This window comes from Marivirga salinae, assembly GCF_030503855.1.
Classification (GTDB): domain Bacteria; phylum Bacteroidota; class Bacteroidia; order Cytophagales; family Cyclobacteriaceae; genus Marivirga; species Marivirga salinarum.
Map to the genome: position 1 here is coordinate 4303846 of NZ_CP129971.1, position 57671 is coordinate 4361516.

A 57671-nucleotide genomic window follows, 5' to 3' on the forward strand; every position below is an offset into this window, starting at 1 on the left:
TCAAATGGCTTATAATGTAATTCTTGATCGATTGATAAGTTATAAACCCAGTAAATACTAATGCCACTGTTTGTGAACCATCCAGTCAAAGATTCAATTTCTGACTTTGATTTTCCAAGCCATTTTACTTCTCCAAAAAATAGATGTGAATAATCATTGTTATAGTATTCTTGCAAATGAATAATATCAGGTTTGATATAAAATTTAAACTTGATGTGGTTTAAATGATTTGTTTTATCTAATAAAAATTCGGTTATTTTTTTACTTACTTCAATCTTCCCAGTGGCGATGTAGGAACCAAATAGTTTTATGAAATATTTGAATAAGTTTTTAGTTTCACTTTCCCAATCAATACCATAAATACTTCTAAAATCTAATTTCTTTTCTGTTAAAAGAGAAGAGCTTTTGCTCCGTAGACAGTTTGAAAAAATAGCGTAGGAATTATCCCAAGGTTGACTTCTTTCATTGTTGCATCTTTCACACAATACATTTTGAAAAGTTAATATCTTTGCTTTCGGTCCTCTAATGCCAGTCTTCGTATTTTTTATGTGCATTGGTTGTAAATCACCTTTCTGCGAATAGTCGCCTTTTCCATATCTTGAAATCATGTCAGATTTCTTAAATTTATGTTCGTCTGAATTCGCGAAATTATTACAAATCCAGCATATGCGGTTGTATGTACTTGTTTTCAGATACATTAATTACAGCGTTCGGATAATGGTGTTTTTGACATATATTAAAAACCTATCAATGATGTTGAGAAAATTTTTAGGGTATCAATAATACTATTTTCAGTGTGACAAATTACTGGATTAATTGCGAAGAACAAAAAACCTTGATTCTGAATTAAGTCAACTTCTTTTATCTTTTGAAGAAAATGGAATCAAATTAAACATTTCCCTCAACCTTGACCTCACCCTGTTGCCATAAAGGTTTTCTAATTCATCAGGGTTTAAGTTTGTAGTGGCGTGAGTTATCATTCCTCTAGTTGTGAACAGACTGTAACGGTTGAGGAGGATTTCGGCTATGGTGTTGGTTTCGTTACCGAAATGTTTGATGGTGGATTCTAGGCCGAGGTCATCGAGGCACAGGGTACAAGGTACCATTTGGTCTTGATAGCGTTGGAAATGGGCTTTTGAATATTTGTTGATAATGGAAAAGCCGTGGTCTAGAAATTCGTAAGAAATTTCTCTTGTTGATTTAACTGGATATTTGTGGACTGTGTGGAGGAAGTGGCGGAAGAGCATCATGAGGGTTGTTTTGCCACAGCCTACGGGACCTGTTAACAAAAGCCCTTTTCTTATGGAAAGTTTGTACTGCTCGCAGAGCTTTTCATCTTCAAAAAAATACGCCAGTATTTTGAAAATGATTTCATAGTCTGCAGGGTAAACTTTAAAATGATCTCCAAATTCTGATTGACCTGCCTTATGCAGAAAATCAATGCATTTTTCAAATTGGAATTTTTTGCTTGAGTAATTATTAGGTTTCATTGAAAAAGGGGTTTTTCATTGTTAGCTTGAGCATTTCAATTTGACTTTAGTCGCTTATAGCCTCATACTTTTTCTTGCCAAAAAGTATGCAAAAGGCAAGGCAAATGATGCTGCTAAGCACAAGGCCAACGCTGGCCCGCCATTTTGCCGTTCCCGCCCGCTTTGGGATCGTGCGCAATTGCTAAGCGAGTGCCTTAGTTTTCAGTCTTATTAATTAATTTTCACAATGGAATGTCATAGCTTTTGTCTTCATTGTTGTGGAGTTTGCCAGCTTCGGATTTACCATCCTGAATGCCATTGAATTTTTTAAAATTCAAGAGCCAGTTGCGGACAGCTGCTTTCCAATCTTTCATGGGCGATTTTGGGCCCACTTTCCAGCCTTTGGCTGAATAGTAATTGAAAAATTTTTCAGCCTCCACAGGTGCGAAGCGAACAGGAATTGAATACTTTTCAGTTTGCTCCTCAAAAAAAACTTTTAAGTCTTTTTTTGATGGTGGTGTGAAACGCGAACCTTTTGGTGATGCGTTTTTGCCAGTATCCGAGACTGGAGCTGAAGCTCTTGAATTTGTGCTGCTTTTAGTTTTTCCTTTTTTTTCTTTTTCTGAATTTTTATTTTCTTCATATATATATTGTTTATTGTTTATATAGTTTGTATTGTTTATGTAAGGGTGCAGTACTTGTTCACTACTTGTACCACTTTTGCCCCTAAGCTGGTGCACTACTTGTTCACTACTTGTACCACTTTTGCCCCCAGCTAGTGCAGTACTTGTCCCGATATTGCCCCTAAGGTTGTTCAATACTTGTTCAGTACTTGTACCGAAAATGAACATCTCTATTAGGCTACCTTTCATGGGATTGTGAGATGGAAAATATTTCAGAAAGCCCATTTTGTGGAGGTCTTTCAAGCACTTATGATAAGTGTGCTTTGAGCCTATTTTTGAAACCGTCATAACCTCTTTTCTACTAATGGAAATAGGGTTTTTAAAATGGCTATAATTCCAGATTGTAAATAAACCAATATAAAGGCTCACATGAGACGGATTCATTTCAGGTGTTTCTGAAATTTTATCCATTGCTGATAGGAACTGGTGAATGAAATTCACCGGTTCCTTTGCTGAGTTTTCATGAGTATCCATCAGCTTATTTTGTTTTGTTCCAAAATGCTGTGAATGTCCTGAGAATCATAGTACAAAACCCCTCCCATTTTGGTGAAGGGCAAGGTGCCGTTTACTCTGAGGTTTTGAAGTGTCCCTGGACTAATGCCCAAGAGTTTTCTAACCTCATCTGATTTCAACCATTTTTTGGTTGATACTCCCTTTTGCTCCGAAAGGAGCTTTCTAAATTCGTCCACAAGTTCAAGTTTGAACTCGTGTAAGTCGTCTGTTGTGATTACTTCTGCTGCCATAAATTTTAGTTGTTTTTGTTGTCGGGACAAAGCTGGGGAAATGAGGAATATCAAACCAGTTGCAAGGGGGTTGTGCAACCCCCTTGCAACCCCCTTCAATTTGCTGGAAACAGCGATTTTGGCAGGAAAAAATTTTAAATTAATTTAAAGATTTATCTTTTTCGGCCTTTTCAACGAGGGTTTCCATTATTTCCTGAACATTTTCAATGGTGGTATTTTCAGGAGAATAGATTTTGTTTCTAAGGCTTTTGATTGAAATATCCTTTTGGCTACTGGTAGAAAAATTATCTGATATGAATTCCACTAGCTTAGAAGTGTTTTCAGGCGTAATGATATTTGCGTTGGCCAAAAGCTTCATTAAGTAAGCCAGTTGACTCACAGATAAGGTACTATAAATCTTAGAATTCGAGACCTTTTGGTTCGTTACATTATGATTCTGTCGAAATTGTATTGCTAATTGTCTTCTTTCTTTAAAGAAAAAAAGTTCTTCATCTATCCAGTTAATTAAACTTGATTTTAAACTGTCCACTCCCTGATTGAATTCAAATTCCGGCTTAACTTGGGACTGGTTGATGAGCTTCTTAAACAATTGCAATAGCAGTAGCTGTTCTTTATAGGTAGATTTGGATTGGTAATTTTTCTTGATTCTAATACCGATATAGTTGTAAATGGCAAAGACATTAAAATTGAGATAGATGAGGTTTGTTATGAATTGCTTCTCAAGCCGAATGCCTTTTATATTTCTTGATAGGATAATTTCAGTTTCTTGAAGGAAGGTTTTGCAATATATCAACTTTCTGTATGAAGCCTTCTTAGGGTTTTCTATAAATGTATTGATATGATGATTGATAATCTTTAGCAGGGATGGGTCAATTTTCTTTCGTTTAGCTAATTCCTTGATTTTTCCCAGCTGATTTGTGAGTTGGTTTTGGGAATTTATAAAATAGGAAGTAGGGATTTGGCTATCCTGACTGAAGTATTTGGTAAAGTACTTTTCTATATAGGTCAATAATGTGGTTATACATTCTATAAATATTAATCCGAACTGAGATAGGTAATCTTCTTTTTTTAATTGGAGTTCATATTCAATAGATAAGTAGCCAACTTGCTGAGAGATGTGATTTGAAATCAAGATTAGCTTTTGTTGATAGAGCTGTATTTGGCGTTCAATGATTTTATCATCATTGTTGCTGAAGGCTAATCTCATAAAGGATTGTTTAATCCTTTCCTCTTCTCTCTCCAGGTCTTTTTGCCATTCTATGAATTCTATTTTTGATAGCTGCGGTTTTTTACTTTTTGAATTAAAATATTCTGATATTATATAATCAAATAGCTGTAATTCATACTTCACTTTAACTAAGGTTTTAGTTTATAATAATTTAGTTTAAAGTGGGGTGTATTAGTTCTATTTGATTGAAATATTGGTTCGTTTATAAGTATTTAATACTATATCAATATTCAAAAATATACGATAGTAGTTAAACAACAATAAATTAAACTATTTAATATTATATTTATTGTGCCTTTAAAACTAAAAAAGGCAGATCAATCTGCCTTTTTTACTAATTCATTGATACTGAGCTTTTTCTTAAGTGCTGCCATATCACTACCGATTTTATTCTCTACTACCTTTGCATAAATTTGAGTTGTTGCCAGTTTTGTATGGCCAAGCATCTTGCTCACCGTTTCGATTGGAACGCCATTGGTTAGGGTGACTGTTGTAGCGAAAGTATGACGAGCTATATGGAATGTCAGCTTTTTCTTGATTTCGCAGAGGTCGGCAATCTCCTTTAAGTAAGAATTTGTTTTTTGGTTAGAAAACACTGGTAAAAGTTGATTCTCAAATACTCTTGGGTGATTTTGATATTTCTCAATTATCTGTTCTGCCTTAGGTAGTAACATCACAGAAAATGAAGTGTTCGTTTTGATTCGCTTTAAATGAATCCATCTTTCTCCATCCATGCCTACAGTAATATCTTCTTCAGATAAATGGTACAAATCGACATAAGATAAGCCTGTGTAGCAACTGAAAATGAAAATATCCCTTACCATATCTAAACGACTTAGCGAAAATTCTTTCTCTTCTATTGCCTTCAATTCATTAGCATCTAGGAAGTCTCTTTCAACTTTTTCAAAATGGGTTTGGTAACTGATAAAAGGATTCTTTTCAATCCAATCTAGCCGTAGAGCCAGTTTCAATAATTTACGAAACCGAATCATGTGTTTCATTACGCCATTATTGTTCATTGGCTTCTGATGGTCTTGCGGCTCCCAGTTGCGTAGAAAATCCTCAAAATCGATAAGGAATTTATAATCTATCTTTTTTAACGGGATATCTGAAAGCTTGAATTTTGCTTTTAGAAATCGTTCAAAATATCTTTCTGTTACCTGGTAATGCTTTAGGGTGCCCCACTTAAGTTTGTGATTGGCATTTTCGAAATGATACTTTGATAAATACAGTAGAGTTATTTGGTTTTCTTGCTCATTGATATTGAATACTGCATTTCTGATTATTTCCGCTGAAATGGATTCATCATCTACGACTAATTGCTCAAAGATTTGAAAGGCTTTATTGTAAATTTTATCGAGGTAGCGGTTCAGTTTTACTACCTCTTGAGAAGTACCGGAAACTCTCTGTCGCTGATTCCATTTTTCAATCAGAACTTTCCTTTTCAAAGAGGTGTCACAATTTTTCCCATTGTGAGAGATACGCATATAAATTGGCGCTTCACCATTTTTTGCTTTGTACTTCTTGAGTATAAATTTTACTGAAAATGAGTTGCTCATAATACTTAATAGTTGAATTAAACATTACAGTTTTGAGCAACAAAAGGGGCACAACAGATGACGACAACAACACAAATTAGAATAGCAAAAATGCTATAAAAGTGACTTTAAACCACTTATAACCAATTTGTGCCCCAATTTAGTAATTTTTCAAAAGGGCACAAATAGGGCACATTTTATTTGATATTGATTGGCTTTATCTGAATGAAATAAAACAAAAAAGCCCTAAATCATAAGATTTAAGGCTTTTTGTGTTCAGATTAATACTGAAAGTGGGCCCACCTGGGCTCGAACCAGGGACCCCTTGATTATGAGTCAAGTGCTCTAACCAGCTGAGCTATAGGCCCTAAAAAACATTTGCATTATCTGCTCTGTTTTTCGGATTGCAATGTTACGGAATTGCACGTAATTGCGCAATATAAAATCAAGGAATTACTAAATTATTTTGTTTTTTCTTTCCTTGGCTTCAAACCATATATCAATTGATCTTTCAATTTCGATGGAAATTTGTCCATATCGTCAAAACCTAAAGGTTCATCTCTTCCATCTTTAGGGATATAATGTGTTCTGAAAATATAATCCCAAATACTTAATGATATTCCAAAGTTAACTCCCGTTTTTGAGGGAATATGCTTAGCATGGTGCCAGATATGCATTTGAGGGTTATTGAAAATATATTTAAAAGGCCCTAAAGGAACTCTGATATTGGAGTGGTTAAAGTGACCTATTGCTAAGGCAAACAAATGAACCAATAAAAATTCTTGAATTCCAAAACCAATCATAGCCAAAGGAATATATTCTATTGTTCGATATACGATGGTTTCCATCCAATGAAATCTTAAATGCGCTGCAAATCCCATTTGCTCAACGGAATGGTGCACTTTATGAAATTCCCAAAGGGCTGGAACTCTATGCAATAATCTATGCACATTCCAATGGATGAAATCTCTTAGAATAAACAAAGTCAATAGCTGTGCCCAAACTGGCCAGGTATTGATTTCAATTGCTACTAAATTTGTTATACCAAACAATCCTAAAAAGTCATTAAACAAATGGACAAAAACATTAGAAAAGGCATAATAACCTACTAATGAGAAAAGGAAGAAATTGAAAAACATATAAAAAGCATCTAACCAAAAATCTTTTCTAATTTTTGGCTGATCTTTTCTCCACGGCATAGTTAATTCTAAGGCAAAAAAGAAAAGTGATATACCAATTAACCAATATAAATAATTGCCCCAATGTGGATTTAAAACCTCATTTCCCACATAGCGAGCATAGTCCTTAAAGGAGGTGATGAAAATATCAATGTATTCCATTTCTCTGATTTTGAATCTTTAACAAAGATAGGGCTAAAGGTGTTCAGAACACTGTAACTGATGTTACATTCAAAAAATTCGTTAAAGAAAAAAAACTCCAAAAGGGGGCTCTACTATTCCCTGATTTCCTCGCTAAAATTAAAATAGTGTATTTGATTCTTATATGGCATCCTAGATAGCAGAATTAAGTATTAAACTGCCAATTTTTGTATTTCAATACTAGCTTAATCATTCATACTTTTTCCATTGATGAAAAAGTATGTCAGCCAGAGGCTGACCAGCTATTGGCTGGCAAAAAATCTAGGTAAAATGATGCTACTTCCCGCAAATGCCAACGCTGTCCCGCCATTTTACCCTCCAGCCCGCTTTTTCGCTTAAGGCGAAAGTGGGGGAGTTAGCCATTAATGAACTCATCAAATGAGTTCGGTCCTTTTATGCCTCTATTTAAATCATGCTTATCTTTTTTCTAGATAAACTTTAATTATATTTTCTTTTAAGACCATGGTATCCCATCGAGAAAAGGAGATGAAGGAAGAAAATATTTAACCTCCGTTCTAATAATAAGCTTAAAATGAAAAAGCCTCCAAAAGGAGGCTCTGACATTTATAATGGAATATTTCCGTGTTTTTTCTTTGGTAGTTTGTCCACCTTATTTTCCAACATTGAAAATGCTTTGATTAACTTTTTCCTTGTGTTAGAAGGAAGGATCACTTCATCTATATATCCTCTATGAGCAGCTCTATATGGATTAGCAAACTTTTCGGTATACTCTTCCACTTTCTCAGCTAACTTCGCTTCCTTATCGTCTGCAGCGGCAATTTCCTTACGGAAAATAATTTCTGCTGCTCCTTTAGCTCCCATCACAGCGATTTCTGCAGTCGGCCAAGCATAATTCATGTCAGCACCTATGTGTTTAGAATTCATTACATCATAAGCACCACCATAAGCTTTTCTAGTAATCACCGTTACTCTTGGAACCGTAGCTTCACTAAATGCATAAAGCAGCTTGGCTCCATTAGAAATGATTCCGTTCCATTCTTGGTCAGTGCCAGGAAGGAATCCAGGAACATCTTCAAAAACCAATAGTGGGATATTAAAACTATCGCAGAAACGCACAAAACGAGCCGCTTTTTTACTGGCATCATTATCCAAAACCCCTGCTAAAGAAGCCGGTTGATTTCCAACAATTCCAATACTTCTACCTGCTAAATGAGCAAATCCAACTACTATATTTTCCGCATAGTTTTTATGCACTTCAAAGAAACTATTATCATCCACAGTTCCCTCTATTACCTCACGCATATCATAAGGCTGATTTGGATTATCAGGAATGATATCATTTAATACTCCCCTACTTTCATCATCTTTCAATTCATAAGGAACAGAAGGCACAGGATCTTCACAGTTCTGAGGTACGTAACTCAACAATCGCTTAATATTATTGATACACTCTAATTCATTTGCACATGAGAAATGCGTAACACCACTTTTAGTGCTGTGCGTACTAGCACCTCCTAATTCTTCAGAAGTTACATTTTCTTGCGTTACTGTTTTCACTACGTTTGGTCCAGTTACAAACATATAACTGGTATTTTCCACCATCATGATGAAATCTGTCATGGCTGGTGAATATACTGCTCCTCCAGCACAAGGCCCCATTACTGCTGAGATTTGAGGCACAACACCTGAAGCTCTTACGTTTCTATAAAAAATGTCGGCATAACCACCCAATGAAACTACACCCTCTTGAATTCTGGCTCCACCTGAATCATTTAATCCGATTACGGGCGCTCCATTCTTCATAGCCATATCCATTATTTTTACAATTTTCTCAGCATGAGTTTCCGATAAGGAACCTCCAAATACTGTGAAATCTTGAGAAAACACGTATGTCAATCTACCTGAAACAGTTCCGTAACCTGTTACTACTCCATCTCCAGGGTAATGCTGATTTTCAAGCCCAAAATCTTTACAACGGTGCATTACAAATTTACCAATCTCCTCAAATGAACCTTCATCCATCAAAAGGTCAATTCTTTCCCTGGCGGTTAGTTTACCTTTTTTATGTTGGGCCTCAATTCTATCTTCCCCTCCCCCTTTTAGGGCTGATTCATTCTTCTGAGCTAATAATTCGTTTTTTCCTTTATTGGTCGGTTTTGTATAAAGAGGTTTTTCCATATCGTTTTTTCCTATATTAAAATCATTCAAAGATAGAACAGGTAAGATGAAAAACGAATTTTTTATAGGCAAACTATACTTACTTCGTATCTAAATCCTGTTTAAATAATTACAAATAAAAAGGCTACCCAATTTGGATAGCCTTCATTCTATGAAAATTTAATACAAATTATTTGTCTAAATTATTCAAATCAACAATTTGAACTTCAACTCTTCTGTTTTCAGCTGCATCTTTAGTGTCTGCTCTGGTTGAACCGTATCCTTTTGCAATGATTCTTCTTCTAACTATTCCTTTATAGTTAAAAAAGTTTACCACCTCTATGGCTCTTTTGTTAGATAACTTTCTATTAAATTCAGGATCTCCTTCAGCTGAAGCATAACCTGAAATTTGAATTCCTAATTGCTCATTATCTTTAATATGCTGATAGATTTCTTGCAATTGCTCATTGTATTTGTCATCAAATTCAGAAGCACCCACATCATAATAAATTTTATAAACAGGCTCTAAAAGTGATTTATCATAATTAGCTTTTGGCTGTTGAGCTTTTTCCTTCTTTTGTCTCTCAGCCTCCTCGGTTACATACATAGTCGGCAAGGAATAAATGGTCTCTCCTTCTACAACTCTACTCTTTAATGTAGTAGTATCGCTTTCGTCATAATAATAGGTTCTGCTAGCAATTTCCATTTCATCCTCATTCTCACTAAAATCAACATCATCAATTGGATTTACTTTATACATCAAGTCCATCATGTAATTGAAAGCCGCAGTATCTTCAGCTGCTATAATGGCATCCATCATTTCATAAACATCCAAGCTATCTCCTTGTACTAACATCGCCTCATTGGCTTGTCTCGGTGAGTATGAATCGCTTTGCTTAGTATCATAAAAAGCATTGTTGACAGAAACTTCTTGTCCAACCACTACATCAAATTGCTTAATCAATTTCAAATTAATCTTTTGATAAAGCTCATAAAAATAGGTTTGGTTAGGAACATTAATATTTAAAGTATAGGGCAAGTATCCTTCTGATTCAATTATCAAATCATAATTTTTTCCTGGAGGAAGAATAATCAAATAATTACCTGTTTTCGGATCTGGATCATATACATAATCCACTTTTGTATTATTTTCATTATCCACTAATTTAATTTTAGTAGGAACAGGCTGCTCATCTTCACCTGCCGTAATTTTTCCCTTCAACATCGTTAGTGGAATATTAGCATATTTCTCAGGCATATCGAAAATGTAGATATCCTGTCCACCATAACCACCTTCTCTATCAGATGAAAAATACCCTTTACTTCCATCTGCTGACAAAGTGAAATAATTATCATTTAGAGGTGTATTGATTGGATATCCCAAGTTTTCGGGACTAGTCCATTTACCCCCCATTAAATTGGCTTTGAAAATATCTCTACCTCCCATTGATTTATCTCCATTGGAAGTAAAGTATAATGTTTTCATATCCGGATGAATAAAAGGTGCATCCTCATCATATTTTGAATTAACTTCTGGGCCAAGGTTTTTGATATTTCCCCAAGTATCATTCGCTAATTTTTCAGCTACCCAAATATCCATTCCTCCTAGTCCACCTGGACGATTACTAGCAAAATAAATTTTCTTGCCATCCGGAGTGATAGAAGCAGTACTTTCTAAATCTCTTGAATTTAATCCTTCAATAGCAGATGGTTGGCTCCAGCCTTGACCATCTTTCTTCATCATATATAAATTCCCTTTATTACCAGATCCGATGAATACAAGCATCTGTTGACCATCAGGAGAAATACCAGCAGTACCTACATTTTCATCTGTTCTAATTTCGATTTTTGAGGGCTCACCCCAATCGCCTGAACTTTTATAAGTTATATAAACCTCCTCAGAAGCTCTTCCTGTTCTAGAATCCGGCCTTAAAGAAGTAAAAGCCATTACAGATTGATCAGCTGAAACCACTGGATTATACTCTGTAAACTCAGAATTAATAGGAGGCGCCATTCTTTGAATATTAATGTCTTTTTTCTGGCTTAGTAAACGTTTAGCATTTTCGCTTTTAGTCATTTCTAATTCAACTTCCGCTTTTAATTTAGCATCATTTGAACCTAAAATTCTCAAATACTGATCATAGTATTGAGTAGCTTTTTCAAGCTTTAGACTTTTATGGAATGCCTGAGCCATGTAGTAATAAACTTCATCTGGGATTCCTTTAAAATTATCTAAGCTTTCAAGATTTTCAAATATAGCTGAAGCTTTCAATTGATCCGTTGCATTGGGCATTTTAAGGTAAGAAACCCCCAACATATAATTCACATAGGGCTCATTTGCTCCGAGCTCTACGGCTTCCGAAAGTGATTTTACTGCACCTTCATAGTTTTGGATTTTGAAAAGATTTTCACCTCTATAGATTAAGTCATCTATTTTATTCTGTTGAGCATAAACCATTGATGAGATGAGCATGCAGAATAAAAAAACAAGTGATTTTTTCATGATAATATGGCTTTTATATAATTTTAAATTCATAGTTAATAGTAGTTCCTAAAATAAACGCAGATATACTTCTCTTGTTTATTCAATAGAAATATAACCATTTAAAGTGGTATTGGTACTATTAAAGCATAAAGATAAATTTTTTCTTTAAAAAACAGGCAATCTTTACTTGTGCTTATCGATAGCTTGTAATCTTTGCAACAAAGGCGGATGTGAGTAATGAAAGATCACATACAGTTTATGAGGCTTTAAATTACTTAAACTATCAATAGAAAGCTTTTTAAGAGCATTTTGAAGTTCTTCACCGTTGTAAGTATTTGCCGCAAATTTATCCGCTTGGAATTCATGTTTTCGACTAATGAAGTTTGAGAACAAAGATAAAAGCATACTAATTGGCGTATAAATTATCCCAAAAGCAATAAAATTAACCGGAAAACTCAATTGTTCAGCGCCTAATGCCTGACTTAGATAAGGATTAAAAATCATATAGGACATAATGAGTAACATTACTCCTGTTTGTAGAACAGCACTTACCAAACCAGAAATTGTGTGTTTTTTCTTATAATGACCTACTTCATGTGCTAAAATGGCTACTAGTTCCTCATCAGTATGTTTATCCAGAAGTGTATCAAACAATACGATCTTTTTCCGTTTTCCAAAGCCTGAAAAAAATGCATTGGCTTTAGAAGAACGTTTTGAACCATCCATGATATAAATATTTTCAATCGGAAAATTTACAGATTTTCCATAACTCATAATTTTCTCTCTCAATGATCCATCTTCAAGTGGTGTCAATTTATTAAAAAGTGGCAATATCCAGCTTGTATAGAAAAAATTAGCTCCTACCATGAATAATACAATAACCAACCAGAAAATCCACCAGAAAGATTGACCAAGCCACAAAATTAATAGGACTAATACACTTAGTAATATCCCTCCAACAATAGCGGTTAATAAATAGGACTTTAATTTATCCTTCCAAAACAAAGCGAGGGTCAGTTTATTAAAACCAAATTTCTCTTCAATATTGAATGCAGCATACCATTGCCATGGAATATTCCATATATCATTGATGATATAAACTATTCCAAAAAATGCCAGGGTTTGGGTAATCACCGAGTCGAAATAAATACGAGTCCAGGAATCTAATTCTCCCAAAATACCAAAGTACAATACCAGAAACATTATAATAACACTAGAAAAACCACTCAAAAGGCCAAACTTAGTATTCGTTCTCTGATACTTTATTGCTTTTTGGTATTTTTCCTCTTCATAAATATCTTTTAAATCTTCCGGAAGTTTAGCACTAGATTTTTTGAGATTTAAAACATCTATAATAGTATTGATGGCATAATCGACCACCACAATCAAAATAATGATCGTAAATAATTGATCTACAGTAAAAATCATTTCTGAGTTTAAAATTTAGGACAAGGTATTCTTAATTTGTCTGCTGGTGGTCTACGAGGATCGGTAAGGGATAGGACATAAGAAATAGAGATTTCATGCGCTCCTCCACTACGAATTCCAAGATCAGATAAGGTATAATCAAAGCTATAACCTACAGATATTTTCTCATAAGCATACCCTAAAAGGGCTACTAATGATTCTGAGGATGAAAAACCATTAGGCGTTTGAAATGGAATTCCTCTATACCATAAACCTACCACCATTGGTTCTAAGGTGCTGTAAATTCCTAAATCAAGTTGTTGGAAACCACCTTGCATTTTATATTGAGCGGTAGGTGTAATACTTCTTTCATCACCGCTTCTAGTAAAGCCTTTCTTATAGCCTGTTTTTAGAGGGATTCTATAGCCTGCATGAAACGAATGCTTCATTGGTAATTTGCTTTCATCTCCCAATATGGATTGATTTGGTTGATTTAAATGGAAAACTGAATAGCCAAACCAATAATTCTCTGAATAAAGTACTCCACCAAATGATAAATCAAAAAAGGTTTTACTTTCCCCAGTTGAGATTTCACCCGTTGGATTTTCGAATGATTGCGTTTCCGGATCCCATTGATCTCCAAAAGTTAAATTACTGAAATTAAGATTTCGATTAAAAACGGCTGCTTGCACCCCAGGTCTAAATGTTAAATTCTCACTTAAACGCAGTTGATATGCATATTGAGCCCCAACAGATGTAGACCTTAAACCCGCTATTCCTTCTTCATCTCTGGAAATAATCAAGCCCACTCCACTTGAAATCATATCGAAATAATGATCAAAATAGGCTGAATAAGTTGTGAAATTAGCATTAATACTAGGCCATTGGTTTCGATAGTTTATTCCTGCCCTACTCATTTGCGTATTTCCTGCAAAAGCTGGATTTAAATACAATGGAGCTGCATAAAATTGAGAGAATTGAGGGTCTTGCGCTTTTGCTTCATTGAATGAAGAAAAAAACAAAACCAACATTACCATTACAAGAAGTTTTTGACTATTAATTAGTTTAACCACAACACAAATTAAATTCAAATTTATCGAAAGATATGAAATAAGTCAGAAAGAGGGATATTCACAATAAATATTTTATAAATTTCTTCTAAAAAATTGAAAAACAGTAAATTATTCCCGTCTTTAATCTATTTATTTTTAAATTTCGGTTTATATTATGTAAACGCAACTTATTCGTAAATCATATATTTTCTATTAAAGAAAATTAATCTATATCATTTTACGTTAAAGTTAAACTATTGACAACACACAATTGTATGAGCAATCAATTATTTAGGGGTTTAATCCTTCTTTTAACCATTTTAGCCAGCAATACTCAGGCTCAGGATTTTTCTGAATCTTTTTGGTATTTCGGAAATAATAGTGCCGCTATTCAATTTGATAAAAATGCGGATAGAAGTGCTAACCTAATAGAAAATCAGGCTATACCTTTTGGAAGTGGTGGTGCTGCAGTGGCCGCCAACGGTGTAGATGGACAGCTTCTTTTTTATACTGACGGTGAAAATGTATACGGTAAAAACCATCAAATATTACCTGGTGGCACTGGAATTGGCGGGAATAGCACTCTAAGATATCCTGCTGCAATAATCCCCTCATTAAACCCTAATGACAATATTTATTATATATACATCATTAATGCAGCTAACGAACTACAGTTTCTTAACGTAAATATGGCGCAGGGCGATTTTGGAGAAGTAACCTCATCTGCTCAGGGAACAGGATTTTCCAACTTATCAGATTATATCAACTCATTTAAACTTGGTGAAAGCTATTTCCTGGTTTTTCAGGAAAATAACACTTTAGAATTAGCCCAGATTCAAAATAATGGTTCATTAACAAGTATCGCTTCTCATGATTTTTCTATTGATTATGAACTCAATAATTTATCGGTAAGAAATCAAATGAGTAATACCCTATCTTTAGCTTTAAGCTCTGCTAATGTAAATGGGAGCCCAAAAAATATTATTTTATTAGAATTAAATTTAACAGATACTAACAACCCTATTTTTCAGAATGAAAATATTTTAAACAATACGGGTGCTGTAAATCAAGTCATTACCGATTTGGAATGGTCTATTGGAGGAAGAAATTTATATTATAGTAGAAACAACACCAACACATCCGAAAGCCGATTAATACAACTGAATCTGGATAGTGCCACTTCTGAAAATGTATTGGACAGAACTGTAACGAATATTAATGCCTTACAGAATGGTCCCGATGGAAACCTATATTTCTTATATAATAATGGAGCCGAGGAATTTCTAAGCAGCATTTCTATGACGGATTCAATTCCTGATTCTTTAAATATTCAATGGGATTTATTCAACATGCAGTCTTTTGGAAATGCAGGAAATTTCCCGACAATTGCCCCCCCAGCCCTTATTGATGGTGATATATCATTTGATTGGTATACCACAACCCTTAATCAATCTATTTGCCAAAACAACCCCGTTTCATTTTTTGCCGACTACAGTGATTTGGAAGACATTACTACTTTGGATTGGGATTTTGGAAATGGGCAAACTTCTGATGCTATTAGTCCTAACATAATATATGAGGAAGCAGGAAGCTACAATGTGATTTTGAGAGTCAACGCAGGCGGTAATTTCTTCATCGATTCTACTTTAGTAACGGTAGAGCAATTCGATTCAGAAGTACAACTTCAAGATTCTACAGTATGTGAGTTACCTCTAGAAAATTATGGTCCTACTTTAGGTGATGGATCTGATCCAGACCAGGTAGTATGGATTAATCCCGATCCTGAAAAATTTACAGATAATGGTGATGGGACAGCAACCTTTCTTCAGTCTGGAGTTTATTCCGCTGCCGTTACGGTTGGAAATTGTACGGTAACAGCCAGTTTTGAATTAACCCTATTCGAAGAAGAAAAACAAAAAGCTAATTTTTGGTATTTTGGAGATGGTGCCGGAATAGATTTCAATAATGAAGGAGGTCCTGTTGCGGTCACTGATGGAAATATAGAAGCTCAAGAAGGTTGTACAACTGTTTCTGATGATAATGGTGATTTACTATTTTATACAAATGGTGATGTGATTTGGGATTCGGAACATAACGTGATGGCAAATGGAACGGACTTAGGTGGCGATCCGGATGCTTCTCAGGGAGTAATTGCAGTAGCTCATGGAAGTGATCCTTCTTTATACTACTTATTCCTGAATCAAGATGTAAGTTCAGATACGAGTAATTTCTCCTATGCTTTAATAGATTTAAAATTGAATGAGGGCTTAGGAGATGTTGTTTTGAAAAACAGAAAAATATATAGTAGAAGTACTGAAAAAGTAGCTGCACAAGGTAACGAAAACACAAATGTTTTAACTCATGAATTAGGCAGTAATAGTTATAGGTTATATCCTGTAAACGATCAGGGAATTAATGCTGCAGAATACATATCTCAAGGAAGTGATTATTTCTCGAACTCCTCAGCAACTGGATATTTAAAATATGCTGCCGGTGGTGATAAAGTCGCTCAGGCTTATAATTCAGGAGGAGCTTTTATTGATTTCCTAAGAAGAGACAGCCTTGATAATTGGGAAGAAGCTTTATTAGATGTCAATTTTGGTGGAGAAGTTTATGGAATAGAATTTTCACCAAGTGCTGACTTACTTTATGCCACTATCAATAATGGAGCTAATTCAGTTTTACTTCAAATCCCTGTAAATGATGATTATACTATAGAAGAGATTGAAAATCCTGATAGTGTAACCATTGCAGATTTGAGTTTTGAAGCAGGAGCAATTCAAACAGGGCCAAATGGACAACTCTATATTGCAGCAAACAATAGTCCCGATGTTTATACTATAGGATCGCCAGATCAAAGATTTGCCCCTAATAATGGAAGTAATTTGGCTAGTAGTCTCCAGCCGTTCAATTTAGCGGGGAGAAATAGCCGTCTGGGGTTGCCGAATTTTGTTCAAAACCTTTCAACTCCACAACAAGAACCTAGCATAAATGTTGCTGCCAATTGTAGTTCAGAACCTATTATTTTAGGAGCCACAGGTAAAACAAATTTTGATCAGTTTAATTGGACCATTACTCCAGCAGACAGCAGTACAAGTGTTTATACTTCCAATAATCAAAATGACACATTAGATATAGACCTAGAGCCAGGAGTATACGAAGCAGCACTCCGAATTACCAATGAATGTGGTTTTGATGTATTATTAGTGGAGAATTTTGAAATCTTCCCAAGTCCAGATGTTAGCAATGTAATTAACCAAAGAAACTTTTGCGGAAACACTCTTACTTTGGGTGAAGACATAGTGGATGAAGCCGGACACAGCTATTTATGGAATACTGGAGAAACAACACAAACCATTGAAATAACTGAAACTGGAATTTACAACGTGACTATAACCAGTGCAAATGGCTGTGTGTCTACTGCTGAAATATTTGTAGGTCCTCCTTATGAAGCTGATTTAGGAGGAGACAGATCAATTTGCCAGGATGAAAGTTTAAGACTAAATGCAAGTGGTAATGCCAATGAATATCGTTGGTTTGTGGATGATGTTCAACAAACTGCTAATGGACAAAACTTTAATATGGATACTAGTACACCAGGAACATTTCTAATAAGAGTAGAAATTCCAGATCCATTAGATCCTAATTGTTTTGCAGAAGATGAAATAGAAGTGAGCGTGAATGAAAATCCGGTTATTTCTACCAATATAGTGAATGCCCCAACTTGTGGAATGGATAATGGATCTATAGAAATTACTAACTCATCTGGTGGTTCAGGAGATTTAACAATCACATGGTCTGGTCCTACGGCAGTTCCAGATAATCAAACAACAGGCAGTAACTTGGCAGCGGGTACGTATAATATTACTGCAACTGACAATTTATCGGGCTGTAGTACAGTTGAAACTGTTTCCTTAACAAATACCGATTTCTCAGTTGAAGTAGATCAAATAACAACAGATTGCGCCCCAAATAGCCAATCAATTGAAGTGAGATTAATTGGAAATCCAGGACCTTTAGCACCTGCTTTTAATTGGGAAATAATCGATCAAAATAGTAATATAATTGATAACGGCACTGCTACTTCAACTCCGTTTAATGTAATTAATTTAAGTGAGGGTTCCTATAGCATAGAGGTAACAGATAATAATGGTTGTTTAGGAACAATACCTTTTGATATCACTTTACCGGATTCTGTAGATTTTAATCCAGATGATAATGTATTCGGTTGTGGAAATAGTTATGACTTACAAGCCTATTTAGAAGGATTAAACCCTAATGCTACTTTCGATTTTACAACAGAACCAACTGACCGCAACAATGTTGGAGCAGGTGATTATACTATAACAGCTAATGAAGGAACATTATGTCCATCTACAACAACAATCACTGTACAATTAAGCCCACAAGCTAATATATTGGAAATCGAAAATATTGTAGACTGTGATGGGGGAAATCAACTTACAGCAGTTTTAGATGGGCAAAACCCTGATGATTACACTTTCAACTGGAGCAATGGAGCTCAAGGACAGAGTATAAATGTAAATCAAGCAGGCACATATTCTGTCACTGTAAGTCCTAGAGGTAATATAAGTTGTGCAACAGAACTGTCTGTTAATGTTGATAATATTTATACAGCTGTAGAAACGAGTTTAGTCACTGAAACGAATTGTGAGGACGGTACAGTTTTACTAATCGGTACCATTAGCGGTGGAAGTGGAGACTTTAATTATTCCATGACAAATGCACAAGGAACCAATATTCAATCTGTTGATCCAGCAACCAATATTTTAGAATGGAACATTACTGAAAGTAGCACTTATACATTTACAGTAAATGATAATGGACCTGGTGGTTGCGATCCAGTTGTAATTAACCGTGATATTACGGTGCAAGAAGTGTTTCAACCGCAAATTCAAAGCACTTATTTCATTTGCCCTACAGGAGTAGAAACAGAAAGAACTGTTACTTTAGATCCTGGTTCTTTCGGAACTTATACTTGGACGCTACCTAATGGAAGCACTTCAAATAGTAGAACTGTAATTGCAAACGAGCCTGGTGAGTATAGAGTGGTATTGACTGCATCTGGTTGTGAATTTGATATTAAAACAACTGTTTTAGAGGATTGTCAACCTAAAGTATTTGCTCCTGACGCCATTAAACCAAATAGTTCTATTGCTCAAAACAGAGTTTTCAGTGTGTTTGCTAATGAATATGTTGGAGATTTTCAAATAATCATCTTCAATAGATGGGGAACTATTGTTTACGAATCAAATGACAAAAACTTTGAATGGGATGCTACCGACTTAGGCGGAGTAGCCGTTCCACCAGGATTATATGCCTATATCATCAACTTTAGAAGTACAGATGCAAACGGCAGAACTTATGAACAAAGGGGTGGAGTACATGTAGTCAGGTAAATTCCTGACTACTTTATTTTTTCTAGGAATGACTTAGGAATCGAAGCGATTTTCCTCTTTTCATAATCGAAGAAAACAACGCCAGTCTTACCTAAAGCTGCTAAACTACCATCGGATTTCATAAATTTATATACAAAATCACAACCGTATTTATTAATATCTTTAATACCGATAGCTATTTCAATGTCTTCATGAGCAAAAACTTCTGCCTTATATGTTATTGCAGCATCTGTTTGAATATTACCTAAGCCTTCAAAATTCAATTCATTTTCATAGCCCAAAGATTTAAAAAATTGAACCCTAGCATCGTGCATGAATGCAAATATCCTGTCATTGCCAACATGTCCTCCATAATTTAGATCTGTAATTCTGGTCCTAATATTCGCTTTAAAAATATATTGATCAGGTTCTTCGATTTTTACTCTACTCATTGTTTTTCTTTTTGATTAGCCCTCATTTTCGATATCAATTCTTTTGATCTTGCTGAATTGAACCTTATTAAAACTTTACTAATTGCTCTTTCAATCGGTGTTATGGACAAAGCCAACACAACATTAATCGCAAAAGTATAAACTGGGGAATCATCTACATAGCCTTCTAAATTATTCTCTAAAATAGTAGCTAAAAATTCTAGAAATAGAATTAAGGTTAAGAAAGTAAAAGTTTTTGTTAAATAAGAGCTTTGACTGGAAGTATTTAATTTAATAGATATTAAAATTAATATGCTAAAGAAAGCAATTTCCAACATATAAAACCACCAAGTTTGCCAATAAGGCGGCAATACTTCAAATTGAAAATCGAAATTTCTAATGTCATCATTTAAGAATGTTTTAGCTCTAAGTTCCAATACATATTTACCAGTTGGAATATAAGGAAAATCAATTTCACGAATTGAAGACCAACTAGACCAATCATCCATCAATCCTTTAACATAATATTGATAGACCACATCATCTTTAAATAAGTATTCAGGTGTGCTTAAAACAACTTTTAAATTATTTTGACCATGTTCCATTTTGATAACTTCCGTATCCAACACCCATTCATTTTCAACCATTACACCTTCTATGAAAGTTTTAGGCAATGGATATTCTTTTTCAAAATGATATTTCCATCTTGAAATTCGTTCGTTTGTTACCAAATAAACTATAGAGTCAGCTTGGTTAAATATACTTTTAACTGATGGCACAATATGCAACCAATCCTTTAATTGTGTTGGGATTTCTTTTTGCAATGCAGACCACTCATCTTCAGCATTCAATAACCATATATCCTCGTTTTGATCTTTCAAAAAATATTTAATAGGTTTATCAAATAGGCTATCAATCTTTAAATTATTGGAAGCTTTATCCAATACCAATATACCATCGGTCCTCAATAGCTTTAAATTGCTATTTTCATAGAACAATAACATTTCTTCTGAAAAACTATTATTAATATTGAGCTTTTTAAAAATTTGTAAACCTGCATTTTCAATATCATATATCACCAAGATATTTTCCCCGATTGCAGATAATTGATCATCATGGATCATGATGTCATGAAAATAATTATCCGAATGTTTTTGCAAGGAAAAATCATTATTACTCAAATCAATACTAAACAATCCATCAATATTGCTCAACCATAAGAGTTGCTTTTCAGAATGATAAAGCATTTTCTTAACAATTCTTAAATTTGATATCTTTATTGTTTCATCTCTTTTGACTAAATAAAGTCCAGTATTGCTTCTTGCTATTATCCCACCCTCTACTTTTATGATAGATTCAACATGGGGAGTAACAGCTTTGACTTTTTGGTATTCAAATTTTATAGATTTCAAACGAGAAATATCAATGATCTTTACAACAGATTTGTATTTTGGCTTTATATCATTCGATTTCCCCCGTTTTGGTTTTGATTGATTTTGATTTGCATTTTGTATGGAATCCTTTAATTCTTGCTCCTTTTTATCTAATTTTTCTCTCAATGCTCTAAAACGAATTCCATCATTGCGATAAATCTTACGGTATTTTTTAAGCTCTTCCTCTATAAATGCTTGTTCTTCTGAATTATCAGTTGAACTAAATAAATTTTGAAAGAAACCATTATCTTCTTCTTCACTTTCTAGATTAGGTTTGTTAGGCTGACTAATTCTGACCTTTTGGATCATCTTTTTCTGTAAAGTTTCATAATCTTTCACTTCATTCAGAAAGTATAAACCTTCAGTAGTCCCTACCCATAAAGTATCACCACTTAAGGCAATGGTTTCTGGTAAACCTTCCAAGCCAGGATAGAATTGAAAATCTTTTAATGGAATATCTAAAGCTGCTCTTGATAAGCCATAAGGATGAGCAAGCCACAATCCTTTTTGTCGATCCATAGTGATGGCATTCACCTCATTTGTCGGAAGACCGTTATAATTTTGAATAGTGGAAACTATATCTCCCGATTTTTCATCCACTATAACCACTCCCCCAATTAAAGTTGAGATGATGATTTTCCCATCCAAATTTTTTCCAGATATAGGATAGTTTTCTCTTAAATATTCATTCAAAGTGGAAGAATAAGGGGTGAATTCTTTACCATCAAAAGAATAAAAATCTCCATTATCGTAAGAAAAGTATAATTGCTCTGATCCCTTTATTGAAAAAACGAAATCGGTATTTTTAGGAGCGAAAAGATTTAAATCAACCCATGTATTCTCCACGTTTTCAACCAAATAATTATCCTCAAAAGCATATAATTTCTCGTTAAAAACAAAAATATCTTTAAAACCTAGGTTAGATTCAAAAGTTTCTAGTTTCTTAAAATCCTTGCTAAATACTGTGATTTTTTCATTTGCCAATAAATAATATTGATCTTCATAAGTAATTAAATCAACTATCGGAGAAAGTAATGGTGTCTTATAAAGAAGTTTCAGCTTATTACTGTGAAATTGATCTTCTGTTAATTCATAAATCCCATCTTTAGCTAAAAGTATATCCTTATTATCAACTTTTAAGAATTTAATTGGGCTACTATTGACCCTTACTTTTACCCAATTATTTCCATCAAATTGTAAAATCCCTTTTTTATAAGCTACTAATAATCTGCCTTGATTATCAATATCCATATCTTGAAAAAGATAGTCTTGAGGAGGCAGAGGCACTTTATAATGATTTAGGACTACATCCCCATTTTGAGCCATCAGAAATTGGCTTAGCAATATTAAAAATAAAAAGGGGTGGAAAAACTTCATCTGATGACGTAAATATTTATGGATAAAATTAAAATCATTATAAAGGTATTGAAATAATTCAACTTAAAGGACATACAAACGTCCCAATTTCAACAGCCTCTTTCTCTGATGAAGAAAGAGGGCTTACTTAAAAACAGGTTATATAATAAAAATGAATTCCACATCTTTTTTGGCAATGATTATTGAATAAAATTTTTTCAGCAAGTGCAAGCATTTTTGAAGTAAAAGCCAATTTTGATTTCTAGTGCTCTAGCCTCAAGCACCTCATCTACTTCCCGGGTTAAAGCCTGCCTGCCGGCAGGCAGGCTCGAAGTATTACAATACGCCTTCACTTAGCCCGATTGTATAACTTGTCCCGTATTTATCGGGATGAGGCACTCGAGACTTTTTAAGCAAGCCCTAAAAGCCTAATGAACACTTCTATCAGCTTGATTTCGTTAAAAAAGTGAAAGAATGTCTTCTATGAAATCCACTTAAATTGAAAAATAGTGACAAATAGTCTTGAATTAATGAAGTTTTAATTTGAAATAAGTCAAAAAGACAGTTTACCCAACTTGGTCAAAGAATTGTTAATCAATCAATGTAGAAATCAAAAACTTACAAAAATGAACCTAAATGAATATACCATAAAATCTCAGGAAGCGATTCAAAAAGCTGCCGAGATAGCGCTGGGAAATGGGCAACAAGCCATTGAAACAGGGCATTTATTGAAAGCCATTCAGCAGACGGATGAGAACGTACTTTCTTTTGTCAATAAAAAGCTCAATGTTAATAAGGCTCAATTAGAAACTAAATTGAATGAATTAGTAGAGAGTTATCCGAAAGTGAGCGGGGCACAGCCTTATTTATCAAACGATGCTCATAAGGCGATGACGGAAGCTAAAAAATTCTTGAAAGAATTTAAGGATGATTATGTTGCCATTGAGCATTTAATTTTAGGAATTTTAAAAACTGGAGATAAGACCTCTACCCTATTAAAAGATGCTGGATATGCCGAAAAAGATTTAATTAAAGCTATTAAAGAATTGAGAGGCGGAGATTCCGTGAAGGACCAAAATGCAGAATCGAAATACCGTTCTTTGGAGCGATATAGCATTAACTTAAACGAGCAAGCCAAAGCGGGGAAAATTGATCCTGTTATCGGAAGAGATGAGGAAATTAGAAGGGTTCTGCAAATCCTATCCAGAAGGACTAAAAACAATCCAATCCTTTTAGGAGAGCCTGGAGTTGGTAAAACCGCCATAGTGGAAGGAATGGCTCAAAGAATTGTGGATGGCGATGTACCTGAAAATCTGAAAGAGAAAATCTTGATTTCTTTGGATATGGGTCTATTGGTTGCCGGAGCAAAATATAAAGGAGAATTTGAAGAAAGATTAAAATCTGTCATCAAAGAAGTGACTGATTCGGATGGACAAATCATCTTATTCATTGATGAGATTCACACCTTAGTTGGAGCTGGTGGTGGAGAAGGCGCAATGGATGCTGCTAACTTATTGAAACCAGCATTAGCTAGAGGAGAATTGCATGCAATTGGTGCCACAACTTTAAAAGAATATCAGAAACATATTGAAAAAGACAAAGCACTAGAAAGAAGATTCCAGGCTGTTGTGGTGGATGAGCCTTCTCAGGAAGATGCTATTTCCATCCTAAGAGGAATTAAAGATAAATATGAGGTGCACCATGGTGTTCGTATAAAAGATGATGCTGTAATATCTGCAGTGGAATTATCAAGCCGCTATATCTCAGATAGATTCTTGCCCGATAAAGCTATTGATTTAATGGATGAAGCTGCTTCCAAAATGAGAATTGAAATAGATTCCTTGCCGGAAGAACTCGATGAGCTAAACCGAAGAATCATGCAATTGGAAATTGAGCGTGAGGCGATGAGGCGAGAAAAAAATAAAGACAAGGAAAACTTGATCAATAAGGAGTTAGCTGATCTGAATGAAAAAAGACAGGATTTGAAAGCTAAATGGGAAGGTGAGAAAGAAGTTATCCAAGGAATTCAAAAACAAAAAGAGCATATTGACAAACTAAAACTAGAAGCCGAGCAAGCTGAACGTTCTGGCGATTTTGGCAAAGTTGCGGAAATCCGATATGGTAAATTAACCGAAGCGGAGGCTAAATTGAACGACTTCCAAGTTAAAATGCGGGAAATGCAGGATTCCAGCCATACTTTGCTGAAAGAGGAAGTTGGAGCAGAAGAAATTGCAGATGTAGTGGCTCGTTGGACAGGTATTCCTGTTAGCAAAATGCTACAAAGTGATAGAGATAAATTATTACAACTTGAAAAAGAATTAGGTAAACGAGTAGCCGGACAAAGAGAAGCCATTGGTGCTTTATCGGATGCTGTAAGAAGAAGCCGTGCAGGATTGCAAGATCCACGAAAACCAATTGGCTCCTTTATTTTTATGGGGACAACCGGTGTGGGTAAAACTGAGCTTGCAAAAGCATTAGCTGAATATTTATTCAACGATGAAAATGCCATGGTCAGAATTGACATGTCTGAATATCAGGAAAGGCATTCTGTCAGCCGACTAGTTGGAGCGCCTCCAGGATATGTAGGGTATGATGAAGGCGGTCAGTTGACAGAAGCTGTTCGTAGGAAACCATATTCAGTTATTTTGCTGGATGAAATTGAAAAAGCGCATCCTGATACTTTTAATATTTTGCTGCAAGTATTGGATGACGGTCGATTGACTGATAACAAAGGGCGATTGGCTAATTTCAAAAACACCATCATCATCATGACGACCAATATTGGTTCAACATTAATTCAGGAACGATTAAGTCCTGAGAATTATGTGGGAGATGAATGGAAAAAGGCTGAAATAATGGATCAGACCCGAAATGAAGTGTATGAATTGCTGAAACGTTCAGTCAAGCCTGAATTCCTGAACAGAGTTGATGAAACCATCATGTTTGAACCACTGAATGAAGAAATTTTGAGACAAATTGTAAGCATTCAATGGAAAGAAATTCAACATCGCTTGAAAGAGAATGGAGTTCAGATAGATGCTACAAATGATGTACTCGACTATTTAGGAAGAGTAGGTTATGATCCTCAATTTGGTGCAAGACCATTGAAAAGAGTGATGCAGCGTACTATTTTAAATCAATTATCCAAACAAATTCTATCAGGTGAAATCAGTAATGACAGCACCGTTTTGGTAGAAATGGAAAATGATGAAATCGTTTTCAGAAATGTAGAAGACGTTGAAATAGAATAATTTTATATAATTATTGAAACTAAAAAAACCGTATGAGGAAATTCTTCATACGGTTTTTTTATGGCTTTTAAACACAATCCTAATTTCCCAAAATCTATACCTGGAAAATTTACAAGCATTATCTTAATAAAGTAATGCTTCCTGATTTTGCTATTCCAACATCATCACATCTGATCACATAATAATATACACCATCGGGTACAGGACTTCCATTTACTGTTCCTTCCCAATCATTATTATAAGGCTTAGATTCATAAATCTTATTTCCTTGTTGATCATATATTTCAACCCCACACTGTGAAAAATTTTCTATATTTTCTACCTCCCAGTATTGTGCAATAGCATCATTATTAGGAGAAAAGAATTTCATAGGCGTAAACCTATCTTCCATATTCGTATCTTCTACTGTTATGACAATTTCAGCACTTCCATAACAGCCATTTTCATCTTGACCTTCCACCCTAATTGTGGTAGTTGTTGAAGGAGCGTAGTTTATTTGATCATCTGTAAAACCTAAGGCTGTAGAATCTGCGGACCATACATAATCAATGAGGCCAAAAGCAGTTATGGACACAGTATCTCCAGCACTTATTGTAGTACTAGACGCATCTAAGGAAACATCAGGAATTGGAGATGTTTGAATGGATATTTGAGAAGATCCTTCACAGCCATTCTCGTCTACAACAGCAACTGAATAAGTTCCCCCTTCATTTACAGTAATTGTTGGGCTCGTTTCTCCAGTATCCCATGAATAAGATGCATAAGTATTTTCTAAGGATAGAACTGCACTATCTCCTTCACAAAGAGAACTATTTGAGGCGTTTAAAGCTAAATTTAATTCTCCATTTACAACAAACTGTTTTGATAGCTCTGATGAGCAGTTAGGGATGCCTTCGTAAGAAACTTCTAAAGTTACCACAAATGTTCCCACAGTATTATAGGTATGAGTTGGATTATTTTCTGATGAAACATTTCCATCACCAAAATCCCAGGTGTATTGAGCTAGTGATTCATCTGCTACTTCAGCATCGTTTGTAAAAGAAACCGGAATTCCGATACAAGCACTAGTAGGAAGATCATAATAAACCTGGGGGGCTTCTAAAAATGCAACCTCTAAAGTGTCAGAATAAATTTTAGGACAGAATGTGTTTACTTGATCTGTGATTTCCACATAGTAATTACCTGCAGTAGTTGGGTTATAAGTTGCAGAGGTTGCCCCCGAAATGGCTGATGTTCCTTTATACCATTGGAAGTTAAAACCACTCTCATTGGGGCTTACATTAAGTGTTACCGATTCACCTACACAATAGCTACCTTCACCTGATTGCTCAGCAAAAAAGTTGGGGGCTGAAACCACTTCAACTACAATGCTTTTGGTTTCAACAATACAAGATCCCGAATAAATATCCAGATAATAACGACCCGCTTTGTTTGCATTAAAATTGTTAATCTCTACACTTAAACCTTCTGCAGTATAATCTTGTGGACCACGCCATTTATATTCTGTTGCGCCAACATCAGATGAATTCAAATTGAGAGTACCTCCATTACAAATAGGGTCATTCGTGCTAATAGTAGCACTAGGCAATGCGCCTTCTGAAATTATGTTTACTTCTATTTCTTCAGATATTTCTTGGCAACTTCCTCCATCTGAAATTATAGAAACAGTATAACTTCCTGAAGCTGAAACATCATTCAATTCAATAAAATTTTCGGTACTCGTTTTTACTGGATTTCCGTCTTGGTACCACTCAAAAGTTAGCCCCTCTATATTTTGGGTTTCTAACCTTACGGGATTTCCTTCACAGGCATTGATGGGTCCTTCCGGTGTTATCACTGGAATTATACATTGATTATTCCTTAAAATAGAGATAAATGATGCTGTAACATTATTATTATCATCATCCACACTGGTAAACACAATATCTGGCTTACTGTCCCCATCAATATCACCAAGCTTTACATTTCTATTAATATATTCAACAGGCACATCTACTTTTGAAAAATTCAAGCCACCAGAGCCACCATTATTTAAAATATTGATGGTTTTATCAGTTCCAACAGTAGCCACCACAATATCCTTATTCCCATCACCATCCATATCTCCAAAATCCAAACCCCATGGTCTAATACCAGTCGATAAATTTTGAGCGGAACCAAATTGAGGTGTTTCTCCAATGCCAGTGGTTTCATTATTAAACACCGCAATAGCAGAGCTTAAAAATAATGTAGCTACAATATCTGGTTTATTATCTTGATTAAAATCTCCTACTTTTAAATTAATCAAAGTGCCTGGGGTATTAATATTATTAAAATCGCTAAAGGAAATGTTTCCAGGAGTACTTTGATTAGTCGCAATGAAAAATCCCCCCGAAGAAGATTGAAATTGATTGGTTACAATTTCAGGTTTACCATCACCATTTAAGTCTTCCACCTCTAAACCTGCGGTACTTACAGCATTGTCAACAGTGAGTTCAATAGGATCAGGATTAAAGGAAAGAACACCTCCTGAAGAAGTATTTTTAACAATAATAATTTTATTATCTCCTTGATCGGAAACTACTAAATCTGGTTTTCCATCAAGATCCAAATCTTTTATTACTACTCGCTTGGTGGAAGAACCCTCAAGAGAAATTGTTTGGGGTGAAAAACTCATGTTGCCTGGCGTACTATTATTATCTAAAATAATAAGCCTGTTGCCCTCATCTCTTTCAGAAAATACTACCTCAGGTTTTCCGTCTCCATTCAAGTCTCCAGCGGTAGTATTCAAACTCGCTCCTATACTAAGAGATATTTTTTCAAAACTTATGTTACCTGGAGTGCTTAGGTTTCTCAATATAGTCGCAGATTCTGATTTTGAATTTGCTCCTATGATATCATTTTTTCCATCCCCATCCAGGTCACTAATGGTAACATCATACAATCCACTTTGAGAGAAAACATCAATTTGTGCGTCTAAATCGGAACTTTCTATTCCTTGCTCTCCTCCATAGCTAAGCATAAAATGCTCACCACTATAAGAAAGACGAGAAGTTGAGTTAAAAACAGTTACATTATCATAAGTAGCTCCACTGGGTACCTCAGCCTCAATTAATTGATCGGTAACACTTAAAATGCTTCCTTCCATGCTGCCAAAAAACACCCTGTCAGCTCCTGATAAACCCACACCTTTAATATTAACGATCTGTCCTGAATATCCATTTTTAGGAGTAACAGATTCTATGAAAGTGCTTTGTCCAAAAACTTGATTAGCAAAAAAAACTAAGCAAAATAAGAGAAAATATTTAGGTGAGAATTTCTTCATATAGATACATAAAAGTATTTCAGTACCATTAATTTACGTCCACAACAATAACTTTAATATCTTTAAAGTTCAATAATTCTTCTGCTGCTTTTTTATCTTTATTAGCATCTCTTTTTGAGAAGGTTTCATAAATATATACATAATAAACTCCGTTTTTCTGATTATAGAAAATATCTGCAGTAATATCTTCGTCCTTTTTCAATTTTTTCACTAATCGATCTGCAGCATTAAAGTCTCTAAATTCTTTAACCACTACATAATATTTCTTTTGTTGCACTTGACCTTCTTCACCACCTAATTGTACATCTTGACTAGAGAACCTTGGTGCCTTTTCTTCCGTTCTTTCGAGCGTTTTTAATTTCGGTCTTTCCACGAGCTTTTTAAGCTTATCACCAATTGTAAATTTTAGTTGAATTTCGTGCGAACCGTTAGCTATGCCATTTACTAGTTTACTGGATGGTTCATATGCATAGCTAAAGGCTAGCTTTTTCATATTGAATCCTACAATCCCTGACATACCATAATTAAGTCTATAAGAACCCCCTATCCAGAAAAGTTCATTAAAATTAAGAGTACTTAGCAGCTCTATTCTTTGCCCTACTAATTGTGAATATTGATAAATCGCATAAACCTGAAATGGTGAATAGATATCATCCATTCTCACGCGAGTTTTAAACCGACCGTTATATCTGGTTACGAATTTATAATCTATGCGCTTCTTGTAATAGGCCATAATTGTAAATTCATCAAATGGTGATATTTCAAAAGCTTCAAAGTTTTGAGTATTGGCATATTGAGGTTTAAACAATCGTGGTAAAGATGCTCCAAAGTTAATACCGCTTGCCGTTTCTAACTTCAATCCAACATTTGAAATAGGCTGGATATTGTTATCAAGAAAATTAGCAATTGCAGGATCACTTAAATCTTGAATTTGTGAAAAATCAATACTATTGGCCGTAAGTCCACCAGAAAGACCGAAATGAAGGGTAGCACTTTTAGTTAAATCAACATAATAAGAATAGGTGACTAGAAAGTCATTGGTTGAAAGAAGTCCACGATTAAAATTTCTTAGTGTAGCCCCTAATCCATATTTCTTATAATCAAAAGGCGATTCAAATGTTAAGGTAGTCACTACTGGAGCGCCCTCTACTCCCCTCCACTGTTGGCGATGATTAACTGACACATTTCTAAAAGGATAAGCAGCCGCTTCGGCTGGGTTATATAAATAAGGAGTGGTATAAAAATGATTGTAAACAGGTAATTCTTGCGCTAAGGAAGGAAGCACGCAAACAGCTAAAGAAAACAATAATGCAAAGATAAACTTGAACATAGAAAGGGGTAATATTTATTCTTTCCTACTGTAAACGGTTAAAGAGCTAGTATTAGCTAAATAAAAAGCCAAGATATTAAATACATATTCAATTAACAGCATATTAAATAACAAATTTAAAAATATTTTTTTGCATTTTTTTAAGGATAGTGTATACATTTAATTAATTTTAAAGCTGGATCGCATCTACTTATGTATAGACTTACGATTAATAAAAAGAAAAAACTAATATCCTTGAAAGCTACGGCTATCTCTCTATTAATAGTAGCACTATTCGCATTTAATAACAAGCAATTAAATGCACAAGTATTTATTGGCGCTAAATCTGGAGCCAGAGTCTCTTGGTTGCAATATGATGATTTTGCGGAGGAAGATTATAACAAAAAACTGTTTTTTGGATATAGTGCTGGCATTACAGCAGCTTTTAAGGTTCAAAAAAGATTTTTGCTTCAGCTTGATATCATGTATACTCAAAAGGGAAAAAAAATAGATGGCATAAGCGGTACTCCATTTCAGAATTATGCTAAATACCATTTTTTAAATACGCCAGTAGTATATAAACTGGATTTTAAAGAGGCATTTGGCGACAGAATATTCAAATGGTATGTGGGAGCAGGGCCCAATGTGAATTTTTGGTTAGGTGGTAATGGCATTTTAGAGTCGGAAGAGCTAAGAGAGGAAAATATTGATCAGCTTAATTACAGAATCATTTTTGATAACATGCCAGCTACCCCTGAAAATGGAGCTTTGTATTTTAATGAGGCCAATAGAGTACAGGTTGGCTTGATAGTTTCAACAGGTTTAGTACTTGAACCAGCTCCGGGTCAATCGCTTATGATTGATTTTAGGTATGAATGGGGGCACAGCTATATGTCAAGAGCTGAAGGAAGATTCTCGAATGTAGTAGGTTATAGAGATAATTTGAGAGCACGGAATCAAGCTTTTCAGATTTCAGTAGCTTATCTTTTTGATATAATTAATAAAGGTAAAAAAGAAAAGAAACTATATTATGAAAATAAATAGGCATTCTGTTGGTGATCAACATACCCATAACTTTTTATAAAGATTTCACATAAACACCTACAAATCATAGTGCTTTAACTCTTTAAAGCTTGCGAAGCTACTATTTCAAGACACATCTAATTGATTTAATAGAGAGTTGTTACCATTTCATCGAATTTTTAATGAATTTAATCGAATATGTTACATATGTTGTTATTGTTTATAATTAGCTAAGACTTATTATTATCTTTATTATTAAAATGCAAAACAATCGAAACTCTTAAAGTCCATTGGTTCGTAAATTTAGTTTCTATGAAAAAGATTTTATTTTTATACGTTTTTACTCTACTTTCAATTAGTTATGCAAAAGCCCAGGAAATTTGTGATGATGGCATAGACAATGATGGAGATGGTTTTATTGACTGTTTTGATTCAGATTGTTCTGAAAACAGTGCTTGTGATGGCTTTTATTTAGGGAACGATGCCTCATGCGAGGCACAACCTTCAGAATCCCCTGAATTTATACTTGACTTTGGCTATCAATCAGATAATGATGTTACCAATAATTTGAGTAGGATAGCCATAGGAGATTTGGATAGAGATGGTATACCTGAGATTTTATCGCAAAACCAACATAGAGATCGTATTTTTCTTTTAAACGGAGATGACGCTAGTATTAAACATGAGGTAGTACTTGATAACCCTCAATGGAGGGCATCTATGGCTAATATACAAAATGATAATTGTGGAGAGGTGTTTGTAGTTCAATACAGAGGCTGTCTCGGAACTGATTGGCGTGGATACTGTAATTCATGGGACTATAGAATAGTGTCATACGACTGTGAACTGAATGAATTATGGACTTCAGACCGATTACAAAAAGATCCTGTATTCATAGGTCACGCAGATTTCGACCGAGATGGTCAGCCCGAAATGTATTATAAGGATGAAATTATGGATCCAGTAACGGGTACTCGTATAGTGGAGAGTTCAAGTACTGATTGGGATGATATACCCGGAGGTCCGGTAGCAGTAGACATAATGGGAGATGATGATTTGGAATTGATCATTGGCAATAAAATATACGGTGTTAATTTAGGGGACAGATCGGAAGGCGCTGGCTCATTGACTTTACTAGCAACTATGCCAGGTACCTATCAAACAAAAACTCAAGGCTATGCTTCAGGAGAGAGCGCTACTGTAGCAGTTGCTGACTATAACTTGGATGGAAACCTAGATGTAATCGTTACCGGTGCAGACGGAGGAAATGTATCGACCGCTTTCTTTTGGGATGTGGCTAATAATACTGTAAAAAAATACCAAGATCCTTTTGGCGGTGGCAACTATCAATATGGTTGGGTACGTGGAATGGGAAGGGTAAATATCGCAGATTTGGATGGTGATGGACAATTAAATGCAGCATTTGTTTCAGGAAGGTTTATTTATGCATTAGATGAAAATTGGAACAAATTATGGCGAGTTAGTGTAAATGAAGAAACTTCAGGTATTACAGGTTGCACCTTATTCGATTTTAATGGAGATGGCCCATCAGAAATAGTCTACAGAGATGAAGATTTTCTTTACATCCTCAACGGAGATGACGGTAGTGTTAACACCTCAATACCCTGCCGTTCAAGAACTTCTGTGGAGTACCCTATAGTTGCTGATGTTGATGCAGACGGTTCAACGGAAATTTGTGTTGTTTGCGCGAGTGATGACTTTAATGCTGGTACACTAGGAAAAGATTTATCATTGACCACCCCCGCAGAAGTAAGAATATATAAGTCTGGAGGAGAGCCATGGGTACCAGCAAGAAGAGTATGGAATCAGCATGGATATTTCAATGTTAACATCAATGATGATTTAACTGTACCGCGAAATCAACAAAAACATCAATTGGTATTTTCAGATAGTAGTTCTTGTTCACCAACAGGTCCAATTCGGCCTTTAAATAGCTTTTTGAATCAATCTCCATTCTTAAGCTCTGATGGTTGTCTTACTTTTGCTTCGCCCGATTTGAATATCATTGAATCTAGTTTTTCAATTACACCACCGAATTGTCCTGATAAAGATTTTACGGTGAGTTTCGATTTTCAAAACATAGGGGACGCAGCATTATCAGATGATGTCCCTATTACATTTTATGATGGTGATCCTTTAGTTGCAGGAACAAACAAGCTCAATACGTATTCTATCACCCTCAATAATTTTGGAATAGGGCAAGTGGGCTCAGCTGTTGATATTGTGGTGAATGGCACAGGTGCAGCATTTACGCTCTATGCTGTAATGAATGATAATGGTTCTACTACTCCTACTCCAATAAGTCTTCCAAATACCAATTTCCTGGAATGTGATTATGGGAACAATATTGTTTCAGCTGAAGTAAACCCTGTTCCCTTTGCTTTATCAACAGAAACAACAAATAATATAACTTGTGGTGCAAATAATGTTCCTGCAAATGGTTCTGCCAGAGTATTTAGATTAGTGAGCGGTACGGAAGTAACAGCCGATTATGATTTCTTTTGGTTTAATGGAACAACAGTTAGTGCTACTCCTGACTATACGGGTTCTACCTATTCAGGCTTAAGCGCAGGAACTTACACTGTATTTGCTTCAGATAAATTAGTAGGTTGTAGTTCTGATACCATACAAGTAGTTATTGAAGATAGCGCTAGAATCATAAGTGCAGAAATCACAGTAGACAGCGGAAATGACAATTGTACAAATCCTAATGGACAATTAACAGTTAATGTGAAGGATGCTAGTGGAGTTGAGCAACCAACGGGCAACTACACCTACGAATGGTACGAAGGAACTGATTTAAGTACGGGTGCAGTAATAAGTACTAGCCATGAAGCAACTGGTCTTAAATCAGCTACTACTTATTCGGTTATAGTGACTGAAAATGCAACAGGCTGTCAAACCATCGAATCCGAAGAAGTGCCAGACGAGACAGTGATTCCAATAGTAACAACCTCAGCAACTGATATTGTATGTTCTGACACAAATTCTGGTAGCGTTAGTGCTTCTGTAGGAGGAACCACTTCAGGCTATACTTTTGAATGGTATAGAGGAACTGGTGAGAAACCAACAGCTGATTATACCGGAAGTACAGTGAATAATTTACCGCAGGGAAGTTACACTGTAAAAGTGACCGACAATACATCTAATTGTGAATCTGAACTTGAAACTGTTGAAGTTGAACAAACACTTTCTCCTGAAATTGATAATATATCAAGCACAGAAAATAATTCATGTGATAGCAGCATTCCAACTGGAAGTGTAACTGTTTCAATTGTTGGAAATACCTCAGATCACACTATAGAGTGGTTTGCTGGGGCAAGTACAACTACTGCCGTGATTGGCACAGGCGTTTCTGTTAATGGATTAAATGGTGGTGAGTACACGGTAAGAGTGACATATGATGACACTGGCTGTGCTGTTACTGATAGAGTCACCATTAATAACAATATAGAAATACCAGAATTAATAAATGTCTCTGCTGATCCGGTAACTACTTGTTCTCCTTTTAATGGTAGAATTGAAGCATTTGTCGATCTAGATTCTGAAAGCGATTATACCTTTTCATGGTATAGAGGTGATCAGGTAAAATCTACTACAGACTTTAACGAAACAGGGAATGTTTTAGAAGAACTAGAACCTGGTTTTTATACTGTTCAAGCTTTTCACAATACTCGTAACTGCTTAGCAGACCCTGTGACAGTTGAAGTAGTAGACGAAGCTACTGTGAATATTGAGCAAGAAGAAAGTGTAATTAGTTTACCTACAGCTTGCGATGAAGACAATGGTATTCTTCAAGTATCAGTTGATTCTCCACTTAATACATCAGGCTTCTTGATTGAGTGGTACGAAGGTTCTACAATTTCCGGCAGCCCCTTTCAAACCAACAATGAAGTTACAAGTGCAACAGCAGATAGTTTGTTTACTGGTCTTTATACAGTGGTAGCTACCGATTTAGATAATGGATGTAGTAATCAAAAAGTTTTTAATTTACCATTTCTTGGTGCACATGAACTTGACTCGGTTAGTTATCAAAATGCGACCACTTGCGTACCGTTTGATGGAAGTATTGAAGTTTTACTTACTCCCTCAGGAACAACAACTGAAGCTGATTATCAATTAATACTTTTCAGAGAAGAAGCCGGTAATTATGTTGAGGTAGAGAGAATACCAGGCGACAATACTCCAGTTTTCGCAGGTTTGCAGGAAGGCACCTACATCGTTGAAGCTTTATCAGATGTTTCTGGCTGTTCCGTATATTTGGCAGACATTATTATTGAAATTGAAGCAACTGATCCTGTTGTAGGTATTGAAGAAAGAATACCTAATACCAATTGTGAAAACCCATTGGCAAATGGTTCCTTAGAAGTTAATGTAGATAATGGTGCAGACGCATCGTTTTTTACCTTTAACTGGTATGAAGGTACTGATACGACAACACCTCTCGGCACTTCCATAGGAAGTACTTCAGGCACGAATGGGGAAATAGCAACTGGATTGGTTGGAGGTAGTTACACGGTGGAAGTGTTTAACGATTCTACGCAATGTTCTACAATTCGAACTTTCACTATAAACGACAATCCAACAGTAATTTCTGTGCCAACAAGTGATTTAGATATTTCCCCAATTACAAGATGTGATATTAACGATAGCGAGGCTACCATAACAAATGTTTATGAAAATGGAAATGTGGCCGATATGAATGATTATACTTTCGAATGGTTTGATGCAGACATGAATGTTTTACCTAATGCATCTGCTCCTAACAATACCAATTCGATAAGTGGGCTTGCTGAAGGTAATTACTTTGTGCGAGCACGAAATACGAATAGAGGTTGTGAAACCTCATTAATTGAATTTTCAATAGAGTCTGAAATTGTTGAGCCCAATATTAGTGTGGATTTCACTCACCCAGAAAGATGTGTAACTCCAGGATCTGGAGAATTACATGTAACGGCAACTTCCACTTCCCCTACAGCTGCATTTTCTTATAATTGGTATAATGGATCAGATGCTTCGGGTACTGTTGCACAAACTGGCCCTGACTATATTGATTTAACTGAAGGTACCTACACGGTAGAAATTATTGATAGTACTTCAAATTGTATCTACACTGAAACCTACACATTAGAAACTGAAATAAATACTGTCAATATTTCTGCATCTGCTACTCCAGTAACCAATTGCGATGCTCCAAACGGATCTGTATTTGCCACAGTTACTTCAAATGGCAGCTATTCTTATAATTGGACAGATGAAAATGGCAACTCAGTAGGAACTACTAAGGAAGTAAGTTCTTTGCCAGAGGGAGAATACACAGTTGAGGTAACAGATGATAATGATTCTTTTTGTCAGAATTCTAAAACGGTAGTCATAACGAATGATCAGATTGTACCTCAACTATCAGTAGAGCAGATTGCACCATTATCAGTTTGTGATTTATCATTAGCAAATGGGGCTGCAAGTGCACGAGTTGATGGTGAGTTTATTGGTTACACTTTCGAATGGTTCGAAGGCAGTTCAACAGAAGGTAACATTATTCATACTGGGCCTGAGTTCTCCGAAATGGTAAATGATACCTATACTGTAAGAGCTACTAATAACATGACGCAATGTTCAAGTGAGCAAAGCATCACAATTACTGCTGAGATACCGGAAGTCGAAACACCTAGCATTTCAGTAATCTCTAATGACACCCATTGTCAAATAGATAATGGAGCCATGAGAGTAGATGTAGGAGGTAATATTAGTAATTATCACTTCAATTGGTTTCAGGGAGAAGATACAAATGGTACTGCTTTAGCAACTGGAGAAAGAATCTCTGATTTATCGGCTGGACAATACACTGTGGTAGCAACTGACTTAAGAACAGGTTGTAATTCAGCAACCATGACCGCTGAAATAATTGAAACCCTTGTTTATCCTGAATTAGAAACAGAATCAGAAGGGGCAAATTGTAATGAAAACAATGGATCGGCCATTGTTTATGTTTCAGGAGAAGCAGAAATTAAAAGTATAGAATGGTATAATAGTTCTGGTAAATTTGTCACTAGAGGCCCTAATTTAGATGATGTATCAGCAGGAAATTATACTGTAAGTGTAGAAACAATAAATGGCTGTATAGTTGAAGAAGAAGTTAATATACAATCAGAAATTAATGCTTTTAATGGTATCTCAAGAAACGGAGACGCTTCTAATAGTTATTTTAAAATTGAATGTATTACTCAGTATCCTAACAATAATGTTAAAATTTATAATAGAGCGGGAACGCTAGTCTACGAAGCAAATGGATATGATAATAATAACATTAAATTCGATGGTGTTTCTAACAGAGGTATTAATATATTGGGAGAAAATTTACCGGATGGCACCTATTTTTATGTGATCGAAAAGAATAATGGTTCTAAGCCACAAAATGGTTATTTAGAAATAGTAAATTAAAAATTAATGTACAAAAGTTATCTTAAAAGTAAGTCTTTATATATAATAGTTTCCTTGTTATTGTTAACAGGAACTTTAAAGGCTCAACAGTATCCGATTTATTCGCAGTATATTTTTAATGGGCTTATTTTAAATCCAGCCTATGCGGGAAGCCATGTTCAATTAAGTGCTTCAGCTATGTATCGGAATCAATGGGTGAATTTTGAAGGTGCCCCTAAAACATTATTTTTTAGTGCTCACACTTCCTTAATGAATGAAAAAATGGGAGTAGGACTCATTATAAATGATGATCGAATTGGCAGTTATTCTACTCAAAATATTTATGGAAGTTATTCCTTTATTATAAAAATGCCAAAAGGTAAATTAGCACTAGGGTTTCAAGCAGGCCTAAATATTCTATCAGCAGACTTTCGGAATCTTAACCTAGATGATATAGGGGATAATTCGTTTGCGAATATGACGAGTAATCTCAGACCAAATTTTGGAACTGGAGCTTATTTCTACAATAAAAAGTTTTTCGCTGGTTTCTCAGTGCCTTTTTTATTGAATAATGGTTATGGTAATATTGACCTTGAAAATGCACTAAACGAAATAAGATCCGCCAGGTATTATTATTTAAACGGGGGTATGATGCTTCCTTTAAATCGTGAGAAAACAGTAAAATTACAACCATCAGTGCTCATCAGAAGTCAGGAAGGAGCACCTCTTAACTTTGATATTAACACCAGTGTAATCTTTTATGATTTACTCAATGTTGGTATTTCATACAGAAATATTGATGCGGTAATTTCATATATTGATTTTAAACTAAGCGAATCTTTTCATTTTAGTTACTCCTACGATTGGACTACCTCAGCTATTAAAAGTGCTTCCTTCGGAACCCATGAATTTATGATTAATTATAGAGTGCGTTTGAGAGACATTCATGATAATGTAATATGTCCGAAATTTAATGACTTTATGTAATCCAATCTCGAAAAAATACTTTATCTAATTGATAAATTCTTTAATGATTAAAAATAATTTCATTCTATAAAATTATTGCCTGTGAATTAATGCTTTTCCAGCCTGGAAGATTTTATGTTTTCTTTATTGAAACTAAAAAGTAGCTTTTGAGTTGATATTTTAGGTAGTAAAAATGTTAATTAACGATCTTTAATCAAGTAAACTAACTTTTTACTCCCTTTTTGAAGCATAATTCATTAGTTTAAAGTTTCTATGGAAAATTATCTTAATCGTTACCACGAAATCAGGAAAACAACTGAAAGTATTTGTGAACCTTTAGAGACAGAGGATTATGTTGCTCAGCCCATATCGGATGTAAGCCCGCCCAAATGGCATTTGGCACATACCACCTGGTTTTTCGAAACCTTTTTATTGAAAGAATTTTCCAAAGATTACAGAGAATTTCATCCTCAATTCGCCTTTCTTTTCAATAGTTATTATGTAAGCGCAGGTGAAAGAATGTTGCGTCCCAATAGAGGAAACATGACCCGACCAACGGTTGAGGAAATCTATCAATACAGAAAATATGTGGATGTAGCAGTGGGAGAATTACTATCTCACATCATAACCGATGAGATGAAAAATATCCTCGAGATTGGCTTCAACCACGAACAGCAGCATCAGGAATTACTTTTTTATGACATCAAATATATTTTAGGGCATAATCCACTCTTCCCGGCTTATGACAAAGGCTTTGAAGAATATTTCACTGAAGATTGGGAGCATGATTGGGTACATATCAATAAAGGAAATTACAAAATTGGCTTTGAAGGAAAAGGCTTTTCATTTGACAATGAACATAACTACCATGAAGTGCATTTGGAAGGAGCAAAAATCAGCAACAAATTAGTCACCAATGGCGAATATGCTGAATTTATTGAAGCCAAAGGCTATGAAAATCATGAATATTGGCATTCTGATGCCAGAGCTTGGTTAGAAGAAACTGGAATTTCTGCTCCATTATACTGGCATAAAATAGATGGAAAATGGCATTATTATACTTTATCTGGATTAAAGCCTATCAATAAAGAAGCTCCAGTTATGCATATTAGTTTCTATGAAGCTTATGCTTTTGCAGAATGGAAAGGCTTGCGGTTGCCCACTGAATTTGAATGGGAAACAGCTGCCAATTTATTCGACTGGGGAAAAAGATGGGAGCATACTGCAAGCGCATATCTCCCCTATCCTGGATATAAAAAACCAGCAGGTGCTATTGGAGAATACAATGGCAAATTTATGGTGAATCAAATGGTGATGCGAGGTTCTTCCCGCGCCACTTCATTAAATCATTCAAGAAAAACATATAGAAACTTCTTTCACCCACATTTGCAGTGGCATTTTAGTGGGATAAGATTAGCACAAGATTTATGACAACAAACACAACCGAAAAACTCAGCTTTTCAGTGGCAGATGCCGTGAAGGAAGGACTTACACAAAAAGAAAAATCACTCCCCAGCTGGCTATTTTATGATGCCGAAGGTGACCGCCTTTTTCAAGAAATCATGAATATGCCGGAATATTATCTTACCAATTGCGAGTATGATATATTCCAAAAACATGAAGATGATATCTTATCTATTATCTCTGCAGACGTAGCGGGTTTCAATCTAATAGAATTTGGAGCGGGTGATGGCATGAAAACGGAGATTTTACTAAAGCATTTTGTGAAACAGAATGCTACTTTCAATTATAAGCCCGTAGACATTTCAGAAAATGTATTGAATTTGTTGCAAGAAAGAATGCAAAAATCCATTCCTGATTTGGATATAGAACCCATCAATAAAGAGTACTTTTCTGCCTTAGATGCTCTAAATGAAGCCAGGAAAAATCCTATGGTCGTACTTTTTATGGGTGGAAATATTGGGAATTTTGAAATTCAGGATGCACAATCATTTGTAAATCAAATTGCCAATAAATTGAGAACAGGCGACCGAATTATCATGGGATTTGATATGAAAAAAGATCCCGAAATGATTTTAAGTGCCTATAATGATAAGCAAGGCATCACCCGCCAGTTTAATATGAATCTGCTCACAAGATTAAACCATGAATTGGAAGCTGATTTTGATTTAGAGCAATTCAAACATTATCCTTGCTATGACCCGCAAACGGGAACTACGAAGAGTTTTTTAATTTCTCAAAAAAAGCAAACTGTTGAATTAAAAGCCATCGATACCACCATCCATTTTAAAGCCTGGGAGCACATTCATGTAGAAATATCCCAAAAATTTGATGAAGATATGATTGAAAACATGGCAACAGCAGCAGGTTTGGTAGTAGAAAAGTATTTTTATGATGAGAAGGAGTACTTTGCTGATGTAGTGATGAGGAAATAAATAATTTGAACTTTCCCAAAGTTTAGATTTTCACTGGTCTTAGCATCTAGCTAAGACTAGGCGGGGTTCTTTCAACTAATGATTTATGATACTATCCAGCTTCCCATTTCTAAATATCAGTGATATTTGGTTTAAAGAAACTGTGTCTTTTTGAAACTCCAAAAATTCGTATTGATTATGATCTTTTAATACTTTTTCAATTTGACTTTTTGTTAAATCTGATTTATTAATAATATCAATCAAATTCTCAAAATCATCTTCCATTTCATCGTAACTAACTTTATGATAAGTCATTGCATATGCTTGGTCGATGATTGAATATGCAGAAACCAAAGTCACAAAAACAAGCAGTGTTAGGCAACACCAAAAAGCTATTTTCCACTTTTTCATTTGTTCATTTCTTTAATCCTTATCAGTCTGCACTATTTCTGACATCAATAAAGTCCGATATTTCATCTGAAATGCAGTTTCTTGTTCATTTCTTATTTTCTTAGCGCCTTTGCGGTTAACTACAGCCCAATGTCTGACATTTCTCTATAACAAGGTTTGCAGGATTAATCATCATCGATGACTATCCTCATCTTCCAAAATACTCAAATAACTTTCATATCGACTAGGCGCAATTTTCCCTTCTTCCATTGCTTTTCTGAAAGCACATCCAGGCTCATGTGTATGCGTGCAATTATTAAATTTACATTCCCCTATATATTCACGCATCTCAGGGAAATAATGGCTTAGCTCTTCATTGCCGATATCCCAAAGTCCTAATTCTTTTATTCCAGGCGTATCAATCACGAAAGCTCCATCCCAAGCTTCAAACATTTCAGCAAATGTGGTGGTATGCACCCCCTTACCAACTGATTCTGATACCTCTCCTATTCTTTGCTCTATATGAGGCGAAATCAAATTTAGTAAAGTAGATTTTCCTACTCCAGAATGTCCCGCAAAAAGCGAAGTTTTGCCTTCCAAAACGGCTTTCAATTCTTCTATACCAATATTTTCCTCAGCTGAAACTAGCAATACTTTGTAGCCTAACTCCTGATAATCAAATTTGAGAGCTTCATAATATTCCAATCCCTCCTCATCCAACAAATCAGCTTTATTAAAAACTAAAACCGCTGGAATCCTAAACGATTCACAACTCACTAAAAATCGATCAATAAATCCCAAACTTGTGCGTGGAAAAGCTAAAGTCACTATTAAAACTGCCTGGTCAATATTGGCTGCTAGTCGATGACTATGTTTCTTTTTTCGAGTTGATTTCCTGATGATATAATTCTCCCTAGGCAGTACATCTTTAATAATGGCTTCCTTCTCATTTTCAGGTGCAATATTTACCCAATCGCCCACTGCCACCGGATTGGTCACTTTTTCATCATCCAAACGGAGCTTACCTCGTAATCGGCACTCATAAAATTTCCCCTCTGACAAAACGGTGTACCAGCTCCCGGTTCGATTTAAAAACTCTTCCTTGCATCATGATAGCTTCATTTTTTGGATGATAGGTGCAATATGCTTCATAATTTTATCCTTTGCTCCAATATTTTGATTCACATAATCCAAAGCTCTTTGGGAAGATTCTTCAATTTTAAAGTCATCTGAATTCATAATGGATAGAAATTCCTGAGCATTGGCTACCTTAAAAGCAGCATTAACATCTAATAAATCCAAAGCTTCCTGAAATTTACCGTAATTTTTATTTCCGAAAAATACAGGCAAGCCAAAACAAGCGGCTTCCAAGGTATTATGCAAGCCATCTCCAAAAGCCCCGCCTATAAAAGCTATTTTACCATATTGATATAAGGAAGAAAGCATACCTATATTATCAATTAAAATTACTCTTGTTTTCGTTATTGCTTCAGAATTTATTGTACTGAAACGACTTGTCGGAATTTTCAAGACCTCTTCATGAAGTTTTAAATTGGCTTCACTAATATCATGCGGTGCAATAATAGCTTTCCATTCTGGATTTTGTTGTAAAAAAGGCGCTATTGCTTTTATATCTGGTTCCCAAGTACTCCCTCCTATTAAAACGGGCTGATCTTTTGAAAATTCAACAAACATCTCCTGAGGTTTCACACTATCCGTAATGGATTTTACTCTATCAAATCGGGTATCACCACTTACACTTACATTATGAAGGTTAATCCCTTTTAGCAAAGCCGCAACCGTTTTGTTTTGAACAAAAATATGGTCGAATTGCTTCAATATTTTTCTGTAAAAGCCTCCGTGAAATTTAAAAAATCGCTGATTAGAACGGAATATAGCAGATACTGAATATAACCAGCAATCTGCTTCCGATAATGCTTTCAGGTGATAATGCCAGAATTCATATTTCACAAAAAATGCCAGTTTGGGTTGGGTTATTTTTACAAATCGCTCAGCATTTTCAGCAGTATCCAATGGCATATAGCAAATGTAATCTGCCAGTTCATAATTTTTACGCACTTCATAACCCGAAGGAGAAAAGAAAGTCAAGAGTATAAAAAAGTTAGGATGTTCTTTCTTAAAAGCTTCAATCAATGGTCTGCCTTGTTCAAATTCACCCAAAGAAGCACAATGAAACCAAACTACTGGCTGGTTAACAGATTTAAACTTTCCCTCCAACTGAGGAAATAAATCTTTCCGACCTTCTACAAACTTTTTAGATTTGGCATTAATCAATGCATGGAGTTTTACCCCTATGCCCAATAATGAAATACCCAATCGATAAAAGAATTCACCCATGCGGTAAAATTAATGGGAAAAATTTACGAATAAGAAATATTTAGGGATTTAAATGTGAATTGAAAATACTTTGGATAGTGCTACTTTTACTGATTCTGAAATTTCAAAGTCAATTTCACCGATTTTCTTTACAAATCTTTCTTCAGAAACAGAACGAACCTGAAAGCAATCAGCTGAAGAAGGTTTTGACAAATTGTTTATATTATTTGGAGTTACTTTAACCATCCAAGGGGCTACTTCATATTTGGATTTCCAATCAGTTAAAGGAACTACAACCTTTAATGGCAATTTCCCTAAAGCATCATCATTTACAATCAATGCAGGTCTTGTCTTTTTAATTTCTGCTCCTAACGTAGGATCAAGGTTTATTAACCAAATTTCATTTTGCTTCATAAAATCTATCAAAATCAATTGAAGTAAATGCTGTTAACTCTTTATTAGTTTTGTATTCTACCAACATCTCCTCAACTGCATCTTTCATTTCAGCATTACTATCTCTTTCTAAAGATTTCATTGCAAATTGAATAATCTCTTTTCTATCATCAAAAGACATAAGAGATATCTCATTTAAAATTTCTTCTTTGCTCATTTCTTGTATTTAATATTATAATATTTAAACATATTAAATATCATCTTAAGTTCAAAACTCACCCCTTCCTCCTCACAAAAACAGCCACCAAAGCCGAAGTTACAGCCCCGATAATTAGTGCAAACACAGCACTTTGCCATAAATAACTCTTCAAATTAAAATAGGCATCTGCTTCTTCCTGGGTCATTTGTCCTTGATTTACGGCAAATGCTGATGCATTATTAAAATACTCAGGAGAAATCAAATCATGGGTTACCATTTGACTGAAAGGCGTTAAAATCACCACAACTGCTGTGATGATCAATCCTGAAACAAAACCTTGCTTCCAGCTCATTACATTATGATAATGCTTTTTCCGCTTTTCTAATAAGGCAAATACATAAACCAATATGGCTGGAATGGCTACAAAATTGGTGTAAGTCGCATGCTCTGCAATCTTCTCATCATGCCAGCCCATAGCTTTCTCAAAATACATCCAAATGAGCATCATAATCACAAAGATCAGTCCCCATTTTATTTCAATTAGTCGCTTCTTCATTTCTAGGTTTTCGTTGTTGACTTACTAAATATACTCCAAAAAATATCATCAATGCAAATAGCGCTTTCTCCCATTTGAAAACTTCTTGTCCGATTAGAATGGTGATGAAAGTGGCGAAAACAGGTTGTAAATAAATATAATAACCTACTATAGTAGAATTCACATGCTTTAAAGCCATGGCATTTAAGAGATACGCCAAAAATGTTGTTCCAATTATTACATAAACTATACTCCACCAAATTCCTGAAGGAAATTCCTGAAATTCCACATCAAAAATCGGTACTATTCCAAAAGGAACAATCATGATAGTACCAAAAAGAAATACCCATTTCACTACGGTGATAGGCTCATATCTCTGCATTAAAGGTTTTACCATCACCAGATAAATCCCATAGAAAGTAGCATTCAGGAAAATAAATATGTCACCTAAAAAGGCATCATTCCCCAAACTAACTTCCTTATTCAAAACAAGCAAAATCACTCCGCAAGCACCAATTAGAATACCAATAATTTTTCGCCAGGTAATTTTCTCATTCAGCAACCAGAAGGAAATTGCCAAAACAATAATTGGATTAGCCGTCATGATAATGCTGGCATTTACCGGACTCGTCAAGCTTAAGCCATTGAAAAAAATCAGCTGATTCCCCATTACACCAAAGACCGCACATTTGGCAAAAAGCCAGTAATCTTTCTTTCTGAGAACTTTTTCATTAGAGGTGAAAGCATGATAAATCCAAAAGAGAATAGTAGCCACCGTTGCTCTTAATAATATAAAAGCATTGGGACTCATATAATTAGGCATCACACCTTTTGCGATGACGTAATTTGCACCATAGATTAACCCTACTAGTGCCAATGCTCCATGAATTTGCCAAGTCTTATTCATTTGGCAAAAGTAAGGGATTATGTGGATATTGCAGGTTATACATGAGTTCTAAAATTAAATTATACATGAGAGGGATTATTTGGTGCCAATTTTCAAATGATTGCTTCAAAATCTCGTGTAATTGCTTAATTGACTCTATTAAAAATTGAAAGGAATATGATGTTTGGAGAAGATAAACCATTGGCAGAAAGAATGCGCCCTACTAAACTGGAAGAATTAGTCGGACAGCAACATTTGGTAGGCGAAAAAGGAGTATTAAGATTGACCATTGCACAAGGAAAAGTACCTTCTATGATTTTTTGGGGACCTCCTGGGGTGGGTAAAACCACTATTGCCAATATCATTGCTAATCAAGTAAAAGCACCTTTTCAGACATTGAGTGCCATCAGTGCGGGGGTGAAAGATGTACGAGAAGTCATCCAAAGAGCCTCCCGATCAGGAAAAATCATTTTATTTATAGATGAAATTCATCGCTTCAACAAATCACAACAAGATGCATTATTAGGAGCTGTGGAAAAAGGGGTTATTACTTTGATTGGTGCCACCACTGAAAATCCATCTTTTGAGGTTAATTCTGCTTTGCTTTCTCGCTGTCAAGTTTATACACTGAAAGCTTTAGAATTAGAGGATTTAAAAGGATTGGTGAATACGGCATTAGAGAATGATGAAAAATTAAAAGAACTCAATATTGAAATCAAAGAATACGAAGCCTTGATTCAGCTATCGGGTGGAGATGCCAGAAAGCTTTTGAATTTATTTGAATTAGTAATTGACGCTTACGGAAAGGATGAAAAAATAGTAATTACTAATGAGCAAGTTAAAGAAATCGCTCAAAACAGAATGGCGATTTACGATAAGTCCGGGGAACAACACTATGATATCATTTCTGCATTTATTAAAAGCATCAGAGGAAGTGACCCCAATGCCGCACTTTACTGGCTAGCCAGAATGATTGAAGGCGGGGAGGATGTAAAATTCATTGCTCGTAGATTATTGATTTCAGCTTCGGAGGATATCGGACTAGCAAATCCAAACGCTTTATTGATTGCGACCAACACTTTCCAAGCGGTTAGCATGATTGGATATCCGGAAGCGGAAATTGTATTGGCACAATGTGTTACTTATTTAGCTTGTTCCCCAAAAAGCAATGCTTCTTATATGGCTATTAAAAAAGCTAGACAGCTAGTTAGAGAAACTGGTGATTTATCGGTTCCATTGCATTTGCGAAACGCTCCTACTAAATTGATGAAAGACATGAATTATGGTAGCGGATATAAATATTCTCATGACTTTCCTGGAAATTTTGCTTACCAAGAGTTTATGCCTGAAGAAATAAGCAAAAACACCCTCTACGAGCCTCAGGACAATGCTCGAGAGAAAGATTTTCGACAAAAGCTGCAAAATCTTTGGCGAAAAAAGTATAATTATGACTAATCTAAGAATAATGGTATTTTTTTTATTAATTTAATTACCTACCTTTAATTTAATAAAAAACTAAGCATAAACTATAACAAAAAAAGAACATGGATCCTAAACTGGAAAAATGGAAAGAGATTGAATTTAATGTGGATCTTCCTCATGCTAAATACGAAGTCTCGAATTACGGTAGAATAAAAAGTTATTCGACACGTGAAACCGGAAAAATCATCAAAGGATCAAATGTGAATGGTTATCAAGCCATCATGGTTCGTTTTGATAAAAGAATTACTCAAAGTTATTATGTACACCGTCTAGTTGCTGAATCATTTATCCCAAAGGACAATGATAACCAAGTGTATGTTACGCATTTAGACTACGATAAGTCTAATAACCATTTAAGTAATTTAAAGTGGGTTTCTGAAAGGGAATTAGCTGACCATAACAATAAAAACCCGAAGGTATTAAAGAAGCGGGTTACGGGTTATAAATTGACCGAATCAGATGTGAAAGTGATTAAAAAAATGTTGAAAAATGAAAAGACTAGATATAGTCAAATCGCTCGACAGTTTGGAATTACGCACACACAATTGAATAGAATTAGAAAAGGACACAATTGGGGTCACGTAACTATTGATGATTAAAAACTACTGTTTATTTTTTTAACTAGAGCATATCTTCTTAATTGAAGATATGCTTTTTCATTAAAAGGCTATTTTTTTCAATCCATTCATAATTTAATCTGTCCAATCAAAAAAGCTTCAAGCTATTCAATTGTTTATCCCGTAATTCTGCGCTAATTTTAGGCTCAAATTGGTTTACAACATGCAAAGAGATAATATAATATTCGACCTTATTAAGAAGGAACAAAAAAGACAAGAAACTGGAATTGAATTAATCGCGTCTGAAAATTTCACTTCACCTGAAGTTATGGAAGCAATGGGAAGCGTATTAACCAATAAATACGCTGAAGGCTTACCAGGAAAAAGATATTATGGAGGATGTGAAGTGGTAGATGAGGTTGAAAACCTTGCCATAGAAAGAGTCAAAGAATTATTTGGCGCTACTTGGGCTAATGTTCAGCCACATTCAGGAGCACAAGCTAATGCTGCAGTGATGTTAGCTTGTTTAAATCCTGGAGATAAAATATTAGGTTTTGACTTATCGCATGGTGGACACTTAACACATGGATCCCCTGTTAATTTTTCCGGGAAATTATATCAACCTTCATTTTATGGAGTGGAAGAAGAAACTGGTTTAATTGATTGGGATAAAGTTGAGGCTACAGCCAAAAAAGAAAAACCAAAAATGATTATTTGCGGTGCATCAGCCTATAGTCGTGAATGGAATTATAAGAAATTAAGAGAAGTTGCAGATGAAGTTGGTGCTATTTTATTAGCCGATATTTCTCACCCTGCCGGTTTAATTGCAAGAGGTTTATTAGATGATCCTTTGGATTATTGCCACATTGTAACCACCACCACTCATAAAACTTTGCGTGGACCAAGAGGTGGTTTGATTATGATGCGTGATGATTTCGAAAATCCTTTTGGATATAAAAACCCTAAAGGTGAATTACGCAAAATGACCCAACTTTTGGATTCAGGTGTATTTCCTGGAACACAAGGTGGTCCATTGGAGCATGTAATTGCTGCTAAAGCAGTAGCTTTTGGTCAGTGTTTAACTGATGAATATTTCAATTACATCTTACAAGTAAAGAAAAATGCTGAGGTTATGGCTAAAGCATTCACGGATAGAGATTATAAAATCATTTCTGGTGGAACGGATAATCACTTAATGCTAATTGATTTACGATCTAAAGGAATTACAGGTAAAATAGCAGAGGCTGTTTTAGGGGAGGCCGATATCACTATCAATAAAAACATGGTTCCATTTGATGATAAATCACCTTTTGTCACTTCTGGTATGCGAATCGGAACTGCAGCCATTACCTCAAGAGGATTGGTAGAAGCTGACATGGAGAAAATAGTTGATTTCATTGATACTGTGATCACTCAACATGAGGACAAGCAAAAAATAGCTACAGTGAAGAAGGAGATTAATGAATGGATGGTAGATTTCCCTTTATTTAAATAAAACTGGAATCACTTGATATTCAATCCCAAACATCAAATTTTTATCTAATTTTAACTTAGATTTCATATAATCAATATATGCCAGCAGATCAACCACAAGTGGAGATGAGCTTTTTAGATCATCTGGAAGCCTTTCGATGGCATATCGTTAGGGCTTTGTCCGCTGTTGTAATTTTATCTATTGTAGCCTTTGCTTCTAAAGAATTTGTCTTTGGTACTTTGATTTTAGGTCCTTCCCGACCTGATTTTTGGTTCTACCAAATGGCATGTCAATTAGGACAAACTGTGGCTAATTCAACTGCATTTTGTATAGATGAACTCCCTTTCATTATTCAGAGTAGAAAAATGACAGGGCAGTTTAGCATGCACATTACCTCCTCAATTGTGTTGGGAATCATAGTAGCCTTCCCTTATTTTTTCTGGGAAATGTGGCGATTTGTGAGTCCTGCGCTTTATGATAATGAAAAGAAGACAAGTAGAGGTGCCACCTTTTTTGTGAGCTTGCTATTTATGTCAGGAGTATTGTTTGGCTATTATATAGTTTCTCCTATCTCCATTAATTTTTTAGCTAATTATCAAGTAGACCCGACTGTTTTGAATGAGTTTGATATTACTTCCTATGTCTCAACTTTAACAATGCTGGTTTTGGCTTGTGGATTGATGTTTCAATTACCTATGGTGATTCTTTTTATGAGCAAAGCAGGAATAATAAACCCACAGTTACTTAAACAATATAGAAAAATTGCAATAGTGGTGATTTTGGTGATTAGTGCTTTTATCACACCACCCGACCCAATTAGTCAATTATTGATTTCCTTTCCGCTTATTCTTTTATATGAAATAAGTATTTATATTTCAGCAATCATCCATAAAAGAAAAGAGAAGAAAGAAGCAGGGTTAAAGAAATTAGAAGATAGCTAAAAATAAGTTTATGCTTTTTGCCGACATACCAGGACTTACTGATTTAAAAGAACAACTGACAAAAGGTGTGAAATCTGGTAAAATCGCTCATGCCCAACTTTTTTGGGGAAAATCAGGAGCGGCTAATTTACCAATGGCATTGGCATATGCTACTTATTTAAACTGCGAGAATCCTTCTGAGCATGATGCGTGTGGTGAGTGTAATTCGTGCCATAAGAATGCTAAATTCATCCATCCAGATTTTCAATTTTCATTTCCTACTGCTGCCAATGACAGCATTAAAGGTGATGACTCAAAATTGAGCAATAACTTTATGAAGCATTGGAGGTCTTTCCTTTTGAAGGACCCTTTTGCCTCAGCTTCAAATTGGATAGATCATATTGGAACTGGAAACAAACAGCTCAATATTGCCAAGGATGAAAGCAAAAACATCATTAAAAACCTTTCCTTAAAAGCCTTCGAAGGGAAATACAAAATCATGCTAATTTGGCTGCCAGAATACCTACATCCTTCAGCTGCCAATGCACTTTTGAAAATTATTGAAGAGCCTTCTGATAAAACTGTTTTTCTACTTGTTTCTAATAATAGAGAAAAATTAATTGGAACCATCATATCGAGAACACAAGCGGTACATATCCCCAACTATTCTGATGAAGAGGTAAAGGATATCCTTGTTACAAAATATGAAGTTGCGGAAAATCAAGCCAAGCAATTAGCTCACATTGCTCAAGGAGATTTACACAAAGCCGTAGAATTGATTGATGATGTTTCTGATGATGCACAACAAGAATTTGAGCAGTGGATGCGAGAATGCTGGGCAAATGACTATACTAAAATGGTCAAACGTTCTGATGATTTTCATAAATGGGGTAAAATGAACCAACAACAGTGGCTGGTGCATGCTGAGAATATTTTAAGGGAATCATTAGTGGCATTGATGCAAAGTACCGAATTGATGAGAGTACCAGATGAACATGAGCAATTCGTAATGAAATTCAGCAAAACCTTAAGCTTGGAAAAGATAGCTCAGATGAATGAAATCCTCAATAAAGCCATTTATTATTTGGAAAGAAACGCCAGTGCTAAAATGACTTTGCTTAACGTTTCCCTTCAGTTATCTGCTATTTTAAGGCGGAAGTAGAATTTAATGTGATAAAATGCTATTACTTAAATCCTGAAAAATAATCTTGGTTATTTGCTTATGTGTTCTTATGATTCTTTGTGGTGGGAATGGGCAATCGATAGTACAAAACAACAAACATTACTTTTTAACCACAAAAGAGGCAAAAGAAAACAAAAGGGTTTTTCGCTAAAGCGAAAACATTAGACACTACAAATATTTCTTAATTTAAAAGCATTGACGATAAGATTGGCTTTCAAATTATTTACAACAAAAACCCATTCTCCGCCTTTGCTGGTTCAGGAATATTATCATCCTTTATCATTTCCCTTAAATCAATTTCTATAGTTCTTGAAATTGCGGTAATGGGCACATCATTATAGGTTCCCTCAAATGGATTCTCAGAATAGTCCCCAATCTTTTCCATTAAAAAGAACACCCAAATCACAAGAGCTGACAATAATGGAGAAATCCAATACATCCATTCTGCCATATTTTTAAAAATATCCAACATTCCGAATGGCACTAAAAATGCGAAAACAAAGGTAAGCCAAAGAGCAGTGGAAGCATATTGCCTAGGAAAAGGAAATGTTTTGATTCTTTCAGATTTACCTTGTCCATTATAAAATTCACTAACCAAATGATGAAATTCCATATGACGGAAATCTTCAAAATGATTCTGATTTCTTAGCTCTTGAAGCCTCTCAGATTGCTTTCTCATAATTTGGGTAGCCTTATTAGTGTTTTCACTATAGGTGGCCAATTCTTCCTGAGAAATAAATCTCAAAAGTTCCGCATCTAGTTTATCAATATAAGATTCGCAAACAGTTGCGCTAAAAAGCTTATTCAATCTCATGCCTTTATGCTCCCATTCTTTGCTTAATCTCAATTGATAACGAAGAGCAGTTAGCCAAGCAATATGCCGGTAGATTAATTCTTTTTTAATATCATCTGAGTTAACCCCACTCACAAAACTGCAAACCGCTGCACCAAATGATCGACTATTATTTACAATTTCACCCCAAATTTTTCTTGCTTCCCAAGTTCTATCATAAGAACTATTGTTTTTAAAGCCTAAATAAAATGCCACAGCAATACCAATAACACTCAGTGGTTGCCAAGGTAAATTAAAGTTCAAATCAAAAATAAATGCTAAAAATGAAATGATAAACGCATAAACTAAACCCCATAAAAAGGGCTTTCCTGACCATTTAAAAGTCATCCAAAAACCGTAATTCCTATTTACATACATGTGAAAGTAGATTTGATCCTATACTATTATAAACATAGAAATAATTTTCAATAAATGCACTTTTGTCTAAAAGACATGATTTATTTCAGAATACAATTAACGAATGTAGATTTTTCAATTTAAAACATTGAGTGCTACTATCTATTTATACTATATATAATTTTATAACTTCAGTATTATAAAAGCAGATACATCTTATGCGAAAATTCTATCTATCATTCCTATTCATTTTCTTGTCCTCTTCAGTATTTGGTCAAATTCTACATTATGAAAATTTTGCGGTAATCCTGGATACTTCAAAGCATGTGAAAGGAAATATTGTTCCTAGCTTTCAATTTCAAAACCTAAAGGAAAATTTGATTAAATTTGAAAATACTGCTGATTTCTCACTTCTCTTTGAGAAAAATGCAATGACGATTGCCAATAAAGTGGAGCTATCCCGATTTGGTGATGAGACTTTTGAAAGCGGAGGGTATTTATACATTGAATACAGAAGAATACAAGACACTTTACCATTCGCACTAGAACCTTATTTTCAGGCTCATTGGAATGAGGTAAGAGGATTAGATAGAAAATATGCTGCAGGTTTTAATCTAAGATGGCGAGTTTTATACAAAAAGAATTCTGGAATTTTTGCTGGGTTCGGACCTTTCTATGAATATGAAAGATGGGATTATAGAGGAGTTCCAGACTCGGAAACTATTCCAAATCCTGCAAATCCGATTACCAACGAATTGGTAAGATTAGGAAGTTACATCAGCTACAAACAAAGATTAGCTGATAAGTTCCTATTAGATTTCAGTGTTTATTATCAAAACGATATCCAAAATTTATTTGATACTCCAAGAGCAGGAAGTAGTTCAAGAGTAACTTACAAACTGACCCAATATTTAGGATTGACTTTACTTTATCAAAACATGTATGATCCAAACCCAGTGGTACCAATCGACAAATTATATCACAATGTGACATTCAGTTTTAGCATAAATATCTAAAACAGCCCAAGACTATTTGATTTAACCACAGAGTTACACTGAGATTTTCACCAAGGACATTAAGTAACAGCAACATTAGTATTACACCAAAAGCTTCCTGTCATCAAATAAGTTGAAAATATTTACACTAAAATTTCTTGGGGCAACTCAGTGAACCTTGTGGTTTAAAAAAAGTGGTTTACAAATCAGTAAACCATTCCGAAAACCTGATACAATTCCTGATCTTTTCCTCTAATTTCAGAAACCACTCTCAGTCCATTTTCAGTTTCTTCAATTTTCACTAAACCGTAATTTAATTCATTTATTAATTTCCCTATTCTATGTTGATTAGGTTCTTGGGGCGCATTTTCCCAAACATGAGTTAATCCGCTAGAGGTTATATCAATTAATGGATAGTTCAGCTCTTCTACTTGTATGCTTGAAATTTCAGCTATATGTCGATCTCCACTCAAAAATAAAGCTCCTTTAGGCTGATTTTTTTGAACCAAATCAAATAGTCTTTGCCTTTCTTGTGGAAAATTAGCCCATTTTTCATAATCATGATCTTCAGGTATAAATTGAATTCCGCTAGCAATTATAAATAAAGAAGCTTCTTCATCAGAAAGCTCACTTTCCAACCATGCCCACTGCTCCGCTCCTAATATTGTTCCCTCTTCATTTTTTTGATACACTCTATTAACGCGCTCTAGATCATCTCTATGATATCTCGTATCTAACAAGATTACTTTGATTGTATGAGATTTCCATTTCAAATCATATGAAGAATAAACGCCTGCTCTTTCTCTTCTAGCATCATTTTCTGGAACATCAAAAAAATCTAAAAACAGCTGCTGACTTTCCTCTTTGTATGGATATTCTTTTCCAGCATCATTCTTCCCATAATCATGATCATCCCAAACACCCACAACAGGCATTTCCTTTCTTAATTTTTTATAGTCTACTTGGTTTTTCTGGACCCTATATTTTTCTTCCAATACTTTCATATCATCCGTATCACCATAAATGTTATCACCCAAAAACATGAACAAATCCGGCTTGTGATTCATGATGGGTTGCCATAATGGCTGATCCAAGTTTTGGCGGTTACAAGATCCAAACGCTAAAGTCAAAGTCTTTTTTTCATCAAACTCAAAAGTCTGATCTTGTGCAAAAAGGGACGAAAAAGTTAATGAAATGAGTAATGTTAGAAGTGTTAACTTTCGCATTTTTATAGTGGGTTAAATTTATTATTACACTGCTAATTTATGGGATTTATAAAGCAATGTCTTTATGTAAAGGTTAACTTTTTGATAATTCAATGAGAAACAACCTTTTAAACAACTGATAGAAGGGATTTTGAATTTAATAATACTATACTGATAATATTATTTCTAAGAAGAATTTAAGGAGCTACTATTTTAAATAGCATATCGATTCTTTCTGACTCATATAGGTTTAAAGCTTGTTGCAATCTTCTGGAGGCCAATTTATAATCCTTATTATGCATAGCAATTAAGCCTTGATTGAAATATTGCAGTGCGCTTAATTGTCTAAGACTTATTTCTTTATAAATGGTTTTAGAATTTGGTTGACCATAAACTGGAGAACCTATCGACTCCTTTTGATTTAATTGAGTAGAATTAACATTAGGTAGAAAATCTGCTTTAAATTCTTTTATTTCCTCAGCATTAGAAACGAATCCGTTTCGAGGATCAGTCGTTTCCATAATAATTTCTTTATCATTTACTTTAGCAATAATAAAAACATGATAATCTGTTTCGATTATGCTGTGTTCAATGTCAAAGTATTTTAATAAAACAGAGTACGTTATACTTGCAGAAACACAATCATAACTTCCATTTTCCAGTAAATTCGTGAAGGTAGTTCCTTTTTTGTATTCCTTTAAAAGTTTTTGATGAGTTTTATAGAAAAGATATTCCAGGAAATACTCAGCATCTGAATCAGACTTTCTATCTAATTTTCCTACTAATCTGTTCCATTGATTATTTTTCTCAAAATTTTCTACTGAATATATGAAAGCAATATCATTTAATAATTCTCCATTCTTTGGATTGAAATTTTGAGCACTCAATGTGTTATTAAAGCTCAAAAAGATCATTAGCATTCCGCAAAGAATAATTTTGAAATGATTTCGATATGGTTTTAAGAACGCTTTCAATATTAACGAATTGTTAACAAATAACGAATTAAGATTATTTAAAGTTAACAATTAATTAATAAATATAATAATGAGGTAATATAAAAGATGAAATTAAATGTTTTTAAGGTACTGGCTTTTAGTTTTTTAGGACTAATATTTCAACTTATTTTACAAATCATCAACATGATGAAGGTAATAATCTGCTTGTGTTAACAAATCTTCCTTTTCATCATTAGATTTTTTATCCCATGTTCTGTACATCATGGCAATACGCTGGTTTTTCTCTAGTTTATCTCGATGGGTGTTATAGAAATTCCAGTACAGACTATTAAAAGGACACGCTTTATCTCCAACTTTCTTTTTATGGTCATAATAGCAATCAGAACAATAATTGCTCATTTTATGCATATAATTAGCACTTGAGAGGTATGGCTTTGAACCCACTATTCCACCATCGGCAAACTGACTCATGCCACGAGTATTGGTAATCTCTACCCATTCAATAGCATCAATGTAAACTCCCAAATACCATTTATCAACTTCATCAGGATTAGTCATATTTAGTAAAGCAAAATTCCCTGTCACCATCAATCTTTGGATATGATGTGCATAAGCTTCTGTTAAAGATTGCTTTATGGATTTCTCCATGCATTTCATTTTGGTTTTGCCTGTCCAATAAAAATTCGGGAGTTTTCTAGTGTGTTCAAAGTAATTTTTGTCTGCATATTCAGGCATTTTGGCCCAGTAAATTCCACGCATATATTCACGCCAACCAATTACTTGCCTGATGTAACCTTCTACCTGGGCAATATTGATCTTATCTGAATCCTCCTCCCAAGCTTTAATTACTTTTTCTACCAATTCTTTAGGGCTAATCAGTTTTGAATTCAAGGCAAATGAAATCCTCGAATGGAACAGAAATTTTTCTTCTGTATGCATGGCATCCTGATAAGTACCGAAATAGGGTAATAATTCTCTGCAAAAGTAACGAGCAAATTGTAAAGCTTGCTTTCTATCAATCGGCCAATGGAAATTTTCTTGATCAATGATTCCAATGGTCTTGATTCCAGCTTTTTCAATATCTTTTACTACTTCCGATACATCTATTTTATAACTATAAGCAGGAGGAATAGGTACTTCTCCTTTATACTTATTTCTATTTTCATGGTCGAAATTCCACTTATCCCCCACAGGGTCTTTCCCATTCATCAATATATCATGATCCTTTCTCATCTTCCGATAGAAATTCTCCATCAGGAACTGCTTTTTACCTCTAAAAAATTGGGCTATATCATCTCTTTTAGTGAGAAAATGTTCTGTATCAACTGCATTTGAAGAAATAGATACTTCCTTACAAAATTTCTTTATCTGCTCATCTAATCTATATTCATCAGGCAATAAATATTCAAAGTGCTCAAAACCATGTTCTTCTATGAGTTTTTTGATATTTTCAGGTAAAGACTGCTCATTATCAGTATCATTAATTTTTAAATAAATAAAGTCATGTCCTTTACTTTTCATTTTTACTGAAAAGGTGCGCATAGCTGAAAAAAAAGCAGTTACTTTTTGAATATGATGCG

General features: G+C 34.8%; 39 protein-coding genes and 1 tRNA gene (2 of these 40 only partly in view). 13 read left to right on the top strand and 27 right to left on the bottom strand.

The window, feature by feature from the left end:
* The 12 genes from QYS49_RS18145 to QYS49_RS18200 form a co-directional block, all read right to left on the bottom strand.
* Window positions 1-608, bottom strand: partial view of a hypothetical protein gene (locus QYS49_RS18145; protein ID WP_308349395.1) — the 5' portion only. 142 nt of this gene lie to the left of the window's left edge; only the first 608 of its 750 coding nucleotides appear in the window; its start codon is at window positions 606-608; the stop codon falls past the left edge of the window.
* A gap of 243 nt (window positions 609-851) precedes the next feature.
* A complete protein-coding gene (locus QYS49_RS18150; protein WP_308349396.1) occupies window positions 852-1490 on the bottom strand; it encodes an AAA family ATPase in 639 nt (212 codons plus the stop codon).
* A gap of 221 nt (window positions 1491-1711) precedes the next feature.
* Window positions 1712-2626 (bottom strand): hypothetical protein, encoded by a 915-nt coding sequence (locus tag QYS49_RS18155; protein WP_308349398.1) that lies wholly within the window; start codon window positions 2624-2626, stop codon window positions 1712-1714.
* Window positions 2626-2895, bottom strand: a complete 270-nt coding sequence (locus QYS49_RS18160; RefSeq protein ID WP_085515315.1) for a helix-turn-helix domain-containing protein — start codon at window positions 2893-2895, stop codon at window positions 2626-2628. The genes QYS49_RS18155 and QYS49_RS18160 overlap by 1 nt, the downstream gene beginning before the upstream one ends.
* A 139-nt stretch (window positions 2896-3034) precedes the next feature.
* Window positions 3035-4246 carry a hypothetical protein gene (locus tag QYS49_RS18165; RefSeq protein ID WP_308349399.1) on the bottom strand — a complete coding sequence of 404 codons (1212 nt, stop codon included), beginning with the start codon at window positions 4244-4246 and terminating at the stop codon, window positions 3035-3037.
* A gap of 194 nt (window positions 4247-4440) precedes the next feature.
* Window positions 4441-5682 (bottom strand): site-specific integrase, encoded by a 1242-nt coding sequence (locus QYS49_RS18170; protein WP_308349400.1) that lies wholly within the window; start codon window positions 5680-5682, stop codon window positions 4441-4443.
* A 273-nt stretch (window positions 5683-5955) separates the two neighbouring features.
* Window positions 5956-6029: transfer RNA gene (locus tag QYS49_RS18175), tRNA-Ile, on the bottom strand.
* A 93-nt stretch (window positions 6030-6122) separates the two neighbouring features.
* Window positions 6123-7001: a sterol desaturase family protein gene (locus QYS49_RS18180; protein ID WP_308349401.1), complete on the bottom strand. Its 879-nt coding sequence runs from the start codon at window positions 6999-7001 to the stop codon at window positions 6123-6125.
* Between the two features lie 603 nt (window positions 7002-7604).
* Entirely contained in the window at window positions 7605-9179 is a 1575-nt protein-coding gene (locus tag QYS49_RS18185; protein ID WP_308349402.1) for an acyl-CoA carboxylase subunit beta, read from the bottom strand.
* Between the two features lie 169 nt (window positions 9180-9348).
* Complete coding sequence (locus QYS49_RS18190; protein ID WP_308349403.1) at window positions 9349-11661, bottom strand: OmpA family protein; 2313 nt, start codon at window positions 11659-11661, stop codon at window positions 9349-9351.
* A gap of 165 nt (window positions 11662-11826) precedes the next feature.
* Window positions 11827-13071: a M48 family metallopeptidase gene (locus QYS49_RS18195; RefSeq protein ID WP_308349404.1), complete on the bottom strand. Its 1245-nt coding sequence runs from the start codon at window positions 13069-13071 to the stop codon at window positions 11827-11829.
* An 8-nt stretch (window positions 13072-13079) separates the two neighbouring features.
* The gene (locus QYS49_RS18200) at window positions 13080-14123 is read right to left on the bottom strand and encodes a PorP/SprF family type IX secretion system membrane protein (protein ID WP_308349405.1); all 1044 of its coding nucleotides are present in this window, start codon (window positions 14121-14123) and stop codon (window positions 13080-13082) included.
* Between the two features lie 254 nt (window positions 14124-14377).
* On the opposite strand from QYS49_RS18200, the gene QYS49_RS18205 reads away from it, so the two are divergent.
* Window positions 14378-19522: a PKD domain-containing protein gene (locus QYS49_RS18205; RefSeq protein WP_308349406.1), complete on the top strand. Its 5145-nt coding sequence runs from the start codon at window positions 14378-14380 to the stop codon at window positions 19520-19522.
* An 8-nt stretch (window positions 19523-19530) separates the two neighbouring features.
* Here the strand turns inward: QYS49_RS18205 and QYS49_RS18210 are convergent, their stop codons facing one another.
* Entirely contained in the window at window positions 19531-19953 is a 423-nt protein-coding gene (locus QYS49_RS18210; protein ID WP_308349408.1) for a thioesterase family protein, read from the bottom strand.
* Window positions 19950-22691: a ligand-binding sensor domain-containing protein gene (locus QYS49_RS18215; protein ID WP_308349409.1), complete on the bottom strand. Its 2742-nt coding sequence runs from the start codon at window positions 22689-22691 to the stop codon at window positions 19950-19952. Before QYS49_RS18215 ends, QYS49_RS18210 begins: the two co-directional genes overlap by 4 nt.
* A gap of 656 nt (window positions 22692-23347) precedes the next feature.
* Between QYS49_RS18215 and clpB the strand changes: the two genes are divergently transcribed.
* Window positions 23348-25972 carry an ATP-dependent chaperone ClpB gene (clpB, locus tag QYS49_RS18220; RefSeq protein WP_308349410.1) on the top strand — a complete coding sequence of 875 codons (2625 nt, stop codon included), beginning with the start codon at window positions 23348-23350 and terminating at the stop codon, window positions 25970-25972.
* Window positions 25973-26090: 118 nt separating this feature from the next.
* On the opposite strand, the gene QYS49_RS18225 is transcribed toward clpB, so the two are convergent.
* Entirely contained in the window at window positions 26091-29276 is a 3186-nt protein-coding gene (locus tag QYS49_RS18225) for an FG-GAP-like repeat-containing protein (protein ID WP_308349411.1), read from the bottom strand.
* A 28-nt stretch (window positions 29277-29304) separates the two neighbouring features.
* The gene (locus QYS49_RS18230; RefSeq protein WP_308349412.1) at window positions 29305-30606 is read right to left on the bottom strand and encodes a PorP/SprF family type IX secretion system membrane protein; all 1302 of its coding nucleotides are present in this window, start codon (window positions 30604-30606) and stop codon (window positions 29305-29307) included.
* Between the two features lie 192 nt (window positions 30607-30798).
* On the opposite strand from QYS49_RS18230, the gene QYS49_RS18235 reads away from it, so the two are divergent.
* The 5 genes from QYS49_RS18235 to egtD all read left to right on the top strand — a co-directional run bounded on the left by QYS49_RS18235 (window position 30799) and on the right by egtD (window position 41411).
* Window positions 30799-31629, top strand: a complete 831-nt coding sequence (locus tag QYS49_RS18235) for an outer membrane beta-barrel protein (protein ID WP_308349413.1) — start codon at window positions 30799-30801, stop codon at window positions 31627-31629.
* A 291-nt stretch (window positions 31630-31920) separates the two neighbouring features.
* The gene (locus QYS49_RS18240) at window positions 31921-38070 is read left to right on the top strand and encodes a T9SS type B sorting domain-containing protein (RefSeq protein ID WP_308349414.1); all 6150 of its coding nucleotides are present in this window, start codon (window positions 31921-31923) and stop codon (window positions 38068-38070) included.
* Window positions 38071-38076: 6 nt separating this feature from the next.
* A complete protein-coding gene (locus tag QYS49_RS18245; protein WP_308349415.1) occupies window positions 38077-39036 on the top strand; it encodes a PorP/SprF family type IX secretion system membrane protein in 960 nt (319 codons plus the stop codon).
* Window positions 39037-39288: 252 nt separating this feature from the next.
* Window positions 39289-40446, top strand: a complete 1158-nt coding sequence (gene egtB / locus QYS49_RS18250) for an ergothioneine biosynthesis protein EgtB (RefSeq protein ID WP_308349416.1) — start codon at window positions 39289-39291, stop codon at window positions 40444-40446.
* The gene (gene egtD / locus QYS49_RS18255) at window positions 40443-41411 is read left to right on the top strand and encodes an L-histidine N(alpha)-methyltransferase (RefSeq protein ID WP_308349418.1); all 969 of its coding nucleotides are present in this window, start codon (window positions 40443-40445) and stop codon (window positions 41409-41411) included. Before egtB ends, egtD begins: the two co-directional genes overlap by 4 nt.
* A gap of 75 nt (window positions 41412-41486) precedes the next feature.
* On the opposite strand, the gene QYS49_RS18260 is transcribed toward egtD, so the two are convergent.
* From QYS49_RS18260 to QYS49_RS18290, 7 genes are all read right to left on the bottom strand, one after another.
* The gene (locus QYS49_RS18260) at window positions 41487-41801 is read right to left on the bottom strand and encodes a hypothetical protein (protein ID WP_308349419.1); all 315 of its coding nucleotides are present in this window, start codon (window positions 41799-41801) and stop codon (window positions 41487-41489) included.
* A 171-nt stretch (window positions 41802-41972) separates the two neighbouring features.
* The gene (gene rsgA, locus QYS49_RS18265) at window positions 41973-42842 is read right to left on the bottom strand and encodes a ribosome small subunit-dependent GTPase A (protein ID WP_308349420.1); all 870 of its coding nucleotides are present in this window, start codon (window positions 42840-42842) and stop codon (window positions 41973-41975) included.
* Between the two features lie 45 nt (window positions 42843-42887).
* Window positions 42888-44138 (bottom strand): 3-deoxy-D-manno-octulosonic acid transferase, encoded by a 1251-nt coding sequence (locus tag QYS49_RS18270; protein ID WP_308349421.1) that lies wholly within the window; start codon window positions 44136-44138, stop codon window positions 42888-42890.
* A 48-nt stretch (window positions 44139-44186) separates the two neighbouring features.
* Window positions 44187-44531 carry a type II toxin-antitoxin system PemK/MazF family toxin gene (locus QYS49_RS18275; RefSeq protein WP_308349422.1) on the bottom strand — a complete coding sequence of 115 codons (345 nt, stop codon included), beginning with the start codon at window positions 44529-44531 and terminating at the stop codon, window positions 44187-44189.
* Window positions 44518-44727, bottom strand: coding sequence for a hypothetical protein (locus QYS49_RS18280; protein ID WP_308349423.1), 210 nt, complete (start codon window positions 44725-44727; stop codon window positions 44518-44520). The genes QYS49_RS18275 and QYS49_RS18280 overlap by 14 nt, the downstream gene beginning before the upstream one ends.
* Window positions 44728-44785: 58 nt before the next feature.
* The gene (locus tag QYS49_RS18285) at window positions 44786-45265 is read right to left on the bottom strand and encodes a DUF4199 domain-containing protein (protein WP_308349425.1); all 480 of its coding nucleotides are present in this window, start codon (window positions 45263-45265) and stop codon (window positions 44786-44788) included.
* A complete protein-coding gene (locus QYS49_RS18290; RefSeq protein WP_308349426.1) occupies window positions 45246-46151 on the bottom strand; it encodes a DMT family transporter in 906 nt (301 codons plus the stop codon). Before QYS49_RS18290 ends, QYS49_RS18285 begins: the two co-directional genes overlap by 20 nt.
* Before the next feature lie 156 nt (window positions 46152-46307).
* On the opposite strand from QYS49_RS18290, the gene QYS49_RS18295 reads away from it, so the two are divergent.
* From QYS49_RS18295 to QYS49_RS18315, 5 genes are all read left to right on the top strand, one after another.
* The gene (locus QYS49_RS18295) at window positions 46308-47585 is read left to right on the top strand and encodes a replication-associated recombination protein A (protein ID WP_308349427.1); all 1278 of its coding nucleotides are present in this window, start codon (window positions 46308-46310) and stop codon (window positions 47583-47585) included.
* A gap of 89 nt (window positions 47586-47674) precedes the next feature.
* Window positions 47675-48211, top strand: a complete 537-nt coding sequence (locus tag QYS49_RS18300; protein WP_308349428.1) for an NUMOD4 domain-containing protein — start codon at window positions 47675-47677, stop codon at window positions 48209-48211.
* 181 nt (window positions 48212-48392) lie between these two features.
* Window positions 48393-49664, top strand: a complete 1272-nt coding sequence (gene glyA / locus QYS49_RS18305) for a serine hydroxymethyltransferase (protein ID WP_308349429.1) — start codon at window positions 48393-48395, stop codon at window positions 49662-49664.
* A 77-nt stretch (window positions 49665-49741) separates the two neighbouring features.
* Window positions 49742-50584: a twin-arginine translocase subunit TatC gene (gene tatC, locus QYS49_RS18310; RefSeq protein ID WP_308349430.1), complete on the top strand. Its 843-nt coding sequence runs from the start codon at window positions 49742-49744 to the stop codon at window positions 50582-50584.
* A 10-nt stretch (window positions 50585-50594) separates the two neighbouring features.
* Window positions 50595-51725: a DNA polymerase III subunit gene (locus tag QYS49_RS18315; RefSeq protein WP_308349431.1), complete on the top strand. Its 1131-nt coding sequence runs from the start codon at window positions 50595-50597 to the stop codon at window positions 51723-51725.
* A 244-nt stretch (window positions 51726-51969) separates the two neighbouring features.
* Here QYS49_RS18315 and QYS49_RS18320 read toward each other — a convergent pair whose 3' ends face one another.
* A complete protein-coding gene (locus tag QYS49_RS18320) occupies window positions 51970-52956 on the bottom strand; it encodes a bestrophin family protein (protein WP_308349433.1) in 987 nt (328 codons plus the stop codon).
* A gap of 197 nt (window positions 52957-53153) precedes the next feature.
* Here QYS49_RS18320 and QYS49_RS18325 point away from each other — a divergent pair, with 197 nt between their 5' ends.
* Window positions 53154-53951, top strand: a complete 798-nt coding sequence (locus QYS49_RS18325) for a DUF481 domain-containing protein (protein ID WP_308349434.1) — start codon at window positions 53154-53156, stop codon at window positions 53949-53951.
* Between the two features lie 185 nt (window positions 53952-54136).
* On the opposite strand, the gene QYS49_RS18330 is transcribed toward QYS49_RS18325, so the two are convergent.
* From QYS49_RS18330 to QYS49_RS18340, 3 genes are all read right to left on the bottom strand, one after another.
* Window positions 54137-55156, bottom strand: a complete 1020-nt coding sequence (locus tag QYS49_RS18330) for an alkaline phosphatase D family protein (RefSeq protein ID WP_308349436.1) — start codon at window positions 55154-55156, stop codon at window positions 54137-54139.
* A gap of 176 nt (window positions 55157-55332) precedes the next feature.
* Window positions 55333-56022, bottom strand: a complete 690-nt coding sequence (locus tag QYS49_RS18335) for a hypothetical protein (protein ID WP_308349437.1) — start codon at window positions 56020-56022, stop codon at window positions 55333-55335.
* Between the two features lie 237 nt (window positions 56023-56259).
* Window positions 56260-57671: the 3' portion of a cryptochrome/photolyase family protein gene (locus QYS49_RS18340; RefSeq protein WP_308349438.1), read on the bottom strand. The gene runs 124 nt beyond the window's last position; the window shows 1412 of its 1536 coding nt (coding positions 125-1536); its start codon lies off the right edge, out of view; the stop codon is at window positions 56260-56262.

Coding starts and splice junctions, on each gene's coding strand:
- QYS49_RS18150 (WP_308349396.1), bottom strand. CDS start 1,490: ATGAAACCTAATAATTACTCAAGCAAAAAATTCCAATTTGAAAAATGC.
- QYS49_RS18155 (WP_308349398.1), bottom strand. CDS start 2,626: ATGGATACTCATGAAAACTCAGCAAAGGAACCGGTGAATTTCATTCAC.
- QYS49_RS18160 (WP_085515315.1), bottom strand. CDS start 2,895: ATGGCAGCAGAAGTAATCACAACAGACGACTTACACGAGTTCAAACTT.
- QYS49_RS18170 (WP_308349400.1), bottom strand. CDS start 5,682: ATGAGCAACTCATTTTCAGTAAAATTTATACTCAAGAAGTACAAAGCA.
- QYS49_RS18180 (WP_308349401.1), bottom strand. CDS start 7,001: ATGGAATACATTGATATTTTCATCACCTCCTTTAAGGACTATGCTCGC.
- QYS49_RS18185 (WP_308349402.1), bottom strand. CDS start 9,179: ATGGAAAAACCTCTTTATACAAAACCGACCAATAAAGGAAAAAACGAA.
- QYS49_RS18190 (WP_308349403.1), bottom strand. CDS start 11,661: ATGAAAAAATCACTTGTTTTTTTATTCTGCATGCTCATCTCATCAATG.
- QYS49_RS18195 (WP_308349404.1), bottom strand. CDS start 13,071: ATGATTTTTACTGTAGATCAATTATTTACGATCATTATTTTGATTGTG.
- QYS49_RS18205 (WP_308349406.1), top strand. CDS start 14,378: ATGAGCAATCAATTATTTAGGGGTTTAATCCTTCTTTTAACCATTTTA.
- QYS49_RS18210 (WP_308349408.1), bottom strand. CDS start 19,953: ATGAGTAGAGTAAAAATCGAAGAACCTGATCAATATATTTTTAAAGCG.
- QYS49_RS18215 (WP_308349409.1), bottom strand. CDS start 22,691: ATGGCTCAAAATGGGGATGTAGTCCTAAATCATTATAAAGTGCCTCTG.
- clpB (WP_308349410.1), top strand. CDS start 23,348: ATGAACCTAAATGAATATACCATAAAATCTCAGGAAGCGATTCAAAAA.
- QYS49_RS18225 (WP_308349411.1), bottom strand. CDS start 29,276: ATGAAGAAATTCTCACCTAAATATTTTCTCTTATTTTGCTTAGTTTTT.
- QYS49_RS18230 (WP_308349412.1), bottom strand. CDS start 30,606: ATGTTCAAGTTTATCTTTGCATTATTGTTTTCTTTAGCTGTTTGCGTG.
- QYS49_RS18235 (WP_308349413.1), top strand. CDS start 30,799: ATGTATAGACTTACGATTAATAAAAAGAAAAAACTAATATCCTTGAAA.
- QYS49_RS18240 (WP_308349414.1), top strand. CDS start 31,921: ATGAAAAAGATTTTATTTTTATACGTTTTTACTCTACTTTCAATTAGT.
- QYS49_RS18245 (WP_308349415.1), top strand. CDS start 38,077: ATGTACAAAAGTTATCTTAAAAGTAAGTCTTTATATATAATAGTTTCC.
- egtB (WP_308349416.1), top strand. CDS start 39,289: ATGGAAAATTATCTTAATCGTTACCACGAAATCAGGAAAACAACTGAA.
- egtD (WP_308349418.1), top strand. CDS start 40,443: ATGACAACAAACACAACCGAAAAACTCAGCTTTTCAGTGGCAGATGCC.
- QYS49_RS18260 (WP_308349419.1), bottom strand. CDS start 41,801: ATGAAAAAGTGGAAAATAGCTTTTTGGTGTTGCCTAACACTGCTTGTT.
- QYS49_RS18270 (WP_308349421.1), bottom strand. CDS start 44,138: ATGGGTGAATTCTTTTATCGATTGGGTATTTCATTATTGGGCATAGGG.
- QYS49_RS18275 (WP_308349422.1), bottom strand. CDS start 44,531: ATGAAGCAAAATGAAATTTGGTTAATAAACCTTGATCCTACGTTAGGA.
- QYS49_RS18280 (WP_308349423.1), bottom strand. CDS start 44,727: ATGAGCAAAGAAGAAATTTTAAATGAGATATCTCTTATGTCTTTTGAT.
- QYS49_RS18285 (WP_308349425.1), bottom strand. CDS start 45,265: ATGAAGAAGCGACTAATTGAAATAAAATGGGGACTGATCTTTGTGATT.
- QYS49_RS18290 (WP_308349426.1), bottom strand. CDS start 46,151: ATGAATAAGACTTGGCAAATTCATGGAGCATTGGCACTAGTAGGGTTA.
- QYS49_RS18295 (WP_308349427.1), top strand. CDS start 46,308: ATGATGTTTGGAGAAGATAAACCATTGGCAGAAAGAATGCGCCCTACT.
- QYS49_RS18300 (WP_308349428.1), top strand. CDS start 47,675: ATGGATCCTAAACTGGAAAAATGGAAAGAGATTGAATTTAATGTGGAT.
- glyA (WP_308349429.1), top strand. CDS start 48,393: ATGCAAAGAGATAATATAATATTCGACCTTATTAAGAAGGAACAAAAA.
- tatC (WP_308349430.1), top strand. CDS start 49,742: ATGCCAGCAGATCAACCACAAGTGGAGATGAGCTTTTTAGATCATCTG.
- QYS49_RS18315 (WP_308349431.1), top strand. CDS start 50,595: ATGCTTTTTGCCGACATACCAGGACTTACTGATTTAAAAGAACAACTG.
- QYS49_RS18320 (WP_308349433.1), bottom strand. CDS start 52,956: ATGTATGTAAATAGGAATTACGGTTTTTGGATGACTTTTAAATGGTCA.
- QYS49_RS18325 (WP_308349434.1), top strand. CDS start 53,154: ATGCGAAAATTCTATCTATCATTCCTATTCATTTTCTTGTCCTCTTCA.
- QYS49_RS18330 (WP_308349436.1), bottom strand. CDS start 55,156: ATGCGAAAGTTAACACTTCTAACATTACTCATTTCATTAACTTTTTCG.